This is a genomic window from Polynucleobacter sp. 86C-FISCH, assembly GCF_018882415.1.
Classification (GTDB): Bacteria; Pseudomonadota; Gammaproteobacteria; order Burkholderiales; family Burkholderiaceae; genus Polynucleobacter.
This window is the reverse complement of the sequence record NZ_JACVOL010000001.1, coordinates 1,422,204-1,479,874: the sequence shown is the minus strand read 5'-3', so window position 1 is coordinate 1,479,874 and position 57,671 is coordinate 1,422,204. Positions and strand designations below refer to the sequence as shown.

The following is a 57,671-nucleotide window of genomic DNA, read 5'->3' as shown; positions in this document are numbered from 1 at the left end:
CGTGAAGCCACTCTTTCTTCAGTCTTGGCCTTATGGGGTGTGAATCCATCATTAACAGTACTGGCCTCCATCAGCTATGGAGCAATTACTGTTTTGTCAGTTCTTCCTGGCGCCTACTTTTTATTAAAACGAAAATAATTTTTTAGAGCAAAACTATGACTATTAGCGTCAACACTATGCGCGCCATTGATCATTGGGTCGGCGTACCTCTATGTGCAATCGTGAGTCCTGTTATTGCTTTGATTGATGGCATTAAGAATATATTTAATCGCGGGCCGGAGACTCCAAAAAAATTACTCTTTATTGAACTTTCTGAAATGGGTAGCGCGATTTTGGTAGACCCAGCAATGCGCAATGCGCAGGCCCGTGGAGCAGAGATATTTTTCCTTATCTTCAAAAGCAATCGTGCCAGCCTCACTTTGCTCAATACTGTTAAACCAGAAAATGTCTTCACAATCGATTCATCAAGCCTGGGTGGCTTAATCAAGGACACCCTGCTCTTTCTGATGCTTGCTCGCAAGCATCGTATTGATACCGTTATTGATTTGGAACTGTTTTCACGCTTCACAGCTTTACTAACTGGCATGTGTGGCGCACGCCGTCGCGTTGGTTATCACATCTTTCATGGCGAAGGCTTGTGGCGTGGTTTCATGTTGACCCGTAAGGTCCATTACAACCCACACATTCACATTACCAAGAATTTTCTGTCATTAATCCATGCAGCCTTTGCTCAAAAGATTGAAGTTCCTTTTAGCAAGATTGAAATTCCAGATTCAGAGGTTCGCTTAGAGCAGGCCATTATCAATCCAAGCGTTTTAGGAAAAGTTCGCGAGCGAATTGAGAAGCTAGCTAAAGAAGCCAACATCCATTACGTGCCTGGAAAAAATCGTCTCATTCTGATTAACCCAAACGCGAGCGATCTTCTGCCACAACGCCGTTGGGCACAGCAGCGTTTTTCTGAGTTAATTCAAGCCATCCACCAGAAATACCCAGATGATCTAATTCTCATTACTGGATCGCCTGCTGAGTTTGCCTATGTAGAAAAAGTTCGTGATGTAGCAAATGTTAAAAATGCACTGAACTTTGCTGGGCAGGTTAGCTTTGCTGAGTTACCACCCCTTTACACCTTATCCGATGTGATGGTGACCAACGACTCTGGTCCAGGCCATTTCTCAGCGGTAACTCCATTAAGAACTGTTGTTCTCTTTGGCCCTGAAACTCCAGCCCTCTATGGCTCTGTTGGCAACTCCATCGCCATCACCGCTAACTTGGCTTGCTCTCCTTGCGTGAGCGCCGCTAATCACCGTAAAACACCTTGTCATGACAATGTCTGCATGCAAGCCATCACCGTTCCACAAGTACTAGATAAAGTGATTAAGCAATTACAAGATGCAGATCAGGCAAAGGCTCGTTAAGCCGCATGAGTAAAAATGCAATACCTGGGTTTGCTTGGTTTATCCCGCTAGCCCCGCTCGCACTTGCAGCCATCATCTACTTTGGCGACCATCAGAGCAGCAGCTTTCTTTTTATCAATCAATTTACCCAGCAGTTACCAGACACACTTTGGGCTTGGCTTACCTTCCTAGGTAATGGCTGGGGTGTTTTTGCACTAGCTTTCCCGCTTTTACTATTAGCGCCAAGAATCTTAACTGCAGGCATATTTGCTGGCGCTATAGCGGCCGTAACAAGCTCGGTATTAAAAGGCATATTCAATCTACCAAGACCCGCGGGCATTTTGACTGAAGGAAGTTTTTATCGCATCGGTGAAGTACTGCTTCATAGAGCATTTCCTTCAGGTCACACCCTTACAGCATTTGCCATTGCCAGCGCTTTCTATTTCTCAGCATCCAGAGAAAAAAGGGCGCCACTTCTGCTTTTATTTGTCCTAGCTGCATTCGTAGGGCTTTCGCGTAATGCTGTTGGAGCGCATTGGCTCACCGATGTTTTAGGGGGAGCAGGATTTGGTATTTGGTGCGGCATGATTGGAGCATGGTTAGCCAATCTTTTCCCGGAGAACCAGCTGGGACCCAAAAAGATATGGGCTCACATCATTGCACTTGGTGGTGTTGTAGCAACCTACTCTCATTTCACCCAAAAAATGGATCTTGAATTAAATCAACCACTGCAATACGCTTCGATCGCCATTATTGTGATTACGCTTGTGCTTTATGGCAAAGCGCAATTTACTCAAGCACGTCCAAAATGAGCGCGATCTAATATGTTTAGCTACAGACATGCGTTCCATGCTGGCAGTCATGCGGATATCCTGAAGCATCTCACCCTGATTCATTTAGTTCAGTACCTACAAGAGAAGCCTGGCGCTCTCACGATGGTGGATACCCATGCAGGTGCTGGCATTTATAGCCTGCAAGACGGTTTCTCAACTGTCAGCAAAGAAGCAGATGGTGGAATTTTTCGCCTCACTCAATATATAGAAACCTGCAAGCATGCGAATACGCCAATTCCAGAAAGTATTTTGGAGTATTTGAAATTCATCAACGCAGAGAATATTGATGGGCAACTGACAACTTACCCCGGATCCCCCTTTATTTTGGCGCGTCTATTGCGCCCGCAAGATCGTCTTAAGTTGTTCGAATTACATCCTAAAGAGATTGATATTCTTCGCCACAATATTGGCGAGCTGAAGCAATCAAAACAGATTGATATTTATGCCGAGGATAGCTTTTCCAGACTTAAGGGATTGCTCCCCCCTCCTAGTCGGCGTGGCTTGGTATTGATTGATCCCTCTTACGAGGATAAGCAAGACTATCGCTATCTTGAGGCCGCCATGGAAGAGGCATTGCAACGCTTTGCTACTGGCTGTTATGCAATCTGGTACCCCGTGATTTCCAGAAGAGAATCCATCGCCCTGCCTGATCGTCTGAAGAAAATTGCCGCAACGCATAAACGCTCTTGGCTCCATACAGAATTACGAGTTGAAAATGCGCCTGGTGAACGTCGTCTCCAGTCTAGCGGCATGTTTATTATTAATCCACCTTGGACCCTAGAAAAACATTTGGCTCAAGCCTTGCCTACCCTAACGAAAGCTTTAGGCATTAATGGTGGCGGTCAGTTTTTACTAAAAAGCTTTGAAGCGAAGAATTAGTCACGTAGGTTAATCATGACCTCGTTGCGGCGCATAAACGGCAAAGTCCAAGGCGGGTTGTAACGCGCAAAATTCGGAGTACCAGCACTTTGTAGATTCTTGGTCTTCATCCACTGCTCAAGCTCGAGCGTTTTCTCAGCAACTTTTTGGTCGTTATAAAAACCACTAAAGCTGATGACAGCCTTTTTTACTGCCGGAATTTGACGCAATTGCACCTGAGAATTTAGTGGCTTGGGAATCGTTTCCATTGTGTACTCAGCCGGCATCACAAACGACACAACCCATTTACCAGCATTTGACTCAATCCCCACAGGGGCAGTCATGGCAATCTTTGCATTCTTTACTGATTGATCTACTACCGTGACCGGTGCAGTCATCGCTATTTTTTCACTCACTTGGTTCTGACCAAATATATAGGCTGCAATTAAACGGAAGCCCTGGCTGGATGCCCCATCCAAATCGCCTTCAACCTGAACTTCGGCCACAATCATTGGCGCATAGGCGCGGATTTCAAAAGGAGGTTCTTTTTCAAGAACAGCGTACTTTGGCTCTTCGGTTGCCATGACTGCCCCTGTAAATGTAAATGCAATGAGAATGAGAACGCCCCTCAAAAAAGGGTGACTCAAAAGATTTCTAATGACTACCACTGGGACTTCAGCTCAAATCCATTTGGGTTGAAGCTTAAATTTGCCGAAGCACCAACAGGTAAAGTTAATTTATTCGCCTGATGCCCAAATGGAAGACCAGTCAAGATTGGAGTCTCTTCTGGCAAACGCTTGCGAATCGCCTCTATAGCACGCTCCCACGAATAACCTTTATCGTTATCGTACAAACGGTAAGCGGAGAATCCGCCCAGCAGAATAGCGCCCTGATTTGCAAGTATTCCCGCATCCAGAAGCTGCATCATCATTCTCTCAATCCGATAAGGATGCTCATTAACGTCCTCAAGAAACAAGATACCGCCTTGCGTTTGCTTATTGCTAGGAAGGTAAGGTGTGCCAACCAAACCCGCTACAACAGTTAAGTTTCCACCCCATAGCAGACCTGTGAGGGAGTTAGTCTTTGCTTTACCCAAGAAAGCTTGCGGGGCTGATACTTCACATTCCAGCTTGCGGCCTTCAATAGCACTTTGAAAATGCTGCCACATGAAGGCATCTGGCACTACTGGAGCACCATCATCCCCAAGCCGCCCAAAGTCATAATTAAGCATTGGTCCAGCTAATGTCATTGCACCTGTTTTTGCCAATAGACCCAGCTGAAATACGGTGAAGTCACTATGACCGCATACTTGCAAACCATTTTGAATTGCTTTTGCAATCGCGCTCCACTCAATGCCTGGGAGCAAGCGATGAAGGCCATAACCGCCACGCATTGCCATCACTAAGGCACGTGGATCTGCATTGGATAAGTGATTGAGCTCCGCAAGACGCGCGTCATCACTCCCTGCAAATCGCTCATAAACTCGATTCACACAATCTGTGTTTTCTACAGTAATGCCTTGACCCTCTAACCAATTGATACCAGCTAGAGGGCTTTTGCTATCTAAACTTGCTCCAGATGGAGCAATCAGGTGAATGGATTTCAACGTCGTCCCTTAAAAAAATCGCGCAACAACTGACCGCACTCTTCACTCATGATGCCACCTTCTACGCTAGTCTGATGGTTAATTTGCTTAGAAGCAAAGATATCTAAAACACTGCCTGCTGCGCCTGTCTTAGGATCTGACGCCCCATAGACCACACGATCAATCCTAGCATGGAGCATAGCTCCAGAACACATTGCACATGGTTCTAGAGTGACATAGAGAGTACTGCCTGGAATACGGTAATTTTCTTCAGCCAAAGCGGCATCTCTTAGAGCCAGCATTTCAGCATGTGCACTAGGATCGTGGTTTGCAATTGGCTTATTAAAAGCTTTGGAAATAACTTGGCCATCTTTGACCAATACAGCACCTACAGGAACCTCACCTGATTGCGCTGCCAATTGAGCTTGCTCAATTGCCATGCGCATATATTGCTGGTCAAGCTCAGCTTGGGTCATTTAGGCAGAGTGAATATCAGCCCAACAATTGGGCGTCTCGTAAAGACGAATAGATGAAAGCTCTAAGCGACCACCAAAAGCCTTGCTAAATACAGGTTGCAAAATGGCAAACGCTGCATTAGCAAGATTTTCTACAGTAGGTACATGCTCCATGATGACGGTCTTATGGTTAGGCAATGTCGCCAAGAAAGCAACCAATCCCTCATCCTCTTTTGCCACTAAAAATGCATGGTCCCACAACTCAACAACGTATTGATTGGTTAAACGTTTGATATCGCCAAAATCCAACACCATTCCGTCATCCGCTTTGCCAGGATGATCTGCCACCTCACCAGTTAACGTCACCTCTATTGCATAGCGATGCCCGTGAAGATGACGGCACTGTCCATCATGATTCGGAATGCGGTGGCCAGAGTCGAACTCGAGGCGGCGGGTAATGGAGATGGCTGGTTGTTTATTTGTCATGAAGTGCTCTTTTAATATATTTTCGCTTAGCTTATTACCGAATCCCAATCAGTTTATGAGACTGCAGACTCAATCTCCATAAAGGGCGTTTTTGACATAAGCTTACGGCCAATTCTGTATTACTTTTCAGGTCTGGCCCATCCATGGGCTGCAAGAAGCGATTGCGATAGTCCATCTTCTCAAAACGAGCCATGATCTTTTCTAAATCCACATGATCCTGTTGTGGAATAACTAGCTTTAGCTCGTCCGCTTGCAAAACAATTAAATCGGAACCTGCTTTAGGGCTTACACAAACCCAATCCACACCCTTGGGAACTTTCATCGTGCCATTGGTTTCAATAGCGATTGCAAAACCTTTGTGGTGAAGCGCTGCGATTAATTCGTCATCTAATTGGAGAAGCGGTTCGCCACCAGTAAAAACTACATAACGTTGCTGAGGTCCCGCAGAAGTGCTACGCCATGCAGTCTCAATTGCATCCGCAAGAGAAATAGCAGTATCGAACTTACCGCCACCGAAACCATCACTGCCGACAAAATCGGTATCGCAGAATTGGCAAATGGCAGTAGCGCGATCTTCTTCGCGACCGCTCCATAGATTGCATCCAGCAAAGCGGCAAAATACTGCCGCCCTACCAGCATGGGCACCTTCGCCTTGGAGGGTGGGAAATAGTTCTTTTACGGTATACATAGCAATGCACCTATTTTAAGCGCTTTGCTCACTTCCAGGAGATTAACTCCCACTCCTGGAAATCCTCCCAGTAGGCATTGGCCCAATATACGCCTGGGGTAATGTAGCGTCCAGAGCTTCTGCGAACCACCCACCGACCAATCTCCGGCGAAAACCATAACTCCTCACTCCGAATATTGCCAACCCTAAAGACGTCGTTACTGACAAAATACGGCATTTCATTATTGACTCGCAATACTAAAAACTCACCAGCAGGAGATTTAATGCGCTCCCACTGGGTTGCATCCATGCTAAGACCCCAGTAATAAGTGGATCCAGGATAAGAAAGAACCTCATATTGGGTGGTGAAGAATTTATTCCAACCAACCTGCAATTGCTCGGGCCACAAAGGTATGGCTTTAGTAAATTTCTGAGGAGGCTGCCAGTGAGCATCTTGAATGACATATCCCCAAGGCGACTGGATTTCATCTGGCAGTGGTCCCGCCTTAACTCCGGAGCGACTAATACGAACCTGATCGCCAACCGATATCACCCTCTCGGTGACAGTGTCCACAATCTCTTGGTTGAAAACATTGCGAACTTGATAGACCCATTCTTGACCAATCTTTGGCGTTCTTACTGCCGGGGGTGGCATAGGTTGCGCCTCAAGTCGACCTCTAGGAGCAGGTTGAGAAGAAATGCAACCCACCAGCAAAGCTGGTAGCGCTATCAAAAGTAACCTGCGGAAGGTATTTACTTGTATGAAGTCAGCTGCCATTGATAACTATCTTCTAAATTAGGCATGCCTAATTGCCCCTGAATCATGTATGAACCGGACGACTCTTTGGCGACCCAACGACCAATACTAGGGGCAAACCAAATGGTTTGCTTACGAATGCAATTGACTTTGTTGTCATCATTACTCTCGAAGTTAATCAGGTTCTGATAACGTAAAGTTAAAAAGGTTCCCGCAGGAACGGTAATTTGCTCCCAACCATGTGCACTCATATATTCTTGCCACCCATAAGCATTTTCAGAGTAACCGCCTAAGCTATATTTGGTATTCAATTGCTTGCTCCAGCTTGACGTCAGCTCCTCAGGCCATAGGGGAATCGGTGGCTTGAAGCTCATGAGACGTGGCCATGATGTATCTAATTGCACTACGCCCCAAGGTCCTTGTATCTCACTTGGCAATTGACTGCCATCCTCATCTCTGCGCTCTATCACAATAGTTGAGCCAACACTTGCGACTCTTTCTGTAATTACTCCGCGGATCTTGCCGTCGAAAACATCACGCTTGACATATGTCCACTCCTGCCCAACTTGAGGTGCTCTCACGCTTGGAATAGGCTTTGGTTGCGCAACAGGAGTACCCCTTTGATAGGCTAAAGGCACGCCACAAGCGACAGGCGCTAAGGCAGCTGATGCAATAAAAGTACGACGCGATAAATTCATTTTCTTCTCCCGCATTAATCTTATTACTTCACGAAATTATTTTAAGTCTGAGGCCTGCGATCAGACTATCGGTACAGAGCATTCTCTATGAAATTCTTAGGGACAGTTGTCTTTGGAATAGTAATTCCCAAACCATCAAACCAGGACTGTGCTTTGATATCAAAGCCCACACCATGCATATAGTTATAAAGTGCCTTCCTCAAGCCCTGTCCTAATAAATCATGATCTACCCCTGCAGGGTCGATAAAGGAGACATCATTCTTAGCAAAAGTGATTTCGGGCAAGGGCACTAATTCAATTCCATACTCTTGTGGATTTAGCCCTACCGGAGAATGGACTGTGCAGATAAATCGGTGAAAGAATCCGCTTTGGATGCAGCCGCTCTCAAATAACTGCCTTACATACTCCAAAGCATCCACTGTTTCTTGCACAGTTTGAGTTGGGAAACCATACATCAGATATGCGTGCACCAAAATGCCTGCATCTGAGAAACCTTTGGTCACTTGAGCAACCTGCTCGACTGATACACCTTTTTTCATCAGATTCAGCAAGCGATCAGAAGCCACTTCAAGGCCACCTGACATAGCAATGCAACCACTCTGAGCCAGAAATTCAGCCAATTCTGGTGTGAAGGTTTTTTCAAAGCGAATATTGCCCCACCAAGAAATGACAACTTGACGACGAATAAGCTCCTCCGCCAAAGCCTTTAATACTTTTGGTGGCGCAGCTTCGTCTACAAAATGAAAGCCTGTTTGCCCAGTCTCAGCAACAATTTGTTCAATACGATCTACCAACAAACTCGCTGATGCAGTTTCGTAGCGAGAGATATAGTCAAGCGATACATCGCAGAAGCTACATTTCTTCCAATAACACCCATGCGCAACCGTAAGCTTATTCCAGCGACCATCGCTCCATAAGCGATGCATGGGATTGAGCATATCTAGAAGCGATAGATAAGAATCGAGAGGCAATCCATCCCAGGTAGCAGTTCCAACTTCCTCGAAAGGTATATCTGGCTCCTGCCAATTGAGGTATTGCACTTGATTTTTCGCATTGCGAATAAATGTACGCACCAATCTCTCAACAGAGCGCTTGCCAGCAAGATGATCTAGCAAGGCCAATAGCGGCCTTTCGCCAGAATCCAAGGTAATGAAATCAACGTAATCAAATATGCGAGGTTCAGAGAGCTCTCGCAACTCTGTATTGACATACCCGCCACCCAATGCAATCTTGATTTCTGGGTAAGCGCTTCTAATCACTTGAGCAATGCGTAAGGCTGCATACATTGCACCAGGAAATGGGACCGATAAAAGGACTAGGCTCGGCTGATGGCGCTCAATGGCTTGGTTGGTAAGCGCCTGCAAATGCATATCCATCAGCGTTGGCTTGGCATTAAGCGCATCCGCTAAGGGTGTGAAAGTAGGCTGGCTGCTTGCAAGTGACTCTGCATAGCGCACGAATTCAAAACGTTCGTCAACGGCATCACGTAAAACATCGGAAAGATCATTGAGATAAAGGGTTGCTAAATGACGCGCTCGATCTTGTGATCCAAGAGCACCAAAGGCCCAAGACAAGGAATCGCCAGCCTCCTCTTCATCAAACGCATCAAGCGATGAAAAGCGTGGTCCTTCAGGCAAAAAAGTTCGGCTATTAATACGATGGCTCAGGGTGCTATCGCGCCCCTGCAAGAAAGTAATTACTGGCGAGATTGTGGATTGATACGTAGGAAAGTAATCTAGAAAAAAGTTGACACTTGCACTACGATTCTCTTCAGGCATGCTGAGAGCTTGAGCATGAATTTCTGCCAAACCCTCGGGTGTAAAGAAACTGAGCACCAGAGCCAAAGCCAGATCCTCCTGTACAGCATCAATACCACGCGATCGCAAAAATCCCGTAAGGTAAGCCGTAGAGGGATACGGGGTATTGAGCTGTGTCATCGGAGGGATGAGGCTTAATACCTTCATGTGGCTATGCTCCAAGGAGACTTAACTCTTCAGACGTAAAGCCCGCTTGCTTGCGAGCCTCGATATTGAATGGTCCTTTAAGAACGGGTGCTCGATATTTCTCTGCTAATTCTCGATAAGCGACGATCGGAGATAGATTATCTTTAGAGCATAAGAAATTAAACCAGCGATTACCAATCAGCACGTGGCCGATTTCATCATTGAGAATAATCTCTAGAATCTCAACAGCGCGCACCTCTTTAATTTGCTTAAAGCGATCTCGAATTGAAGGAACCGCATCTAGCCCTCTTGCCTCCATTGTTCTAGGAACAAGCGCCATTCTGGCAATGACTGAATCCGTTGTTCTTTCAACCATCTCCCACAAACTATTGTGAGCCGGAAAATCGCCATAAGTAAATCCAAGCGAATGCAAATGCTCATTAACCAAGCTGAAGTGATAGGCCTCTTCTTTGGCAACCTTCAGCCAGTCTTCATAGTATTCCTTGGGCATATCTGGAAAACGCCAGATCGCATCCAAAGCCAAATTCATGGCATTAAATTCAATATGAGCTAAGGAGTGCAATAGGCCTGCCCTGCCTTCGGGCGTATCCATTCTTCTTTTGGGAACTAATTTAGGAGGTACGAGCTCCGGCTTTACTGGGCGACCAGGAAGAATGAGATCTTGAGAATCAATCTTGCGAGAAGTATCAAGAGTCACGCGCTGCTGTTGATATTCATCAAACAACTCAAGCAACTGACTTGCTTTAGTCTGCGCATCAGAGCTTGCTAGGATTGCGAGTGCTGTTGCTCGTAACTCAAACATAGGAATTAGCAGGCTGATTTAGCCCGCCCCTTATTCCCACTCAATCGTTGCTGGTGGTTTTCCACTGATATCGTATACAACCCGATTGATGCCACGCACTTCATTAATGATGCGATTAGAAACCTTACCAAGCAATTCATGTGGCAGATGAGCCCAATGTGCAGTCATAAAGTCTTGGGTTTGAACCGCGCGGAGAGCAACAACATATTCATATGTTCTACCATCACCCATCACACCAACAGACTTCACCGGCAAGAAGACAGCAAATGCTTGGCTAGTAAGGTCATACCAAGACTTCTGACTTGCTTCGTCGATCGTATTGCGTAATTCTTCGATAAAGATTGCATCAGCACGCTGCAAAAGACTAGCAAACTCAGCTTTCACTTCACCCAAGATTCGGACACCAAGGCCAGGACCAGGGAAAGGATGGCGATACACCATCTCACGAGGCAAACCTAAAGCAACGCCAAGTTCACGCACTTCATCTTTAAATAGTTCGCGTAATGGCTCGAGCAATTTGAGATGCATGTCTTCAGGTAAGCCGCCTACGTTATGGTGACTCTTGATCGTATGCGCGCCCTTCTTGCCCTTACCAGCAGATTCAATCACGTCTGGATAAATAGTTCCTTGAGCAAGCCACTTTGCATTCTGAATTTTTCCAGACTCCGTTTGGAAAATTTCAACGAATTCTTTACCAATAATTTTGCGTTTTGCTTCCGGGTCAGCAACGCCAGCCAATTCACCCATAAAGGTTTCTTTGGCATCGACACGAATGACCTTCACACCCAAATTGCGTGCGAACATTTCCATCACCATATCGCCTTCATTGAGACGAAGTAAGCCATGATCAACAAATACACAAGTCAGCTGATCACCAATAGCTCGATGAATTAAGGCTGCGGCAACACTGGAGTCAACTCCGCCAGACAAACCCAAGATGACTTCTTCATCACCCACTTGTTTGCGAATGTTCTCAACTGCTTCAGCAATGTAATCACCCATCACCCAATCAGGCTTGCACTTGCAAATCTCATGTACAAAGCGCTCAATGATTGCAGTGCCTTGGATGGTGTGAGTTACTTCTGGATGAAACTGGAACGCATAGAAACGACGCTCTTCATCAGCCATACCCGCAATAGGGCAAGACTCAGTTGATGCCATCAATTTGAATGACGGAGGCAATGTAGTAACAGAATCTCCATGACTCATCCACACTTTGAGAATGCCATGGCCTTCGCTAGTGGAGAAATCCTGAATACCTTTAAGCAAATTGGTGTGGCCATGCGCACGTACTTCAGAGTAACCAAACTCACGAGCCTTACCCAATGACTCAGCGGATGCAACAGCTCCACCCAATTGAGTGGCCATCGTTTGCATGCCGTAGCAAATACCCAATACAGGAACGCCAAGCTCAAAAACAATTTGTGGCGCACGTGGACTGCCGTCTTCAGTTACTGAGCTAGGTCCGCCAGAAAGGATGATGCCTTTGCCGCCCTGCTCTTGAATGAACTTACGGATAAATTCAGGATCACAATCGTAGGGATGGATCTCAGAATAGACTCGTCCATCGCGTACACGTCTTGCAATAAGTTGGGTTACTTGTGAACCAAAGTCGAGAATCAGTATTTTGTCGTGCACGAAAGAAACGGCCTTTATTTCAGCTTTTTTATTTGTTAATCGATATGGTAATTTGGCGCTTCTTTAGTGATCTTCACATCATGAACGTGCGACTCACGCACACCAGCTGAAGTGATCTCTACAAAATTGGCTTTCTCATGGAGCTCATCAATGGTTTTGCAGCCAAGGTAACCCATGGAGGAACGAATACCGCCAGTAAGCTGATGCAAGATCGCTAATACGCTGCCCTTATACGGTACTTGACCTTCAATTCCCTCCGGCACAAGCTTCTCAGCATTCGCAACAATGTCGCTTTGGAAGTAACGATCGGCAGATCCATCAGCCATCGCGCCCAAAGAACCCATACCGCGATAACTCTTATAAGAACGTCCTTGATACAAGAACACTTCTCCAGGAGCTTCTTCAGTACCAGCAAACATGCCGCCCATCATTACAGAACTAGCGCCAGCTGCCAATGCTTTTGCAACGTCACCAGAGTAACGTACACCACCATCAGCGATCAATGGAATACCTGTACCTTTAAGCGCAGTCGCCACATTCACAATTGCCGTGATTTGCGGAACACCCACACCAGCAACAATACGAGTTGTACAAATAGAGCCTGGGCCAATACCCACTTTCACACCATCTGCTCCATGATCGGCCAATGCTTTAGCGGCATCACCAGTAGCAATATTGCCGCCGATTACTTGCACATGAGGATAGTTTTTCTTAACCCACTTCACGCGATCTAAAACACCTTGGCTATGACCGTGTGCAGTATCTACCACAATGACATCAACACCAGCGCGCACTAACAACTCAATACGCTCGTCATTATCAGGACCAACGCCTACCGCCGCGCCCACGCGCAGCTTGCCTTCGCCGTCTTTACAAGCATTTGGATGCTCGGTAGCCTTCAGAATATCTTTAACGGTAATTAAGCCGCGCAATTCAAACTTGTCGTTAACGACCAATACGCGCTCTAAACGATGCTGACTCATCAAGCGTTTTGCTTCTTCTAATGAGCAACCCTCTTTGACAGTAATCAAACGCTCACGTGGAGTCATTTTGCTTTTGACTGGCGCATCCAAGTCTTCTTCGAAACGCAAATCGCGGTTAGTAATAATGCCAACCACTTCTTTGCCAACGAGAACTGGAAATCCAGAGAAACCATGTTCACGAGAAAGCTGAATAACTTGACGCAAAGTGACATCTGGGCTGATGGTGATTGGATCACGCAGCACACCAGATTCGTAGCGTTTAACTTTCGCTACTTCACGCGCTTGCTCAGCAGGCTTTAAATTTTTATGAATGATGCCAATACCACCTTCGCTGGCCATGGCAATTGCCAAACGACCTTCGGTCACGGTATCCATAGCTGCGGACACCAATGGTGTATTGAGTGAAATTTCTCGAGTTAACTTACTTGCCAAGCTGGCATCTCGAGGAAGTACCGATGAATAGGCCGGTACGAGGAGCACATCGTCAAAAGTGAGTGCTTTTTGAATGAGTCGCATGCAAAACCCCTAGTCGCAAAAACCGATTATAGCCTCCTAGCCTTTCTTTTAGCTGCGGCAGCCTGGAATTTGGCATCTTGGTTCTGGTTGGCCTTTTTACGCCGAACCGTCTTAGGGTCTATTAATAAGGGTGAGTAAAGCTCCAGGCGATCGCCGTTATAAATGGGGCTATCCCAGTCTTTGCGCTTCCCAAAGACCCCAAAGCAGCCCTTTCTGGCCAAAACCGGGTCATCAACTCCGCTGGCAATTCCAGCCCTAACTAAAGCCAATCCCACTGTTGCTAACTGACCTTCGTCCAAAAGCAGCTGAAACGGCTTGAGTACAGGCTCCCCCTGCCTAGCATCGCAAAGAATGAGGTTAATTACGCGCTCAGCCATAGAGCTCTTCAGCGCGCTTCACAAAACAATCCACAAAGGTGCCGGCTATATGACCAAAGACTGGTCCAATAATCTTGTCTAGGATGACACTCTTAAACTCCCAGTGCAGCTTGAACTCAACCTTACAAGCATCATCTCGTAAAGGAATAAAGTTCCATTGCCCCGAAAAATGCTTAAACGGGCCGTCCACAAAGACCATATCAATGGTTTCCGGGCGATGATTCACGTTACGCGTATGAAAGTACTGGGTAATGCCCTTGAAATGAATATTGATTTTGGCATCAAGCACAGTCTCGGTCTGCTCAAAAATTTCCACGCCGCCACACCACGGCAGAAACTCAGGATAGCGGGCAACATCTGTCACCAAGCCATACATGCGGTCGGCTGATTGGCCAATTAAAACGGTCTTGTAGACGTCTGCCATAATCGTTCTTGAGAGCTAAATAAATATGAGTATCGTCGATAACAAAAAAGCCTTCTTTGATTATTTTATCGAGGAGCGCTTTGAGGCAGGGCTTGTGCTGGAAGGCTGGGAAGTAAAAGCCATCCGCGCAGGTCGCGTGCACATCAAGGAAGCGTATGTCGTCATTCGCAAGGCGGAGCTATTCCTGATTGGCTGCCATATCACCCCACTCCTATCGGCCTCAACCCATATCGTGCCTGATAACACCCGCACCAGAAAACTACTGCTCAACGCCATTGAAATCCGTAAACTCATTGGAAAAGTAGAGCAAAAGGGCTATACCCTCGTCCCGCTCAACCTGCACTTTTCCAAAGGGAATGTGAAGTGTGAAATTGGCCTAGCTAGAGGCAAAAAACAGCATGACAAACGTGCGGCCACGAAAGAGCGTGAGTGGGAAGTACAAAAGGGACGCATTGCCAGAGGCGATTTAAACGCTTAATAACCCTAAAACTGGGGTAGACTGGCTTCAGGGCTAGTATCTGAGCATTTATGCACTAATTCGGTGCAATACGGCACCAAGCCGCTTCAAATCATTTATTCCAGCTTTTATAAAGGCATTAGTTTTGTAACTATGAAATTGCCTTTTGACGAAATGCTCGACGCCGCAGGCAAAGCGCGTCCCCACTACCAAATCTTTCATAACTGGCTGAAACAGCAAAGTGACACCCTTATGGGTCTCAAGCGTGCTGAAGCCGACCTCATCTTTAGGCGAGTAGGCATTACTTTTGCCGTCTATGGTGACGACCTAGGCTCAGAAAGAACCATTCCTTTTGATCAAGTGCCTCGCATCTTTACCGCTAAAGAGTGGGAACAACTTGAAGCAGGTTTACGCCAACGCGTTAAAGCGCTCAATCGCTTCATCTATGACGTGTATCACGATGAAGAAATCATCAAAGCGGGCATTGTTCCTGCTGAACAGATTTATAACAACGCGCAATACCGACCAGAGATGCGCAATGTAAGCGTACCGCGCGACATCTACGCACAAATTGCCGGCATCGATATCGTGCGCGCAGGTGAAGGCGAGTTCTACGTATTAGAAGATAACTTACGCGTTCCGTCCGGTGTTTCATATATGGTTGAAGATCGTAAGATGATGATGCGACTCTTCCCTGACCTCTTCCAAAAATATCGCATTGCGCCAGTTGAGCACTATCCCGATCTATTATTGGAATGTCTTAAGTCTGTAAAACCTGATGATGTTAAAAAACCAAACGTAGTTGTACTCACCCCTGGCATGTATAACTCTGCTTACTTTGAGCACAGCTATCTTGCACAGCAGATGGGTGTTGAGTTGGTTGAAGGTAAGGACTTATTTGTAAAGAACGAACAAGTCTTTATGCGCACTACCCAAGGCCCTGAAAGGGTCGATGTGATCTACCGCCGTGTAGATGATGACTTCTTAGATCCATTGGCGTTTCGCTCCGACTCCACCTTAGGTGTTGCGGGACTCCTATCCGCGCATCGCGCTGGTAATGTGACATTAGCCAACGCGATTGGAACCGGTATCGCTGATGACAAGTCAATCTATCCATATGTTCCCGAGATGATTGAGTTCTATCTTGGTGAAAAACCCATTCTGAATAATGTGCCAACCTTCCAGTGTCGCAAGACCGATGATCTGGCATATACCTTAGCGAACCTAGAGAAGCTGGTAGTAAAGCTTACTCATGGTGCTGGCGGTTATGGCATGTTAGTGGGTCCAGCCTCTACTAAAGCTGAGATTGAAGAATTTAGAACGCACCTCATCGCCAATCCAGATAAATATATTGCTCAGCCTACCTTGGCGCTTTCTACTTGCCCTACTTTTGTAGAGTCAGGCATTGCTCCAAGACATATCGATTTAAGACCCTTTGTACTGTCAGGCAAAACCATCAAGATGGTGCCAGGTGGATTGACTAGGGTTGCTCTCAAAGAAGGTTCTTTAGTAGTGAATTCCTCCCAAGGTGGCGGAACTAAAGACACCTGGGTGCTAGAGAAATAAGGAAAGAGTAAACATGCTTAGTCGTACCGCTGATTGTCTTTATTGGATGGCTCGCTATACCGAGCGCGCAGAGAATACCGCCCGCATGCTCGACGTAAATCATCAGACATCCCTACTTCCACAGCCTGCTGAGTTTTTAGAGCAAAGCTGGAAAAAATTGCTGACGATTTCTAAGTTAGAAGAAGCTTTTCTAAGTAAATATGATGTGATCAATCGCGAGAATGTGTTGGATTTCATGATTTATGAAACCAGCAACCCCTCCAGCATCGTCTCTTGCCTCTATGCCGCCCGAGAAAATGCACGCGTTATACGCGGCAAGATTACGTCCGAAGTATGGGAAACCCAGAACACTACATGGCTTGAACTACAGCGCATCCTAGAAGCGAGACATCAAGCTGACCCCAGCCGCCTTCTGGAGTGGGTTAAACATCGCTGCCATCTCTTTAGAGGCGTTCTCTATGGCACGATGCTTAAGAACGAGGCCTTCTACTTCATTAGCGTCGGAACGCTGCTGGAGCGTGCTGATAATACTGCCCGCATCTTAGAAACTAAATATGAAGATCAAGCAACGCTAAAGGTCCTTGGCGCTAAGAAATCCTCAGATGAAGGTACCGACGGGGAATTCTTTGATTTCTATCACTGGGCTGCACTGCTTCGTTCAGTCTCCGCATTTGAGATTTACCGTCAGATCTATTCAGACCAGGTAACGCCAAAACAAGTTGCCGAGCTACTGATCTTTAACAAACAAATGCCACGCTCTCTGGTGTGTTGCGTGAATGAACTCATTCCCCTTATTTCTGAGGTGAAGAATCAGCAATCCAAAGAAATTGAACGCTTACTCGGCAAACTTAAAGCAAGCATGGATTACTCCGATATCGATGAGGTTTTTGAGCAAGGCTTAGAGGAATATATTGAGTCTTTCTTGGAGCGCATTAATCATATTGCTGATGAATTTAGTAATGCATACCTCATCCCATTAGCGGTCGCTTAAGACTTCACCAGAGAATATATGCACCTAAAGATCCGTCACCGCACTGAATATCGCTATGAAATGCCTGTGCGTTACTCCATTCAGGAATTACGCCTGACTCCACCAGCCGTCGCAGGCCAGCAGATTGATAAATGGAAGATTAGCACTCCGATTAAGGCATCTAACTCCATAGATACTTTCGGGAACGTATGCAGCGTCTTTGTGCAAGAGACCCCCTATACCTCAATGATGCTTGAGGCTGAAGGCGAAGTTCATACACAGGATGCTTTTGAGTTCATTGATGATGCTAAATCAGTTTCCCCTTATTACCTTTTACAGCAAACCAATCTAACCGAGCCAACAGATGCTATGTTGGAGTATTTCTCATACAGCCTTCCAAATGAAAATTCTGTTGATCAAGTACTTAAACTCGCCGAGGCTGTTCAAGGTTTGATTGTGTATACCCCAGGACAGACTAACTTTGCCACCACTGCTGCACAATCTTTTGCCATGAAATCTGGCGTCTGCCAAGATCATGCTCATATTATGTTGAGCCTGTGTCGTGCCTCTGGAATACCGGCTCGCTATGTCAGCGGCTATTTCTTTGCAGAAGAATCTCCAAACCTTGCAAGCCATGCATGGATAGACTTTTGTAGCGACATTGAAAAAGGTATTTGGACAAGTGTTGATATCACCCATGCCTGCCTTATTGATTCACGTCACATCAGGCTAGCGGTGGGTCGCGACTACTACTCTGCAGCCCCTGTAAAAGGGGTGCGTACCGGAGGTGGAGGCGAAGAACTGAGTGCCAATATCTCCATTCAACAGCTGAGCTAGCCCATCTGGTTTTTAAGAGATAATCACCAGAAATAATGAAGAGGGTTAGAGAATGACGTACTGTGTTGGACTTTGCCTAAAAGATGGCCTTGTATTTTTGTCGGATACCCGCACTAATGCAGGCGTAGATCAAATCGGCACCTTCAGAAAAATGACCTTGTTCCAAGAAAAGGATCGTTTCTTCACCTTGATGAGTGCTGGCAACCTTGCCATTACCCAAGCCGTTAAAGAAATTCTATTACAGGGCCAACTCCTGAATGGGAAGAATCTTTGGACTGCTGAAAACACGCATGATGCCGCTGTTGTGGTTGGCGATGCTATTAAACAGGTGTACGAACGTGACCATAGGGCGCTGGAGAAAGCAGGAATCGACTTTAACTGCAATCTCATTTTTGGCGGACAAGTAAAAGGCGAAAGACCTCGCCTATTTAATATCTACTCAGCAGGTAACTTTATTGAAGCTACGCCAGAGACTTGCTACTTCCAGATTGGTGAATCCAAGTATGGCAAGCCAATTCTAGATAGAGTGTTGAACTTCAATACCTCATTGAATCTCGCAACCAAGTGCGCCTTGATCTCAATGGACTCCACTCTAAATAGTAATATTTCTGTAGGTCTGCCACTTGACTTACTCGTGTATGAAAAGAACTCCCTCAAAGCCAATAAGCTGGTTACGATGGATGAATCTAATCCCTACTTCCAGATGATTCATCAGCTTTGGGGTGAAAAACTGCGAGCAGCGTTTAACTCGATTTCAGAGCCAAGCTGGAGTGGTGCCAATAAGTCGAGCGCAATTTCAGCGCCGGCTAAAAAGATGGGTGCAGTTCCCGTTAATCGCCAGCCCGCAAAATCAAAAGCAAAGGTAGTAACTCCAGCTGCCAAGAAGTCAGTTAAGAAAACCAGCGTTAAGACAAAAGCAAAATAAATAGCTAAAACGCGCCTCTGCTTCACCAAACAAAAAGGCCTAGAACAATCTAGGCCTTTTGCTTTTTACGACTTCGCCAATTAGGCTTTTAAGTTCTTACCTAACATCTCCCAAGTAGCTACTACGCTATCTGGATTTAATGAGATGGAAGTGATGCCCTTCTCAACCAACCAACGCGCAAAGTCTGGGTGATCTGAGGGACCCTGACCGCAAATGCCAACGTACTTGTTTTGCTTACGACAAGCATCAATGGAGCGGGCAATCATGAACTCCACCGCTGGATCACGTTCATCAAAGTCGATTGCAAGCAACTCCATACCGGAGTCACGATCCAGGCCCAAAGTTAATTGAGTCATATCGTTTGAGCCGATAGAGAAGCCATCAAAGTATTCGAGGAACTGATCAGCCAAAATTGCATTGGAAGGAATCTCGCACATCATGATGAGGCGTAAGCCATTGACACCACGCTTGAGACCGAACTTCTCCATCATATCGATCACGCGCTTAGCCTGATTAATGGTGCGCACAAATGGAACCATGATCTCAACGTTATCTAGACCCATATCTTCACGAACGCGCTTCATTGCCGCGCACTCGAGAGCAAAAGCCTCGCCGAAATCTTCTGATACGTAACGTGATGCGCCGCGGAAACCTAACATTGGATTTTCTTCATCCGGCTCGTAACGTGATCCACCAATCAACTTCTTGTACTCGTTAGATTTGAAGTCTGATAAACGAACGATTACCGGCTTTGGATAGAAGGCAGCAGCAATAGTAGCCACACCTTCAACCAACTTATCTTCGTAGAACTGACGTGGGCTAGCGTAACCGCGGGCCACACTCTCAACTGCACGCTTGAGATCTGGGTCAATGTTTGGGTACTCCAATACTGCACGTGGATGCACGCCAATGTAGTTGTTAATAATGAACTCGAGACGAGCTAAGCCAACACCAGCATTCGGAATTTGACAGAAATCAAATGCCAATTGAGGGTTACCAATATTCATCGTGATCTTCACTGGAATCTCTGGCAATACACCGCGAGATACTTCAGTAACTTCGGTTTCGATCAAGCCATCATAAATATGACCTTCATCACCTTCAGCGCAAGAAACTGTCACCATCATGCCGTCTTGCAAATGCTCAGTAGCATCACCGCAACCAACTACCGCAGGCACACCTAATTCACGAGCAATAATCGCGGCGTGACAGGTACGGCCACCACGGTTAGTCACAATCGCAGAAGCACGCTTCATGACTGGCTCCCAGTTTGGATCCGTCATATCTGCAACTAATACGTCGCCAGGCTGAACACGATCCATCTCGCTTGGGTCACGAATAATGCGGACTGGACCAGCACCAATCTTTTGACCGATCGCACGGCCTTTTGCCAATACCTTTGATCTACCTTTTAACTTGTAGCGCATCTCTACTTGGCCTGCTGCCTGACTCTTCACTGTCTCAGGACGCGCTTGCAAAATATAAATGCGGCCATCTTGACCATCTTTACCCCACTCGATGTCCATTGGACGACCGTAGTGCTTCTCAATGATCACTGCATACTTAGCCAACTCGGTGATGTCCGCATCTTCCAATGAGAAACGATTACGCTTCTCAGGAGCCACATCTACTGTCTGCACTTTTTCTGCAGAGCCCTTAGGTGCAAACTGCATTTGAATCAACTTAGAACCTAAAGAGCGACGAATGATTGCTTTTTTGTCTTTGGCTAAAGTGGTTTTGAATACATAGAACTCATCTGGATTAACTGCGCCCTGAACCACTGTTTCACCTAAGCCATAGCTTGAGGTAATGAAAACTACATCTTCAAATCCAGATTCAGTATCCAATGTGAACATCACACCTGCAGCGCCCAGGTCAGAACGCACCATGCGCTGAATACCGGCAGATAAGGCTACTTCCGCGTGGGCAAAGCCCTTATGCACACGGTAGGAGATTGCACGATCGTTATAAAGCGAAGCAAATACTTCGCGAATCTTCTTGAGAACATCATCAATACCCTCGACGTTCAAGAAAGTTTCTTGTTGGCCCGCAAAAGAAGCATCGGGCAAGTCTTCAGCAGTAGCTGATGAACGCACTGCGAATGAGCCCTTACCAGAGTCATCCAACACAGCAAATGCCTTGCGAATCTCTTCGTCTAATTTTGGTTGAAATGGCGCTGTTTCGATCCAGTTACGAATCTCTGCACCAGCTTGTGCCAATGCGCGCACATCATCAATATTCAAACCTTCTAAACGCTGCTGAATACGCTCAGTCAGATTGTTATGTTGTAGAAAATCACGGAATGCCAATGCAGTGGTAGCAAAACCTGTTGGGACACGAACCCCAGTAGAAGCTAACTGAGAAATCATCTCCCCTAGTGAGGCATTCTTACCGCCAACGGATTCAACATCCGTCATGCGAAGTTGCTCAAAAGGCAAAACATAGGCATCAGCCATACTGCTATTTTGTTGCTGTTGGTTGGACATAAAATACTCTCTAAAGATAAGGAAACTGGTGTAGCAGCCACCTTATATGGGGCATGCTTTAATATGATTCTATTGTAGTGCTGACCCCGACTTTTAAGCTAAATCTATGTCTAACGAAACCCGCATTGTTTTTATCGTTTCTGACGGTACCGGCATTACCGCCGAGAACTTCAGCCAGTCGATTTTGGCTCAATTTGAGGCCACTTTTAAGCATATTCGAGTGCCATTCGTGGATTGCGTTGACAAAGCCCATGATGCCGTCAGCAGCATCAATCAGGTAGCCAGTAAATACGGCGTTCAGCCCATTGTTTTCACCACTTTGGTGAATTCTGAGCTCAATGCCATTGTTGGGAAGGCAAACGGCCTCATCCTAGATATGTTCCAGACTTTCGTGGCACCTCTGGAGGAAGCCCTCGGCATGAAATCCACCCATGCCATGAACCGACTACACCACAATGCGGACACCGAGGCTTATAAGAACCGTATAGAGGCGATTAACTACTCCTTAGCGCATGACGATGGCCAATCCAATCAAAACTTGGCTGAAGCCGATGTCATCCTGATTGGCATCTCCCGAGTTGGCAAAACTCCTACGAGCTTGTACCTTGCAATGCAATATGGGATGAAAGCAGCAAACTATCCTCTTATTCCAGAAGACTTTGAACGGGGACAACTGCCGAAGGATCTAGTACCTTACCGCCAGAAAATCTTTGGACTCATGATTGATGCAGAGCGCTTATCTGAGATTAGGAATGAACGCAGACCTGGTAGCAATTACGCCAAGCTTGAAAACTGTCGTTATGAAATTAACGAAGCAACAGCAATGATGAAAAAACAATCTATTCCATGGGTGCTTACAACTAGCAAATCCATTGAGGAAATTGCGACCACCGTTTTACAAGCAATTAAGTCTGATAAAACGATCTTAGGATAAACAGAGATCATCCAAGTATATAAGCCAGCCAAAGTAGATTTCCCATAAATAAAAAAGACCCACTAAGGGTCTTTTTTATTAGCGAACTTGCGTTCTCCAATTAAAGGCTACATACCAACCAAAATCACAGCAGAAGTTGCTGCAGAAGAATTTTGGGTGACTGTTGGTCCTGAAGGTGTCGGACTTGGCGCCGGAGTTGCGCTAGAGCTAGAAGAACCGCCCCCTCCCCCGCAAGCTGAAAGCACGCCAATTAATCCCAATATTAGAATTTTTTGAATTTTCATAAATTAGATCTTTTGGCAAACGCCTGTACTTGGCAAAGTTCCAGTGCCAAGATTGGCGGTAGCATACAGAAGAGTGTTTCCAGAATTAACTGGCATCAAAGTAGCGGTAGCACCACCGCCACCAGTCAACCGCATAGTGTAGGACCCAGTAATTGGCCCCGTAGCAACGGTAAAGGTGCCACTGATATTAGAAACGCTTTGACTTGCACCGGCCTGATTAAATCGATTGGTAACTGAACTGGTGCTTGCGTATGTTCTTGCATCAAAGTCTACATAAACCATTGAGTTCATAAATACCTCGCTGCCAGTATAAGGAGCCTGCACAGCCACAGCATTACTATTTTCTAAGCAACCATACTTACCGCTAAGACCGGATGTCTGCGCTCGCGAGTCGTTAATTTTCATTCCAAAGATTGCAACGCCACAAGTAAAAGCTAGTGCGCCAAAGATAAATTTTGATTTTTGAGAAATATGAGTCATTTGCTAACCTTTAAAGTAGTAAATTTTAATAAAGAATTAATATTTATAAGAATCTAGATCGAGTGTATACCAAGCAAACTTAATTATTGTAATTATTAGAATAGATGCTTTTTAGGTACGTCTTGCTCTAATGGTCTCAAATAAACAAACAGCTGCCGCTGTTGAGACGTTGAGTGACTCTACTCTAGGATCAATAGGGATAGATACACCCTTAGCCTGAGCAAGAATATCTTCAGACACTCCTTGGCCTTCACTACCCATCACCCAAGCAACTGGATGCAGCAGATCTTTCTTTAGAGAGTACAAGTCATGTTCCGCATCGGCTGTAGTGGCCAATAATTGCGCGGTTACAGCGCTCAATACCTGCTGGTTAGACCAACCTTCATATAAATCTAGTAATTTGTGAGCGCCCATTCCGGCACGCAATACCTTGGCAGACCATAGATGGGCGCAACCAGACAATGCAATCACTTGTGTAAATCCAGCTGCAGCTGCAGTACGCAAAATTGACCCTACGTTTCCGGCGTCTTGCACGCGATCCAATATCACTACATCACCTTCTAAGGTTGCAATTGACTGTGGTGAAGTAATCGTTGATTTAGGAAGGTTTAATAGACCAGCAATATGAGGTGCGTTTACTAAATCCGATAGAAGATCCCAGAGTGCACTATCCAACTGAAATACCTTGGTCTCAGGACAAATCTCGAGATGTTCGTAGACGGCCTGTGAGATCTCTGTATTTTTTAAGCCCACTTCTGAAGTTAGAAGGGTTGTTAAAGAGGGATCACCCACCCAAGTTTGGACAAGATGAATACCTTCCAATAATGCTTGGCCGCTTGCTAACCTAGCCTTTTGCCCCTTCGAGCCTGTGGCTTGCAGGTTGCGAACCTCCTTAAATAAAGGATTCTCTTTGGAGGTAATGAGATCAAAGTTCATGGCTTATTCATAACTTAGTTTTCAATCGATTCAAGCACTTTACGTACCGGAGAAAAACTTCTTCTATGTTGATCGCATGCGCCATATTGCTTGAGCGCTGCAAAATGAGCCTCTGTTGGATACCCCATATGCTGTGCAAAGCCATATTCTGGGTGACGTTCATGTAGAGACATCATCTGACGATCACGCGTTACTTTTGCCACAATTGAAGCTGCGGATATAGCCGGCTCTTTAGCATCACCCTTCACAATTGCTTCTGCAGCAATTGGCAACTCCGGGCAACGATTTCCATCGATCAATGCTTTGTCAGGCCAGGCGCCTAAGCGGGTGGTGAGGTCTTCAATCGCCCGACGCATCGCAAGCATAGTGGCTTGCAGAATATTGATCTGATCAATCTCTAGCGGGCTGGCTTCACCAACACCCCAGGCCTTTGCCTTTTCCATAATTTGCTCATAGAGATATTCACGACGAGCAGCAGTTAATTTCTTGGAGTCTTTTAATCCTTCAATCGGATTATTGGGATCAAGCACTACAGCGCCAGCCACTACTGCACCTACTAATGGTCCACGCCCCGCCTCATCAACACCGCAGACCCAAATCAGACTCATGCGCTTACTTGCTTATTGCGATTATTGGCAATCGTTTGCGCCACTGCTTGCGCGACCAATAGGCCTGTGGGTCGACGCAGTGTTTCATGCATTTGTGCAAAGCGCTCTTTTAGCTCGGCCACTTTTACCGGATGCTCCAGCCACTCCTGCAGGGCATTAGCCAATTTCTCTGGAGTGGCATCATCTTGCAAGAGCTCGGGAACAACAAACTCTCCGCAAAGGATATTTGGTAAGCCTACGTAGGGTAAATAACCCTGACGCTTCATGATTTGTGCGGTTAACCAAGGTACCTTATAAGAAATCACCATCGGCTTTTTCCATAAGGCTGCTTGTAATGTGGCCGTACCACTGGCAATTAACACTACGTCAGAAGCTTCTAATACTTCATCGGCCATGCCGTCGAGCAAATCAACCTGAATATCTGGGTTGGCATTTTTTGCCTTGAGCAAAAGCTGCTCAAGAGGCTCGCGCAAACGTGGTGTCGCCACCGGAATTAAAAAGTGAAGTTTTTGACCTTTCAATCTCTTGGCCAATAACTGCATAGTTTCAAAAAAGACTGGTGCAATAAGTTCAATCTCGGATCCACGACTACCAGGGAGCACTGCAATGACTAAGCCTTCAAGAGAAGATTTTTGAAGCTTCAAGTGATGACTGATTTTTTCTCTTGCTAGCTGGATATTGGGCTCAAGCGGAATCTCGCTAGCTAATGGATGCCCTACATAAGTCGAGGCTACGCCTGCCTTATCATAGATTTCGGTCTCGAATGGGAAGATGCAGAGCATGCGCTCAACAGCTTGTGAAATCTTCTTAATACGCCCTGCTCGCCATGCCCAAATCGAAGGTGAAACTAAATGCAAAGTCGGAATGCCTACCTTGCGCAACTGCAATTCAACGCCTAAGTTGAAGTCGGGGGCATCTATTCCCAAATAAACATCGGGGCGCCCTTCATGCAGGAGATTTTGAATAAGTTCTTTGCGCAACTTCAGAATAGCCGGAAGTTGTTTGATAGCCTCAACATAGCCACGCACACTCAAAGTTTCCATGGGCCAATCAGATCGCATGCCTTCAGATTGCATGCGAGGACCGCCAATGCCGTACACCTCAAGACCGGACATATCCGGTATTTGATTTAGCGCACTAAGTACTGGCGCCGCTAATAGATCGCCAGAAGGTTCGCCAGCTACACAAGCTAACTTTGGCAAAGTAATTCCGTTACCGAATAATGCCGCGAGTAGAGGCGGCAATAAAATCGTGGAACTGAGCAAGCTTCTCGGCAGTTGCAGGATCACCCACAGAAGCAACTACCATCTTCTGAATTTCTACTTTAGCCTCTTCAAAACTCAGGCCATCTTTATAGAGAACCTTATAAGCTTGGCGCAACGCAGAAATTGTTTCGCTTGAGAATCCGCGACGCTTTAAACCTTCTACGTTAATTCCATGAGGGGAGGCCTTATCTCCAGCAGCAATCACAAACGGAGGAATATCTTGCACTAAAGCGGATGCGCCACCCAACATAGCATGTTGACCAATACGAACAAATTGATGAACGCCAGACATACCACCCATAATTGCCCAGTCATTTACTTGCACATGGCCAGCGACTTGGGCATTACTTGAGAAGATCGTGTGATTACCAACCTGACAATCATGAGCAATATGCACATAAGCCATGATCCAATTGTCATTACCAATACGAGTAATACCTTCATCCTGTGATGTACCGGTATGAATCGTCGTGAACTCACGAACAGTGTTGCGATCACCAATAATGAGTTGGGTTGGCTCACCACGGTATTTCATATCCTGTGGAGGACCGCCAATAGCAGCAAAGTGTGCAAAGTTATTTTCTTTGCCAATGGTTGTATAGCCCTCAATCACAGTATGTGAGCCAACTTTGGTTCCAGCACCAATCTTGACGTTAGGTCCGATTACGGAATAAGGACCTACTTCAACATCGCTAGCTAGCTCAGCCTTGCTGTCCACTACAGCAGATGCATGAATCCGAGTCATTACGCGCCTTTCGTACGTACCGCACAAGTGATATTTGCTTCTGCAGCAATCTCTCCATCTACAGTTGCCTTAACTGCAAACTTGTAAATACCAGCACGGCCCCGCTCTAATGTAGCAGTCATGATCAGCTGATCGCCAGGCAGTACAGGCTTTTTAAAGCGCGCACCGTCAATACCTGCAAAGTAGTAAATCGCATCCTCAGCACGCTCTTCAGAGAAAGTCAGCAATGCTGCAGTTTGAGCCAAGGCTTCAATAATCAACACCCCAGGCATCACCGGAAAATCAGGGAAATGACCTTGGAAAAAAGGTTCATTCATGGTGACATTTTTTAATGCAGTAATGCTTTCACGCGGGGAGATTTCTAGAACGCGATCGACCAATAAGAATGGATAGCGATGCGGAAGCAATTTAAGAATCTTGTTAATGTCGATTGCGATTGGTGTGCTCATAAATGACCCGCTGAAAAGTAAATATTAATTTTTGATTTATAGAATCTCAAGACTCTGAAGATTTGTTCTTATCCAGTAAGCGCAAGCGCTGACGTATTTTATCTAGGCCACGCAAAATAGCAGCGTTTTTCTCCCATGCGCCGTGGAGCATTGATGGGTATACGCCCGTGAAATGCTGACCAGGCTCTGTAATGGAGCGAATAATCGAAGTATTGCCAGAAACCGTTGTTCTATCTGCAATCGTCAAATGACCTGCAAAGTTAGCAGCGCCGCCAATGATGCAGAAATTACCTATCTTGGTACTGCCAGAGATTGCTGCACAACCCGCTATTACGCAACATGCGCCCACGATGACGTTATGCGCTATTTGCACCTGGTTATCTATCTTGGTACCAGCGCCAATTACCGTATCACTCATTGCACCACGATCAATCGTGGTTGATGCGCCGATCTCCACGTCATTACCAATGACAACACGTCCTGTCTGCGGGATCTTGACCCACTCTCCGCCCTTGGCAGAAAAATCAGGAGCAAAACCAAAACCATCGGCACCAATCACTGCACCACTATGAATAATGCAGCGCTCGCCAATTTGAGTGCCGTAATAAATTGATGCAGATGGATAGATCAATGTGTCGCTTGCAATAACGCTATCTTTAGCAACGCTAGTGTTTCCAAGTATAGAAACGCGCTCACCAAGTTTTACACCTGCAGCTATTTGCACAAATGGCCCAATATGGCATGAAGGTGGGACAGTGGCGGTTGGATCAATTACTGCGCTAGGATGAACTCCAGGCTCGTATTTTGGGCCGCTTGCTTTAGCAAAGTGTTGCGCCATTCTTGCAAAAGTAGCATATGGATTTTTGGCAACGAAATACACACGCTTCGCTGAATTGAGACTGGGATTTGCCTGCAAAAATTCAAGATCTGACTGACTAACAATCAACGCTCCAGCAACACTTTCACTAGCCTGCTGGCGATAGAGCGGATTTGATAAAAAGGATATTTGGTCGGACTGCGCTCGCTCCAATGGAGCGAGGCCCGTAAATGCGTGGGAAGCCTCCCCCACCAAGCTTGCTTGAAACTGTTCGGCCAGCTCAATGGCAGTAGGCATAAAACTTACTTCTGGCTATTTAAAGCCTTGATAACGTCATCGGTCACATCAGCCTTAGGGCTGACATAAGCTGCTTCTTGAACAATGACATCAATTTTTCTTTGTTCAGCAATTTGCTTTAATACTGCATTTGCTTTTTCTGCAATCTTTGCACGCTCTTCAAAAGTACGCTGATTGAGATCTTCGGTGAACTCACGTTGCTTGCGCTGCAATTCGCGATCTTGATCAGCCAACTCACGCTGACGACGAATACGTTCTGCTTCATTCATAACAGCAGCATCACGGTCTAGCTTTTCAGCAGCAGACTTAATTTTTTGAGCGCTGTCACGCAAATCATTCTGACGCTTTGTAAACTCATTCTGCAACCGAGTCTGCATTGCTTTAGCGAGATTGGACTCGTTAAATACTTTCTCAGAGTTCACAACTGCAACACGCGTACCGACGTCTTGAGCAAACACTTGAGGGGCAGCTATTGCTGTTACACCAGCAATAATGCCTACTTGAATCCATTTTGAAGGTTGATAGAACTTCATAAACTTTCCTTAAACAATTAAAACGCTGTACCCACTTGGAACTGTAAACGCTGGATATTGTCCGTTGGTTGCGACTTATACGGAATACCGTAGCTGAACTTCAAAGGTCCAAGCGGTGATATCCATGATAAACCCAATCCATAGGAGTATCTCAGAACTAAATTAATGTTTTCGCCGAAAGCATTACCACCGTCAACAAAGGTAAAGACACGTAAAGTTTTATCGGTACCAGAACCAGGAACCGGCACCGTGTACTCAAGATTGGAAACAATTTTAGACTGACCGCCCGTAGGCAAAATTTGGCCATAAATATTCTGGTAAGTTGGTCCAAGAGAACCTGGCGCATAACCGCGAACAGAACCAATACCACCAACATAGTAGTTTTTAGTGATTGGGAATGGGTGATTGCCATAACCCTGTCCATAACCCACCTCACCATTAAAGGACAAAATATTGGCTTTGGAGAAGGAGTGATACTTTTGATATTGCCCAAATATTCGATAAAAGGTCATATTCCCAGCAGGAGTTCCCGCCTCTGCGGATAGTTGTTCCAGAGAGCCTGAGGAAGGAATGAGCGAACTATCACGACCATCTCGCGACCAACCTACAGTTACAGGGACGTTGTATGTATTTAGTGTTGCAGGATATCCAGGCGCTGCGATGCCATAACTTTCCGCATAACTCAAATAAGGCTGGGGAGTATTTATAGTTGTTTTAACCTGAAATGCCTCCAGACCAGTACCAAAAAATACACGGTCCACTTCAGTGTATGGGACGCCAAACTTAATATTTGAACCTACAGTCTTAATTTGATAGTCAGGATCACCAACATAGTACAAGGGCTTAGATGAGCGATAGTACAGATCGGTATATCGACTAATGCCATCCTCTGTGAAATATGGGTCGTAGTTAGATAGGGTTAAGCTTTGATTGATCTTACCCAAAGCCATATTCAAACCAACTGCAGTACCGGTACCAAAGGCGTTGTCCTGATTAATACCCGCAGAGAGAATAAGCTTCTCTGTTGAAGAGAAACCAGCTCCAAGAGTCACAGCGCCAGTTGGCTTTTCCTTAACCTTTACATTGACATCAACTTGATCGGGAGATCCAGGAACATCCTCAGTAGTGACATCAGTCTCGGTGAAGTAGCCCAAACGACCTAAGCGTTTTTTGGATAGATCAATCTTGTCACTATCAAACCAAGAGCTTTCAAACTGGCGCATCTCGCGACGAATAACCAAATCGCGAGTTTTAGCATTACCAGTAATTGCCACCTGACGGACATAGATGCGACGCCCAGGATCCACCACCAAGGTGAGATCCACTTCAGCAACATCACGCCTGATATCTGGCTGTGGATTAATCGTCGCAAAGGCATAACCATAGGAGCCCAGGACTTCGGCAATTGCCTTGGTACTCTCAGTAAGCTTTGCAGATGAGAATGTGTCCCCAGGCTTCAAAACAATCAACTGCATTAATTCCGCTTCTTTACCTAGCGTCTCTCCTGCTAAGCGAACATCTTTAACGGTGAATTTTTTTCCCTCACGAATACTAATGGTGAGGTAAACACCCTTCTTATCAGGAGTAATCGATACCTGAGTGGATTCAATCACAAATTCGAGGTAACCACGGTTAAGGTAGTAGGAGCGAATAGTCTCCAAGTCAGCAGTTAATTTTTGCTTGGAATAGAGATTGTCTTTGCTATACCAAGATAACCAACCGCCTGTTTTTAACTGCATCTCACTTTTTAAAGTGCCTTCACTAAACGCTTCATTGCCGATGATATTAATTTCTTGGATTTTGGCAACAGGACCTTCGTCTATGTTGAAGTAAATAGCCACCTGATTGCGCTCAACTGGAGTAACTGTAGCTACAATCTCAGCCGCGTACAGACCTTTACCAACATATTGGCGCTTTAACTCTTGTTCGGCCTTATCGATCAGAGCCTTGTCATAAAAGCGGGCTTCAGCTACGCCAACCGTTTTTAATGATTTACGCACAACCTCTGGGTCAAACTCTTTCATTCCAGTAAATTCAATACGAGAAATTGTTGGGCGCTCCTCAACAATCACGATCAGAACGCTACCTTGCGCTTGGATCTGTACGTCTCTAAAAAAGCCAGTGCCATAGAGGGCTTTGATTGATTCGGCACCCTTCTCATCTGTAAAGGTATCGCCGACTTGAACGGGTAAATAACTAAATACTGTGCCAGGCTCTACACGCTGAAGACCTTCGACTCGAATATCTTTCACCACAAAAGAATCGGCCGCTGAAACATTCAAACTCAACCCGAGCGCAGAAAGAACCAAGACGCGAGCAATGAAACGGGCAAAAATACGGAAAGATAATGTCAGAGAATTCAAGGCGAAATATAGCGTTGTAAATCGTTAAACAATGCCAGCAATGACATAGAAATCAGCAAAATAAAGCCCAGTTTTTGAAACTGCTCCTGCATTGATATCGAAATCCGCTTACCGGCGACCAACTCCCATGCATCATACAGTAGCTGACCCCCATCAAGCATCGGAAAAGGGAGCAAATTCAGCAAACCAATGCTAATACTCATAAGCGCTAAAAATGCTAAAAATGGTTGCCACCCCACCTGAGCTGTCTTACCTGCCATATCCGCAATACTGAGAGGTCCGCCCAGTTGCTTTAAGGAGGTACTTCCAGTAAATAAACCAGCCATTAACCTTGTGGAGACCTTGGTGATAACCCATACCCTCTGCGAAGCAAATATGACTGCATCTAGAGGGCCCAATCTGAGCTCCTGCCACTTATCTAGTGGGCTGGGCGCAGGCAGCAAGCCCAGAGCCATCATTGGATCCTTTTCAGGGCTGATTTTCGGCAAATCTGTGGCATTAAAGGCTTTTACATGGCGAGCGCCCGACGGAGTTTGGAGCTCAAGTGCAAAACCATCCTCCCCAGTAATGGCATCCATCAGATTCCAGCGCAAAGCATTCCAGCTGGCAACAGGCTCAAATTCACCAAAAAGGGGCACGCTACCGGCTTGGGAGCCCAAATCCTGCCACCCAACCACCCTATCACCCTCGGCAACCCCCAGTTTGGCTGCTACCGAGCTTTCGGGGGGAGCCTGCAGTACAGCCGGTAATTGCGGTGCGCCAGCTAGATAAATACAGGCAAACAAAATGATTGCCAAGAAAAAATTGGCAAAGGGGCCGGCCGCTACAACCAAAGAACGTTGCCAAAGGGGCTTTTTATCAAAAGCCTGGCACTCGTCCGCTGGTGAAATCACTTGCTGACGATCTCTACCGTCCAATAATTTCACATAACCACCCAATGGAATTGAGGCCAACACCCACTCGGTTTTATTTTTTGCATGGTAGGTGTAAATCGGCTTACCAAAGCCAATCGCAAAGCGAAGTACTCGAACACCACAACAGCGAGCCGCTAAAAAATGTCCAAACTCATGAAAGCTAACCAGTACGCCCAGCGTTAACAAAAAAGCGGCGAGAGTAATCAATGCTTGCAAAGAATTTCCTTCACCACTACTTTTGCCGCTTCACGTGCTCGCGCATCAATACTTAAGATCAGTTCAAGAGAGTTCGCGCTGGATGCAGGAATAGCATTTAACACGCTCTCAACAACAGTTGGAATTTGCAAGTATGGCAATCCTTCATCTAAAAAAGCAGCTACAGCAATTTCATTGGCAGCATTGAGAACGGCTGGAGCAGTACCGCCTACTTTGGCAGCAGCAAACGCCAATGAAAGACAAGGAAAGCGCGCTAATTCGGGTTCAGCAAAACTCAAGGATGCCAGTTTCGTCAAACTCAGCGGCGCCACCCCTGCATCAATACGCTCTGGCCATGCCAAGCCATAAGCAATAGGAGTGCGCATATCCGGCTGACCTAATTGAGCCAACACGGAACCATCACGGTAACGAACCATCGAATGCACTACGCTTTGCGGATGAATCAATACTTTGATCTTTTCTAATGGCAAACCAAATAGCCAAAACGCCTCGATGACTTCAAGGCCTTTATTCATCATCGTTGCAGAATCAACAGAAATTTTTCTACCCATCACCCAGTTTGGGTGCGCACATGCTTGCTCAGGAGTAATACTAGCGAGCTGATCCAGCGGTGTATTTCTGAATGGTCCGCCTGAAGCGGTTAACCAAAGCTCCTCAACTCCATGGCGAGGATTTGACTCTTTAGAAAATTGTTCTGGCAGGCATTGAAAGATGGCATTGTGCTCACTATCAATTGGCAGCAGTGCACCGCCACCCTCTTTCATAGCGTGCATAAACAAATCGCCAGACATAACCAAAGCTTCTTTGTTTGCCAGCAACACTCTTTTGCCAGCCTTTGCTGCAGCTAATGCAGGAACCAATCCAGCGGCACCCACAATCGCAGCCATCACGGTATCGCAATGAGAATCGGTAACAGCACTAACCAGAGCTTCTGGCCCATATAAAACTTGTGTATTGATTTTTTTCTCAAGCAGAAGCTTACTCAAACGAGCGGCACCATCAGCGTCAGAAACAACTGCGATAGCAGGCTTGAATTCTGCGCATTGCTGAGCAAGCAAATCGACTTGTTTGGCTGCAGTAAGCGCAACTACATTAAAACGATCTGGATGTGCTCGGATCACATCGAGCGTATTGACGCCGATAGATCCCGTTGAACCCAGAATGGCAACCTGCTTTACTGACATCAGATAAACCCTGCTAAGAGCGCTGCGATCGGCATCGTCGGTATCAAGGCATCTACGCGATCCAACACTCCGCCATGACCAGGCAATAAATGACTGGAGTCCTTAACCCCTGCCAAACGTTTGAGTTGAGACTCAAATAAATCGCCAAAAATACTGAAGGCCGTTAATACTGTCACCATCAAGAACATTGGAATCCAGCCAAAGCGAATTGCCCATGCGCCGAATAAAGTAGATTCAAAAGATAAATAGTAGATACATGCAAATGCGTAAACATAGCAAAGTATTAAGCCACCAATTGCACCCTCAATTGATTTGCCTGGGCTAATTTGTACCGCAAGCTTACGTTTACCAAAGGCTTTTCCCACAAAGTAGGCGCCGACATCCGCAACCCAAACCAAAGCCATCGTGCTCAGCAAAAAGATCAGGCCTAGCTCCCGTAAAAACACTAACGCAAACCAAGTAGCCGGAAGCAATATGAGTCCAAGCACAACATAAAAGGGTCGCAACTTTTGCAAGGAAAGATTCATTCCTTTGGCCAATATGAATGGCGCAATAAAGAACCAAAATAGAACCGCAAGCAGTAATAAAGCAAACTGCCATGAGGCGTTTTGCATACCAAGCAAAAACAGAATAATAGCCAAGCAAAATAAAGCATATAGCCAAGCTGCACGCCCCGCCTCAGGAGCAAGCAAACGACTCCACTCCCAGGCAGCAGCTAACAAGGCCACTAAAAAGAAGCCGCCAATATAAATTGGTGGCAGTAGAAACAAGATAGGCAGAAGTACCGCCAATAAGACAAGGGCGGTAATAACTCTGGTTTTTAACATGGGAATGAGCTTAGTAATGAACTACATCAAACTGCATCGCTCATCGCTTGCGATGCAAGCTGAGCACTGGTACGACCAAAACGGCGCTCGCGCTGACTAAACCAGTCAAACGCTTTGTGCAATTCTTTCTCATCAAAATCAGGCCACAAGATATCCGTGAAATATAACTCGGTATAAGCTAGTTGCCATAACAAGAAGTTACTGACACGTTGTTCGCCACCAGTACGAATGAATAAATCTGGCTCTGGCGCGTAAGCCATCGAAAGATGTGGCTGAAGCAACTCTTCAGTAACCTGTTCTGGTTTTAAATTAGGGTTTGCCGAAAGACATTGACGCATTGCCTGCAAGATATCCCAGCGACCACCATAGTTTGCGGCAATCGTAAAAGTGAGACCCTTACACCCAGCAGTCTTTTTTTCAGAAAAATCCACCATCTCTTGAATGGCGTTATCAAAACGACTCAAGTCACCAATTAATCGCAGAGCAATATCGTTTTCAGCAAGGCGAGACACCTCACCCTTGAGAGACTTTAAAAATAGCTTCATCAAGAAACCCACCTCTTCAGGTGGGCGGCGCCAGTTCTCAGAGCTGAATGCAAATACGGTTAGATACTCAACACCAAGCTTGCGACACTCTTGAACAATTCTGCGAACAGCACCTAAACCCTCGGAGTGTCCTGCAACGCGAGGCATCATACGCTTACTGGCCCAGCGCCCGTTACCATCCATGATGATTGCAACATGGCGAGGTACAGCACTAACCTCTGGAATAGCTAAAGTTGAACTGGAGTGTTGAGTCATTAGAAGCTGAAGTTCAATCGGGTCTTTAAACCGTCATGATCTCTTTTTCTTTTTCAGCAATGATCTTGTCAATATCGACCACTGCTTTGTCTGTCATCTTCTGAATATCATCAGTAGCCCGACGCTCGTCATCCTCAGAAATTTCTTTGTCTTTGGTTAAACGCTTGAGATGCTCATTCGCATCACGACGTAAATTGCGTACAGCAATCTTAGTATCTTCGCCTTCGCTCTTTACAACCTTTGTTAACTCACGACGACGCTCTTCGGTCAAAGCAGGCATTGGAACACGAATTACCGTGCCTTGAGATGCTGGATTTAGACCTAAATCAGAATCGCGAATTGCCTTCTCGATTGCTGCGACCATCGTCTTTTCAAATGGCTGAACGTTGATTGTGCGTGCATCAGCCAGACCCAAGCTGGCAACCTGACTTAATGGAGTTGGATTGCCGTAGTAATCCACATGAATGTGCTCCAGAATTCCTGGATTAGCGCGGCCAGAGCGAATCTTGGCTAAATTGGTTTTCAAAGCCTCAAGAGACTTTTCCATCTTTTGATTGGTGGTGGTTTTAATTTCTGCTGCAGACATCAGGCCTCCTATTAAACGTGCACCAAAGTACCTTCAGGCTCACCTTGCACTACACGCATTAATGCGCCCGGCTTGAGAATTGAAAATACTTTGATTGGTAATTTACGATCGCGACACAGCGCAAATGCAGTTGCATCCATCACTTGTAGATTCTTAATTAACGCTTCATCAAACGTAATGGTTTTATATAAAGTAGCTGTTGGATCTTTTACTGGATCAGCGCTATAGATGCCGTCTACCTTGGTGGCCTTGAGCATAACCTCAACACCCATCTCAGCCCCACGCAGTGCGGCAGCCGTGTCAGTGGTAAAGAATGGATTGCCAGTACCAGCAGCAAAGATCACAACCTTGCCTTCGCCCATTGCACGAATTGCACGAGGGCGAATGTAAGGCTCTACTACCTGATCCATACGAAGAGCAGATTGCACGCGTGCCTCAACACCTTTTTGACGCAAGGCATCTTGGAGCGCTAATGAATTCATCATGGTTGCCAACATACCCATGTAATCGGCAGTTGCGCGATCCATGCCTGCAGCACCGCCAGCAACACCGCGGAAAATGTTGCCGCCGCCAATGACAATCGCTAGCTGTACTCCGCTATTCACAACCTCGGCGATTTCTTTGACCATGGAATCAATGGTGACTGGATTGATGCCGAAAGCATCGTCACCCATAAGGGCTTCACCAGATAGTTTTAGGAGGACTCGTTTGTAGGCTGGCATGTTTTCTATTTTCCGTAATTTGCCAAGTAATTAACTTACTTAGCTTATTGATCTTTAAGCACTTTTTAATATCTCCGCCAAATTATAAAGGGCTTGGTAGGGATCAAAGAAAAGGGCACAGAAACTAAGGTTTCCATGCCCTTTTGGGTATTACCAACCGGCTGGGGCAAGCCCCAAACCAGCTAATTAAGCAGTTGCTTTAGAGGCGGCAGCTACTTGTGCAGCAACTTCAGCTGCAAAGTCGTCTTGACGCTTCTCAATGCCCTCGCCTACAACAAACATGGTGAAACCCTTGATTGTTGTATTTGCAGCCTTGAGCATTTGCTCAACAGTTTGCTTGTCGTTTTTAACGAAAGTCTGGTTCAACAAAGAAACCTCTTTGAGGTACTTCTGAATAGAACCTTCAACCATCTTTTCAACGATTTCTGGTGGTTTGCCAGATTCAGCAGCTTTTTGAACAGCAACGCTACGCTCAACAGCAATTGCTTCAGCAGGAACGTCAGCCATAGACAAAGCTACTGGCTTCATTGCAGCAATATGCATCGCAACGTCTTTAGCGGCAGTGTCGTCGCCTTCAAACTCGACCACTACACCGATACGTGTACCGTGGAGGTAAGAAACCAACTTGTTGCTACCAGCGAAACGCTTGAAACGACGTGGCATGATGTTCTCGCCGATCTTACCGATCAATGCGCTACGAACTTCATCAACAGTTTGACCATTCATTGGCAATGCCAACAAAGCAGCAACGTCAGCTGGGTTCTTTTCAGCAACCAACTTCACGCACGCATCTGTGAATGCCAAGAAGTCATCGTTCTTAGAAACGAAATCTGTTTCGCAGTTCACTTCTAACAATGCACCAGTAGTGCCATTGATAGAAGCAGCAACGATACCTTCAGCAGTTACACGAGAAGCTGCTTTGCCAGCTTTGCTACCAAGCTTTACACGCAGAATTTCTTCTGCACGAGCCATATCACCATCAGCCTCAGTCAAAGCTTTTTTGCACTCCATCATCGGAGCATCAGTTTTGGCGCGTAATTCGCCAACCATTGCAGCGGTAATAGCGGCCATTATTCAGCGTTCCCTTCTTCAACAAACTCTTCTTCACCTTCTTTAACTGCTGTCAAGATTTCTTGAACAGAGTTAGCTTTGCCTTCGAGGATTGCGTCAGCAATGCCACGTGCATAGAGGGTTACAGCTTTGCTTGAGTCATCGTTACCAGGGATGATGTAATCAACACCTTCTGGTGAGTGGTTGGTATCCACAACAGCGATTACTGGAATACCAAGCTTGTTAGCTTCAGTAATAGCAATCTTGTGATAGCCAACGTCCACTACGAAAATCGCATCAGGAACGCCGTTCAAATCTTTGATACCGCCAAGCGCTTTTTGCAATTTGTCGAGATCACGGTCGTTAGTCAAAGCCTCTTTCTTAGAAAGCTTTTCCCAGTCGCCAGCTTCTTTAGCAACTTCCATATCTTTCAAACGCTTGAGGGAACCTTTAACAGTTTTGAAGTTAGTGAGCGTACCGCCCAACCAACGGCTGTCGATGTAAGGCATACCAGCACGAGCAGCTTCTTCAGCAATGATCTCGCGTGATTGACGCTTAGTACCAACAAATAAAATCGTGCCACGGTTAGCAGCAACTTGTTTTGCAAATTTCAGGGCGTCCTGAAACATTGGCAATGTTTTTTCCAAGTTGATGATGTGGATTTTGTTGCGATGACCGAAAATAAATGGGGCCATCTTTGGGGACCAGAAGCGAGTTTGGTGACCAAAATGGCAACCGGCTTCCAGCATTTGACGCATAGTTACTGACATAACTTCTCCTAAGGGTTGGTTCTAAAGTTGAGTCCTAGCTGCGCTAAAAAAACGCCACCCTGGAAGGCTCAACTCGCGATTTCAAGTCCAAAATAGACCTGAGACCCAAATTATAGCTTAAATATCAATGCTCTAGCTACCTTTACGCCCAGGTAGAACATGAGGCTTGACCTCAAAATGGCCTCCAGATGTCCTAAAAATGGGATATTTGCCTAATTTTTAGGCAATTTGAGCAAACCAAAACTCTCCAAGTCGTTGATAATCAAGGGATGAATAGTGTATTTACCGCAGAAAAAGACATCCAAGGGATGCGCGAAGCTGGCCGCTTAGCCAGCGAGGTTCTGGATCATGTGGCACCCCACGTCAAAGCCGGGGTTACAACAGGAGAGCTGGATCGGATTTGCCATGAATACATGCGCGATGTCCAAAAGACCATTCCCGCTCCGCTGAACTATCAACCACCTGGATACCCTCCTTTTCCAGCATCAATTTGCACCTCAGTAAACGATGTGATCTGCCACGGCATTCCTGGCGACAAAGTTTTGAAGACTGGTGACGTAGTAAATCTGGACATCACCGTTATTACGCCTGATGGTTATTACGGCGATACCAGCCGCATGTTCATGGTGGGTGAAGTTTCTGTCATGGCAAAACGTCTCACACAAATTACTTTTGAATGCATGTGGCTTGGTATTGCTCAAGTTAAACCAGGCGCATCACTAGGTGACATTGGTCACGTGATTCAGACGCATGCTGAGAAAGCTGGCTACTCAGTAGTACGAGAATATTGCGGACATGGCATTGGTAAAGTATTTCATCAAGACCCACAAATTCTTCACTATGGCAAACCAGGAACTGGTGAAAAGTTGGAGGCTGGAATGACTTTCACAATTGAGCCGATGATTAATGCCGGCAAAAGAGATATTCGCACCATGCCTGACCAGTGGACTGTCAAAACAAAAGATCGCAGCCTGTCAGCACAATGGGAACATACCTTGCTAGTAACTCAGACTGGTGTTGAGGTATTGACATGGTCGGAAGGCAGCAACCCACCACCTGATTGCGTTAAAGGCTTATCTTTTAGACCCGCTTTAGCAAGCGCATAAATTCATGAGCAAGCTTCAGGCAGCAAGCAAAATCACTGATGCAGCTAGCCTGCGTGCCGCTCGCGAAGTTGCTTACGACGAGTTTAGAAAAACACAAGCGGTAGGTAAGTTAACTAAACAACTTACTAAGATGAGCGATCAAATACTCGCCCATCTTTGGAATAACAGTGGCTTAAAAAACGAAGCCGCTTTAATAGCTGTTGGTGGCTATGGAAGAAATGCTTTATTCCCATCCTCTGATATCGACATCCTCATTCTTTTGCCGGAAGATGAAAAGCAGGCAATCGCCCTATCAAAGCAAGTTGAGCAATTTATTGCTAGTTGCTGGGATGTGGGTTTAGAGATAGGCTCCTCGGTCCGTAATATCGCTGAATGTATTTCAGAATCTGATCAAGATGTCACGGTACGTACCTCACTTTTAGAAGCACGCTTCCTTTGCGGCAAGAAAGCTTTATTCAAAGACTTTGCAAAAGCCTTTGAAGCAGCTATGGATCCAAAGGCTTTTTTCCAAGCCAAGCAAGCAGAACAAATTCAGCGTCACTACAAATATCAGAACACCCCTTACTCTCTAGAGCCAAATTGCAAAGAGAGTCCCGGCGGCTTGCGTGATTTGCAAGTGATCTCTTGGGTGAGTAAAGCCGCGCTATTGGGCGATACCTTTAAGGATCTACACGAGGCCGGCCTTGTCACGCAACGCGAACTGACTGAACTCAATCGCAATCAACGATTTTTAGAAACCTTACGTGCCAACCTCCACCTCCTAGCAAAACGTAGGCAAGATGTTCTGGCTTTTGATTTACAGGCCCCTTTAGCAGCGTCCATGGGCATCAAAGAAGAATCCCCAAGGGTTGCTAGTGAAGCAATCATGCGCCGCTACTATTGGGCTGCTAAAGCAGTAACCCAATTGAACGATGTTCTACTGCAGAACATTGAAGCCATTCTTTTCCCGCAGGAATCTAAAACCACTCACCCTATTCCAGGTGAAGGTAATGAATACTTTATTGAGCGCCAAGGAGTATTGGATATTACGGATCCGGAGCTCTTTCAAAAACATCCAGAGCAAATTCTGAGAACCTTCTTAGTATTTGCCCAAACATCTAATGTAAAGAGCTTATCGGCAACCATCTTCAGAGCGCTCTACAACGCCAGAACTAAGATGGATAGCAAATGGCGCAAAGACCCGATTAATCGCGCGCTTTTTATGGAGATCTTGAAGCAGCCTGAAGGTGTAAGCCGTGCTTTCCACCTGATGAATCGCAGCAGCGTACTAGGGCGTTACCTTCCAGCCTTCAGAAAGATTGTTGGGCAGATGCAGCATGACCTGTTCCATATATACACAGTCGATCAACACATCCTGATGGTGCTACGCAATGTGCGCCGCTTCATGGTGGTTGAACACACTCATGAGTTCCCTTTCTGCAGCAGTCTCATTGCTCACTTTGAGAAACCTTGGTTGCTCGTTATTGCAGCACTCTTTCATGATATTGCCAAAGGGCGTGGGGGCGACCATTCGCAACTAGGAAAAGCAGATACACGCAAGTTCGCTAAAGAACATGGCCTGGATAAAAAAGATACTGAGCTTTTAGTATGGTTGGTAGCTGAACATCTCAATATGAGCCAAACAGCTCAGAAGCAAGACATCACCGATCCTGATGTCGTGAAAGCATTTGCTAAAAAGATGGGTGATGAGCGTCATCTCACTGCACTCTACTTACTCACCGTTGCCGATGTTCGAGGTACTAGCCCGAAAGTCTGGAATGCCTGGAAAGGCAAACTCCTTGAAGACCTGTATCGCGCAACCCTAAGAGTATTAGGTGGAGCTAAGCCGGATGCCTCCTCAGAATTAGCGCAACACCAAGAAGAATCCAAAGCGAAGTTGCGTCTCTATGGCATTAACGATGATGCTTATGAAGACCTATGGAAGCAATTGGACGTTGCCTTCTTCTTAAGACAAGATTCTTCTGATATTGCTTGGCTTACACGCCATCTATTTAATAAAGTAAATAGTGAGCAGCCAATTGTCAGAGCCAGGTTATCTCCAATTGGCGAAGGGCTGCAAGTAGCTGTCTACGTAAAAGATCAAGAAGATCTGTTTGCCAGAATCTGTGCGTACTTCGAGAGACACGGCTTCTCCATTTGGGATGCACGTATTCATACGACGCGTCATGGCTATGCCTTAGATAGCTTCCAAATCTCTGGTAGTAACTTAGTGGATGAAGGTGGCAGTTATCGTGACATTATTCAGCTAGTAGAGTTTGAACTTACTGCTGCGCTAACGAATAGCGAGCCATTACCAACCCCAAGCATGGGTCGCCTCTCAAGACAATCTCGCACATTTCCAATTCAGCCACGCGTTCACATGGTTCCGGATGATCGCGGTAGATACTACACGCTGGCACTATCAGCAAGTGACCGCACCGGACTGCTCTACACCATATCTCGAGTATTAGCGAAGCATCAGGTATCAATCCACACAGCACGTATTAATACTCTTGGCGAGCGAGTGGAAGACGTACTGCTTCTTGATGCTGCTAACTTGGGTAAGAATCCCAAGCTACAGATTCAGCTTGAGACAGAGTTACTAGAGGCGTTAGGGGCTTAACCCAATTTAGCCAAGGCTCGCTGGATTCGAATGCTTTCGATATCACCGAAAGCAAACCACTTGCATTCAATATCCTCTGCTGATTGTTCTTGTCGCACGACTCGCAAACAATAAAGCAAATCAATATGTAAATGAGCGCCCTCGCCCTTTTTAGGATTTTCAGGGATCTCGTGAATATCAATATCAATCGGATCTTGACTGTCAGAGTCCAGTTCGCAGACGTAGCCAGTTTCTTCGTAAACCTCTCTAATTGCAGCCGCAATCGGAGAGTCGCCTTCATCAATATGGCCACCAGGCTGGAACCAGCGCTTGATATAAGGATGAAAAATTAGTAAAGCCTTACCATCCTTAACTACTAAACCGCTAGCTGTAATATGACCCTGGATGGTTGCGCGAGAAAATGGGTTTGATGATTCCAGAATGGCATCGCACTGGCTTTGATACTCCGTTTTTTTCGCCTCATCGGCAATACAATCAAAAATACTCATGTAGTACTAGGATTTATTGTGTTGGAACAATCGCACGATAAAGATTTGCGGCGTTATTCCCATTATCACCATAGCCAACATAGCCAGATACGCCATCGTACAAATAATTAAATCCTTGCAAAAAATTTCTTCCGGTATTAACAAAAACAATGCCGGAAGTGTCCTCGGAAACAATCACCGTTCCAGGCGTCATTGGATTTAATCCAGGATTCGTAGGACTTGTAACCACAAAGTTGTAATAAGCTGGTTGAGGCTGGGCCTGACTTGGGAAAAGAATGTCTATCGAAACACCAAGCGGCATATCTCCAGGTGCATAGCCATTGGCAGCAACTGGCGAAATCAACATCTCCCCAACCCCGGTATCCACCAGTGAAACACCTTGCTTGACAACTCCATTCACACCCACTGCTGCTGGTGCACTTTGCCATAGAGGCGTGGTAGATCCTAAAGTGGCAGGATTTTGTTCTAACTTAACAAATGCAAAATTTTTAGTTAACTCACTAGACATTCCCAAATAAACCCCTTGGTTGGTAAGCAACCAACCCTTACGGACAGTATTTAACGGAACATTCTTTGTATAAGTTAAGTTGGTAAAGGGATTGTTCGCAGCCGCAGACACCACATTCGGTGGCAAAGTAAATCCAGTGCCAGAATTAAACCCGATACCCATAAAGTGAATCCCAGTTGGAGCGCGCTTTGGCGTGCAATCCCTGGCATGATCAAGACAGGTCTGATCCGACACCCTTAGCACATCAACTGAAGCTTCAGCAACCACTTCGGTTGAACTAGACATCAAAGAAACTTTAGTGCGCCAGACCTCGCCACTCCACACGATACCGCTACTGCTGTAGGTCACACTACCAAGACCTTGGAGGATGTCGCCATCGCCCGGAGTGAAATATTCTGGAGATACAACTGTACCTGTCGATCCGGTATCCATTCCAAATGCCACGGCGCTTGGATGATCGCCAATCTTGGCGTATATCGAAGGGACTGAAGCAGTGGTAATTTGCCCATTAACATAAGGGAGGTATATGGTATTCAAGCCGTCATATAGGCCAGTCCAAGGGGTAAGGGTCTGAGGACTCGGATTGTTGCCACCACCCTCACTACCGGTACTGCCACCTCCACCGCAAGAAATCAAGGATGCTCCGAGAGCGATTGCAAAGACCAATACTAGTAAGCGAGTTTTCATAAGCGCTGAATAATGAATTTTATTTCAGCAAATCCAGCATTTCAGCTTCATCAATCACCGACACACCTAATTCTTCTGCTTTCGTGAGCTTGCTGCCAGCATCTGCACCAGCTACTACATAGTCAGTCTTCTTAGAAACTGATCCAGCAACCTTGGCACCCGCTTTTTCGAGGAGATCTTTTGCCTCATCTCTTGTCATTGTCGGGAATGTGCCGGTCAGAACAAAAGTTTTACCTGCAACGGCAGCACTAATCACTTTTTCTTCTACGGCGAGCTGCATTCCGGATGCTAGTAGTTGCTCAATTACCTCACGATTGTGTGCCTCTTGCATAAAGCTCGTGATGGAGTCGGCAACTACAGGACCAACGTCTTTTACTGTTAACAGGTCTTCGAGATTTGCATCCATTAATGCATGCATCGACTGATAGTGATTCGCTAAATCCTTGGCAGTTGTCTCACCTACGTGACGAATACCTAAAGCAAAGATAAATCGGGCTAAGGTGGTGCTTCTGGATTGGTTGATTGCTTGAATGAGGTTATCTGCCGACTTCTCACCCATACGCTCTAGGTTAGCTAATGCTGTGAAGCCTAATCTGTAGAGGTCTGCGGGAGTCCTGACTAGATTGTGATCTACCAATTGATCGACAATCTTTTCACCTAGGCCTTCAATATCAAGGGCTCTTCTATGAGCAAAGTGAATTAAAGCCTGTTTGCGCTGAGCCCCACAGAAGAGGCCACCACTACAGCGTGCTACAGCCTCATCTGCCAAACGCTCGATATGAGAATCGCAGACAGGACAACGAATTGGCATGACAAATTCTTTTGCATCTGCTGGGCGGCGATCCTTAATTACCGAAACCACCTCAGGAATCACATCACCTGCTCTACGTACTGAAACAGTATCGCCAATTCGGACATCTTTGCGTTTGACTTCGTCTTCGTTATGTAAGGTTGCATTAGTGACTGTGACGCCACCCACTTCTACAGGAGCAAGTCTTGCTACTGGAGTGATTGCACCTGTGCGACCTACTTGCACATCAATACCCAATACAGTTGTAAGTGCTTCTTGTGCTGGGTACTTGTGAGCGAGCGCAAATCTAGGGGCTCTTGATACAAATCCCAACTTAGCTTGCTCGGCGAATGAGTTCACCTTATAGACAACGCCATCAATGTCATATGGCAATGAATCTCTTTTGGCGCCAATCTCACTATAGAAGGCCAAGATCTCTTCAACGGAATGCAATACCTTACGCTCTGAGCAAACAGGTAAGCCTAGTTCAGCGTAAGCATTTAGTAATTCTTCGTGGGTTTTAGGCAGCCATGACTGAGGTTCTAGGGCGCCTAAGCCATAGGCAAAGAAAGACAATGGCCTTTTAGCGGTGATCTTTGAATCTAGTTGACGCAGGCTACCTGCCGCCGCATTCCGGGGATTGGCAAATTCCTTCTCACCCAACTCTGCTGCCTGTCGATTCATTTTCTCGAAATCTTTGAGATACATAAAGACCTCGCCACGCACCTCTAAGACTTGTGGAATGTTTTTTCCAGTGAGTTTGAGCGGAATGGCGCGAATTGTTTTGATGTTGGCTGTGACATCTTCACCGCTAGCTCCATCACCGCGAGTGGCAGCGGTTACTAATGAGCCGTTTTCATAACGAAGCGAGATTGCAAGGCCATCGAACTTGAGTTCACCAGCATAAGTGACATGATCTGAGTGGAGCGCCTCGCGACAGCGACGGTCAAAGGCAATCAATTCAGCATCTTCAAAGGCATTATTCAAAGAAAGCATTGGTACTGCATGAGTAACCGAATCAAACTCTTTTAATGCTGCCCCACCTACACGCTGAGATAAAGACTCTGGGGTAACCCATTCTGGATGAGCGGCTTCAATATCCAATAACTCGCGATAGAGGCGGTCATACTCAATATCAGGCAGGAGTGGATTATCTAGAACGTAGTAAGCATGCTCAAGGCGTGCGAGCTCGGCTTGCAAGAATGCGTAACGCTCCGCTAAATTTGTCGGACTATTGGACGACAAAGTAATTTCCTAGCTAAAGAGTCTGCTGGATGTAGAAGATCCAGCAGGAATGCCAGATTTCTCAAGATTGGCATAGAGAACATCAAGGTGCTGACGAATACTAATGACTGCAGCTTCACTTAAGTTAATGCCATTGTCATCTACCAAGCGGCCATGAGCAGCTTGGGCAATCTCCACACCCTCAGAGAGCATTCTTTCAAATGCGCGCTCATCTTGCGGAACTAAAGGAACCTCTAGCAACAAAGTGACTTGAGCTACGGACTTATTCGGATCCAAGTCAGCGCTATTGAAAAGCACAACGCCTTTGCTGAGGTATTCATATTGGCGTCCGTTACGAGATAACTTGAAGCCGCGTTGGCGCATGAGGGCATCAAAGTTACCCCAAGGGCATGGTTCATCAAATAGCACATTGATGCTCAACTGTATATCACTCTCAGCAGCCATCACATCTAATTCTTTAGCGCTTTCCAGCATGGTGCTGACGCTAGGCATATCAATTTGCGAGCCTAAAGTTTCAGCAAGGGACTGGGCACGAGAGCAGAAATCAGAAAGTTCCAAAACACCAATCGGACCTTTGCGGCTAGCCAACTGAATGGCCAGTTGTAACTCTGAATAAGATCCTTCAGGCTTTAATTCTTCCCAGTCTTCAGCAGCATCGACATCCGCGTTTAAACCTTCACACATCCAACGCGCTGTAGATTGGGCTTCAAGATCGGTCCAAGCGTTAATTTCTGCCAGAATTTCTGCGCCGCTTATGGCTTCATCAAAACGCAAGGTAATAACGCAATCGATGCGCGGATCAATCGCGAACTTTTCTGGGGCGGAAATTGTTGTTAAGGGCTCGCCAAAGCCAGGCTCTGCTCGACCAGATGCATCGCCATCCGCAAAGCCCTGGGAAAAGCTTGGCTCACGTGCAAAGCGATCATCTAAAGCATATTCGCTTTGCTCTTTTGCTTTACGGCGAGCACGAGAATACTTAATGTTTAGAACAGCTACTGCAATCAGTATTAAAAGACCAATAACAGCCAGCGCCAATTGCAAATCAGACAAACCCAACATCGTCATGATTTGTTCTACATACATTTAAGCAGCCTCTACCATTGATACCGCAGAAGAAATATCCACAGCAACAATGCGGGATACGCCCTGCTCTTGCATCGTGACACCAATCAATTGATGAGCGATTTCCATAGTGATCTTGTTATGTGAGATAAATAAAAACTGTGTCTTATCTGACATTTTGGCAACTAGATTTGCATAACGCAAGGTATTTGCATCATCTAATGGCGCATCAACCTCATCCAGCAAACAGAAAGGAGCTGGATTCAAAAGGAAGAGTGAGAACACCAAGGCAATTGCAGTCAAAGCCTTTTCGCCACCAGAGAGGAGGTAAATAGAGCTATTTTTCTTGCCAGGAGGCTGTGCCATCACTTGAACACCGGAATCCAGAATCTCTTCGCCAGTCATCACCAATTCTGCATGACCACCACCAAATAACTCGGGGAACAGTTTGCCAAAGTGAGCATTCACCTGATCAAAAGTACCTTGCAATAAATCACGGGTCTCTGCATCGATCTTGGCAATCGCATCTGTCAAGGTCTGCATCGCTTCATTCAAGTCGGCAGATTGAGCATCCAAGAACTGCTTACGCTCACGGGAACTGGATAATTCATCTAGCGCAGCCATATTGACTGGACCTAGGGATTGAATCTCTGTATTCAAGCGATTCACTTCGCTTTGCAATGCGCCAACTTTCAAATCGGGACTGAAGCTTGCTTCAAGCGCAGTGAGATCAGCCTCAGCATCCGACAATAAAGTAGCAAATTGTTCAAAGTTCAATCGTGCAGCCTGCTCACGCAATTGCAAATCAACCACTTTGTCACGCATAGGTTGTAGGCTACGCTCTACTTGCATGCGAGACTCATCAGCCTCACGCAATTGATGCAATAAAGCATCTTGCTCAGTACGTGCATTTGCCAAAGCTGCTTCGCGTGCGCTGCGTGCTAGCAATAAGCCCTGCAATTTATCTTGTGCCTCTTCATCGCTCAAGGTTTCGAGTTCTTGAGCGGCATCATCATGCTTATCTTGAATCTCCATGATCTGTGTACGCGCGGTACTTTGATCACGTTGCAAATCAGCAATACGCTGTTGCAATGAACGAGTAGCAAATGCCGCCTCTTGTGCAGCCATCTCAGCAGCACGGAGCGATTCACGCAAACGATCACGCTCTTCAGTAGAGCGCTCTAATTTTTCTTGAGCTACTTGTAAAGCTTCTTGCAAACCTTGCTTGGACTCTTCTGACTCGAGCAATTCGGCAGCAGACTGCTCTTGAGTCTGGCTTACTTGCTCCATCTGCTGACGCAATTCACTTAACTCACCCTGAATCTGCGCCGCACGTTGGCTGTACTGTTCTTCAGCCTGGGTCAACTGCATTCTTTCTACTTCAAAGCCATGCGATTCTTGAACGGCATGCTCAGCATTTTCACGAGCTTGCTCAGCCGCTTGATGGGCTGCCTGATAGTTCGCTACACACTGATCTAATTCGCCTTTGAGTTCGCTTTGCATCAACTGTTGCGCACGCAATTGTTTCTCGAGGCTCTCCATCTCTTGAGCACGAGCCAACATACCGGCTTGTTCAGAATCTGCTGCGTAAAGCTGCACACCAACACGACTAACCAAATGGCCTTGTTGAGTAACAAACGCGCCACCAGCAGGTAGTTTTTCGCGACGATGCAAAGCATCTTCGAGGCTGCTAGCAATATAAATATTGTCTAACCACTCTTGCAACACAGAAGTGAGCCTTGCTGCACCTGCACTTTGCACGCGACTCAATAATGGCGTGAAGTCAGCGGGAGCGGATGTATGCGCCGGAGTAATTTCTTCCGTGAGCAAAATTGCCAAACGGCTTGGGGGTGCATCATTGGCCAAGGCCAATGTTTCTTGGACACTCTTTGCAGTAACTGCGGCTAAACGCTCACGCAATACTGACTCAAGTGCAGCTTCCCAGCCACTCTCAACTTTGAGCTCTTGCCAAAGACGCTTACTTTCTTTGAGGCCCTTGCTTTCTAACCAAGGTCCAATCTTGCCTTGCGCCTGTACGCTAGCCTGCAAGGCAGTTAATGCAGTTAATTTAGCTTCGGTTTGAGCTAAATCCTGATTTGCTTCCTGAATTTTTTGCTGGGCAGCGTTACGCGCTTCATCAGCAGCAGGTACGCGTTGTTGAGTTTCAACGGCGCGATGCTTAGCTTCTTCCACTTTGCGAGCAGCCATTGTTTGACGATCAATCGCCATCTGCAAGGCTTCAGCATCCGGACGACGCAGGCCATCGAATTCCCCAACAAGGCGAGTCTCGCGCCCTTTCAATTCATCTGACTGAGCAGACATAGAGCGAAGGCGTTCGCCCAAACTTGCCAAGCGTTGCTCAATTGAAGCCAATGCATCACGTGCGCTATTTAGTTCGCGTGAAGCATTTTGATAAGCCTCTTCACGACTTGGCATTTGCTCTTGCAAGCCATTTAAGTCTGCCAAGAGTGTTTGCTCTTTTTCAGCAGCCAAAGAAAGCTCATGCTCAGTAGTGCGCTGAGCCTGAGCTGCATCAGTCTCTTGCACAGTCCAACGCTGCAGTTGCGCCTGCAAATCTTGAGTCTGTTGTTGCAAGCGTTGACGCGCTTCTTGCACATACAGAATCTGTGACTCAACCTGACTCACGTCAGAATTGGTTTGATACAAATCGCCTTGTGCTTGAGAAACTTTATCTTGCAATGCGTACTGCTGTGTGCGCATTGTCTCTAACTCAGATTCGACGTGGCGTAGCTTAGCGGTCTGCTCTTCTAGACCAACTTGCGTATCGCGGATACCGTTAGCATGACGCTCCTGCTCTTTACCGGCCTCGGTCTGACGCACAAACCACAACAGCTGCTGCTGTGATTTCATTTGCGTAGAGAGTTCGGCGTGACGCTCAGCAACAGTCGCTTGTTTTTCCAAGCGAGTGAGTTGTTGATCAAGCTCGCGCAAGATATCTTCAACGCGAGTTAAATTTTCTACAGTGTCTTCTAAACGGGATGCTGTTTCTTTGCGACGCTCTTTGTATTTAGAAACACCAGCAGCTTCTTCCAAAAACACGCGCAACTCTTCTGGCTTCGCTTCCAAAATGCGGTTGATGGTGCCTTGACCGATAATTGCGTAACCTCTTGGACCCATACCAGTGCCCAAGAAAATATCTTGAATATCTTTACGACGCACTACTTGGTTATTGACGTAATAACTCGAATTTCCATCGCGCGTTAAAACACGTTTGATACCTAATTCTGTAAAAGCGCTCCACTGACCTTGAGCGCGCCCTTCAGTGTTGTCGAAAATGAGTTCCACACTGGCACGACCAGATGGCTTACGTAATCCAGAACCATTAAAAATAACGTCTTGCATGGATTCGCCACGCAATTCGCTAGCGCGGGATTCGCCTAAAACCCAGCGAACGGCGTCAATAATGTTCGACTTTCCGCAACCGTTAGGACCCACAACGCCAATCAATTGGCCAGGCATTTCAAAATGGGTTGGGTCTACGAAAGACTTAAAGCCGGAAAGTTTGATGGATTTCAGTTGCACGGCGTACTTTGCAGGGAAAAAAGAGGTTCAAATAAAGGGGTAAAAATTAAAGCTAAAGTGGGAAGATGATAGCAAGCTTGAGGGTGCTTAGACGCGTTTTTGCCCCATCTATATAATGATAAATCTACCCTCAGGGACAAAATCCCTTAACAATCTGATAGTTAACTAAAAAGCATGAGCCAATCACCACAAAACATCATTGAACAAGCCTGGGAAAACCGCGCAAACCTGTCTCCAGATAGCGCCCCTGGGGATGTCCGTAATGCCGTAAATGCGGTCCTAGAAGGCCTAAATGCCGGCACTATTCGTGTGGCTGAGCGCCGTGACGTAGGTAAATGGGAAGTTAACCAGTGGGTTAAGAAGGCTGTTTTGCTCTCTTTCCGCCTAGAAGACAACAAACCTATGAGTGCTGGCGGCTTTACCCAGTTCTATGACAAGGTTCCAAGCAAGTTTGAAAACTACACAGCAGCTGACTTTGCTGCTGGTGGCTTCCGAGTGGTACCCCCTGCCGTAGCCCGCCGCGGCTCATTTATTGGCAAAAACGCCGTTTTAATGCCCTCTTACGTCAATATTGGCGCTTATGTAGGTGAAGGCACCATGGTTGATACCTGGGCGACCGTTGGTTCTTGCGCTCAAATTGGTAAAAACGTTCACCTTTCTGGCGGTGTTGGTATTGGCGGCGTTCTTGAGCCAATTCAAGCCGGCCCAGTGATTATTGAAGATAACTGCTTTATCGGCGCCCGCTCCGAGGTTGTTGAAGGTGTCGTGATCGAAGAGAACGCTGTTTTATCCATGGGCGTCTATATCGGTCAAAGTACCAAGATCTATGACCGTGAAACTGGTGAAGTGCACTACGGTCGCGTACCAGCAGGTTCAGTCGTAGTTCCAGGCTCTCTCCCATCCGCATGTGGCAAATACAGCTTGTATGCAGCCATCATCGTGAAGAAGGTTGATGCTCAGACACGAGCTAAGACTGCCATCAACGAATTACTTCGTGATTAAGCCGAATCTATGAGCGCCACACTAGAGCTCACCGAAGCTCTCATCGCCTGCCACTCCGTTACACCGGCTGATGGTGGCTGCCAAGATTTAATTGCACAGCGTCTTCAAGCCATCGGCTTTCATACTGAGAGCGTGGTGAGTGGTCCTGAAAATTTTCAGGTAACGAATTTGTGGGCGATCAAAAAAGGCAAAGGTGGAGATCAAGGCAAAGTCTTGATGTTTGCTGGTCACACTGATGTAGTGCCCACAGGTCCACTAGAGAAGTGGACAAGCAACCCATTTACGCCAACGATTCGTGACGGCATGCTCTACGGGCGTGGCGCAGCGGATATGAAAACCTCTCTCGCTGGTTTCGTAGTGGCTACAGAGGAATTTGTCATTTCGCACCCTGACCATCAAGGCTCTATCGCCTTCTTAATCACCAGCGATGAAGAAGGCCCTGCCAACGATGGCACTGTCATCATGTGCGAACGTTTACAAAAACATGGTCAACGTTTGGACTACTGCGTAATTGGCGAACCCACTTCAGTGAATCAACTCGGCGACATGATTAAAAATGGTCGTCGTGGCTCCCTTTCAGGCAAGCTCAAGGTAAAAGGTATCCAGGCTCATATTGCTTATCCCCATTTGGGCAAAAACCCTATTCACCTTTCTGCACCAGCAATTTCTGCATTAGTGGAAACCGAGTGGGATAAAGGTAATGAATATTTCCAACCTACTAGCTTTCAGATCTCGAATGTACATGCTGGTACTGGCGCAAACAACGTCATCCCCGGCGAACTCGTTATCGACTTTAACTTCCGCTTCTCAACAGAGAGCAAACCAGAACAATTACGTGAGCGCCTAGAGAAGATCTTAAAAGACGCAGGTCTTGAGTTTGAAATTGATTGGGTATTAGGTGGTAGCCCATTCATTACTGGTGATGGCGACTTGGCTGGCGCATTACGCAAAGCCATCAAAGCAGAAACCAATGTGGAAACAGAGCTTTCAACTACAGGCGGCACAAGTGATGGTCGTTTTATCGCCAAGATCTGTAAAGAAGTTGTGGAATTTGGGCCTCTGAATGCTACAAGCCACAAGATCGATGAGTGCGTCATTGTGGATGACGTAGTACCGCTCAAAAATATCTATCGCAAGACACTCGAACAGCTTATCGCTTGATCGCTTAACTGTGCGCCCCTTTTTCTCCTAAAGAACCCTCCATCATGGACCCTGAGTCTCAGCAACGCCTTACCGTGAACCAGTGCATCAATCAGATTGCACAAAAACTCGAAGCAGGTAAATTGCATTACGGCCATGGGGCTATCGATGCACAAAGCGAAGCCTTGTGGATTGTGAGCAAACAACTTGATCTGAGTCCAGCGGAGGCGCTTGATCATTTAGACGATGCAATCACTGGAGATCAACAGAAAAATGCATCCACTGTTGCTGATACCAGAATCTCTACACGCAAGCCATTGGCCTATATCCTAGGCGAAGCATGGCTCATGGGTGTCCCATTCTTTTGTAACGAGCAAAGCATAGTGCCGCGCTCCTGGATTGCTGAGCTCATTGTCGATGGCTCACTAGAGCCTTGGTTACCAGCTGACGGCAAAGCGCTAGACCTTTGCACTGGTAATGGCTCGCTCGCAATCCTCTTGGCTTTATCTTGTCCAGATATACATGTGAGCGCCTGCGATATCAGCATGCCCGCACTCTCAGTTGCAGCGCGTAACGTTGATCGCCATAGCCTGAGCTCCCAAGTGGAGCTATTGAATGGTGATTTGTGGGATGCGTTACCTGAGCCCAACGAAGACAATCTCTTCGATCTCATTATTTGCAATCCGCCCTATGTGAATGCAGCTTCTATGAATGCGCTTCCAGCTGAATATCATGCTGAGCCAGAGCTTGCGTTAGCTGGTGGTGATGATGGCATGGACATCATTAGACGCATTCTTGCTCAAGCACCTGATTATTTATCAGAGCGTGGCGCCATCTTGCTTGAGATTGGCAATGAGTACGAGAACTTTAAAAAGGCTTTCCCACAAATTCCGGCAATCTGGATGGAGGTATCTGCTGGGGAAGAGCAAGTCTTACTGATTCAAGCAGAAGACTTGCGTTAAGACAGCAGAGTTAACTCAACTCTGCTGCTGCTGCGATTGCCTGATCAATTCGCTCAACTGGAATTACCTTAAGCCCTGGAATCTTTGTCTTAGGCATATTGGCTTTTGGAATGATGGCTACAGTGAAGCCTAACTTAGCAGCCTCTTTCAAACGCTCCTGACCACGAGGACATGGGCGAATCTCCCCCGCCAAACCAACCTCACCAAAGACAATCAACTCTTTTGGCAATGCCCGATTACGAATCGATGATTGGATTGCAAGCAATACCGCCAAGTCAGCAGCAGGCTCAGAAATCTTAACTCCACCAACCGCATTTAAAAACACGTCTTGGTCAAAGCAAGCAACTCCTGCATGACGATGCAATACCGCCAAGAGCATGGCTAAACGAGCCTGCTCCAAGCCAACGGCTAAGCGGCGAGGATTGGGCACATGTGCCGTATCCACCAAAGCCTGGATCTCCACCAATAAAGGTCTACTACCTTCTTGCGTCACTAACACACAAGCACCAGGAACCATTTGCTCGTGCTGTGACAAGAAAATCGCCGAAGGATTGGTAACACCCCGCAAACCTTTTTCTGTCATGGCAAATACGCCCAACTCATTGACGGCGCCAAAACGGTTCTTAATGGAGCGCACCAAACGGAAAGAGGAATGAGTATCACCTTCGAAATACAAAACGGTGTCAACGATGTGTTCTAGAACTCTAGGGCCAGCTAGATGACCATCTTTAGTCACGTGACCCACCATCAATACACAAATACCACTAGACTTTGCTGCTCGAGTGAGTTGCGCCGCACACTCACGAACTTGCGCAACAGAACCAGGAGCTGAACTCAAAACCTCAGAGTACAAAGTCTGAATGGAATCCACCACCAAAACTTGTGGCTTCACGGTGTCCATAATGGAAATCAGTTTCTCCAACTGAATTTCAGCTAAGACCTCCAACTGCGGGGCATCTAATGCAATGCGCTTTGCACGCAATGCAATCTGAGCGGCCGACTCTTCACCGCTGCTATAGAGCACATTCATACCAGCAGCACTCATCTCTGCAAGCGCTTGCAATAACAAAGTCGACTTACCGATACCAGGATCGCCACCCAAGAGCACCACGCCGCCCGGAACTAATCCGCCACCCAGCACGCGATCGAACTCCTCTACACCCGTGCTAAATCTTGGCAAGTCTTCCGCAGTAATGGCAGAGAGCTTTTGTCTTGGTAAGGATTGCGCTAGCCCCTGGAATCGAGCATTAGAGGTGGTTTCCGGAAGCCCCTCTTCCAAGGTGTTCCATGCTTGACAGGATGGGCACTGACCTTGCCACTTGGCAGAGGTGCCACCACAAGACTGACAGATATAAACCGTTTTGACTTTAGCCAAGAGTTGCCTAATGAAATTGAAATTAGTAAAACATTAATCGAGCTGAGTGCCCGCTTTATTTTCTTGCGCACGCTTAGGTGCATCTTTACGACGTTGCTCTAAATCAGCAGCTCGAGCGGCAGCATCTTTTTGCTTCTGCTCGAATTCAGCTTGGTTCGCAGCACGTTCAGCAGCTTTCTCTGTTGATGCTCTCTCAGCAGCACGCTTGATATCCTCTTGGTTCTTGAGGCTTTCGCGAAGCTTACGCTGGACTTCATGCAAAGCTACTTCTTGCTGGCGAATAGGGTCAATCTCTTTTCGATATAACGCTCGAGCATCCTTTAAACAAGAGTTAACCCAGTAGTTTTGATAGCACTCAGATGAAGCCTTATTCCAGCGATACTTTGCCCACTCACGCTGAAGCTCCAGCTCTTGCTCAATTCTGTCTAACTGCTCGAGCTCAGCTTCTTCTGCAGGAGTGGCTAATACAACGCCACTCAACGCAGTAGACAACAAAAATATTGAAATAAATATCTTTGATTGGAGCAAAAGATTCTTTCTCAAATCTCGACCTTTGCACCTAACTCAACTAAACGATTTGCAGGAATCTTAAAGAAGTCAGACTGACGGCCAGCATTTTGATACATCCAGCAAAATAATTTCTCACGCCAGACAGCCATACCAGGAACAGAAGTTGAAACAATAGTGTCGCGCGATAAAAAGAATGATGTGTTCATTAAATCAAACTTTAGCTCAGATGATTTCTCTATTAATTCAATAATCTGCCCCATATCTGGCGTCTCATTAAAGCCATAAACTGCGCGCACCACGTAGATCCCATTACCAAGATCTCTCAAAGTAATGCGCTCACTATCTTTTACATATGGCACATCCCAAATACTCACCTTTAAGAAAAATACTCGTTCATGCAACACATGATTGTGCTTAAGGTTATGCAGGAATGAAACAGGCAAGTAATCCACATGAGCTGTTAAGAAAACTGCTGTGCCCTCTACACGATGCGGAGGATGCATCATCAATGCATCTATAAAGCTCTTTAATTCAATGCCATTACTCATGGCGTTATGACGCAAAATCTTACGACCTTGATACCAAGTCATTAATAACAAGAAGCAAGCCGCACCCAACAATAATGGGAACCAGCCACCCTCCATAATTTTCAAAAGATTGGCTGTTAAGAAAGCAAGATCAACAATTAAGAATGCACTAATTACTAAAGTGACTAAAAGAGTGTTCCAACGCCACACCACCCGCATCACAATCGCAGCCAAAAAGGTCGTGATAATCATTGTGGTGGTAACTGCAATGCCGTATGCAGCAGCTAAGTTTTCAGACTTTTTGAACGCCAAAACAACTGCAATAACCAGAATCAACAACACCCAGTTCACAAGAGGCATATAGATCTGACCAATTTCCCTGTCGGATGTATGGCGAATCTTCATGCGCGGTACAAAGCCCAGCAATATTGCCTGACTGGTCATTGAAAAGGCGCCCGATATAACAGCTTGTGAAGCAATTACAGTTGCAGAGGTCGCTAAAAGCACCAAAGGAAATACAAAACCTTCTGGGACCATCAAGAAGAATGGATTGGTAATGGTCTCTGGGTTATTCAAAAACATTGCACCCTGGCCAAAGTAATTCAAGAGCAAACAAGGCATCACAATAAAAAACCAACCCATACGAATTGGCTTAAGTCCAAAATGACCCATATCAGCGTACAGAGCTTCAGCACCAGTCAGCACCAGGAATACTGCACCCAAAACAATAAAGCCTTGCAATGAGTGGTCTATCAAGAACTGAATAGCAAACAATGGATTAATTGCGGCAAAAATTGCTGGGTTCTCAATGACTTGATACAAACCCATCAAACCAATGGTTACGAACCAGAGCATCATGATTGGGCCAAAAAGTTTTCCAACCAAATCAGTCCCTGTCTTCTGAATAAGAAAGAGGATGACTAAAATAAAAATGGTGATTGGTATGACATATCGAGTGAGATCAGGAGAGATCACCTCTAGACCTTCGACAGCAGAGAGCACTGAAATCGCAGGCGTGATGATGGCATCGCCATAAAACATGCAGGCCCCAAACACCCCGGCCATGATGATGATCAGTGAGCGTTTTGAATTTGCAGGAGCCGTTCTTAGCGCAAGCGCCATAAGAGCCAAAATTCCGCCCTCGCCATGATTGTTTGCGCGCATCACAAACAGAACATACTTGAGTGAAACCACAATCGCAAAAGCCCAGAACACCATCGAGATCACACCATAGACAGCCTCTGGTGAAAACGGTATCCCATGCTCAGGACTAAAACATTCCTTAAGGGCGTAAAGAGGGCTTGTACCAATATCACCGAACACAACACCGATTGCGGCAAACATCAAGGATATGGAGGCTCCTTTCTTATGAGGATGATCCTCTCGAGAAATCTCCACAGGCCTTAATAAGGATGATTCTGAAAACTCAGGATTGCTAACTGACATTAATAAACCCTAGCGTGATGTTGCGTGGCAATATGTTACTCCTTCTAGAGACGCGTTAAATCCAGAATTTGCACTCAAAAACCGCTTATTTATGCGTTATTTGCAGGAATACCTCGACAGTGACCCCCAAAAAATGGTAGAATTTCAGCTTCAGACGCGGGGTGGAGCAGTCTGGCAGCTCGTCGGGCTCATAACCCGAAGGTCGTAGGTTCAAATCCTG

General features: G+C 46.3%; 55 protein-coding genes and 1 tRNA gene (2 of these 56 cut by a window edge). 16 read left to right on the top strand and 40 right to left on the bottom strand.

The genetic code is table 11. The features are described from left to right. The 4 genes in view from ICN10_RS07500 to ICN10_RS07485 are tightly spaced (at most 17 nt apart) and all read left to right on the top strand, a layout consistent with a single transcriptional unit that may run on beyond the window. Positions 1-138 carry the 3' portion of a lysylphosphatidylglycerol synthase transmembrane domain-containing protein gene (locus tag ICN10_RS07500; protein WP_216214249.1) on the top strand. It extends 906 nt beyond the left edge of the window, so only the last 138 of its 1,044 coding nucleotides appear in the window; its start codon lies beyond the left edge, outside the window; the stop codon is at positions 136-138. 17 nt (positions 139-155) lie between these two features. Beyond that, positions 156-1,415, top strand: coding sequence for a glycosyltransferase family 9 protein (locus ICN10_RS07495; RefSeq protein ID WP_216214247.1), 1,260 nt, complete (start codon positions 156-158; stop codon positions 1,413-1,415). A gap of 5 nt (positions 1,416-1,420) precedes the next feature. Continuing rightward, positions 1,421-2,206 (top strand): phosphatase PAP2 family protein, encoded by a 786-nt coding sequence (locus ICN10_RS07490; RefSeq protein ID WP_216214245.1) that lies wholly within the window; start codon positions 1,421-1,423, stop codon positions 2,204-2,206. A 12-nt stretch (positions 2,207-2,218) separates the two neighbouring features. Beyond that, a complete protein-coding gene (locus ICN10_RS07485) occupies positions 2,219-3,106 on the top strand; it encodes a 23S rRNA (adenine(2030)-N(6))-methyltransferase RlmJ (RefSeq protein ID WP_216214242.1) in 888 nt (295 codons plus the stop codon). Here ICN10_RS07485 and ICN10_RS07480 read toward each other — a convergent pair. The 13 genes from ICN10_RS07480 to ICN10_RS07420 all read right to left on the bottom strand — a co-directional run bounded on the left by ICN10_RS07480 (position 3,103) and on the right by ICN10_RS07420 (position 14,437). Continuing rightward, positions 3,103-3,669 carry a heme-binding protein gene (locus ICN10_RS07480; protein WP_216214240.1) on the bottom strand — a complete coding sequence of 189 codons (567 nt, stop codon included), beginning with the start codon at positions 3,667-3,669 and terminating at the stop codon, positions 3,103-3,105. The genes ICN10_RS07485 and ICN10_RS07480 overlap by 4 nt on opposite strands. A 77-nt stretch (positions 3,670-3,746) precedes the next feature. After that, a complete protein-coding gene (locus ICN10_RS07475) occupies positions 3,747-4,691 on the bottom strand; it encodes an LD-carboxypeptidase (protein ID WP_216214238.1) in 945 nt (314 codons plus the stop codon). Continuing rightward, positions 4,688-5,146, bottom strand: coding sequence for a tRNA adenosine(34) deaminase TadA (tadA, locus tag ICN10_RS07470; RefSeq protein ID WP_216214236.1), 459 nt, complete (start codon positions 5,144-5,146; stop codon positions 4,688-4,690). Before tadA ends, ICN10_RS07475 begins: the two co-directional genes overlap by 4 nt. After that, on the bottom strand, positions 5,147-5,611 hold the full coding sequence (queD, locus tag ICN10_RS07465) for a 6-carboxytetrahydropterin synthase QueD (RefSeq protein ID WP_216214234.1): 465 nt from the start codon (positions 5,609-5,611) through the stop codon (positions 5,147-5,149). Positions 5,612-5,645: 34 nt separating this feature from the next. Further along, a complete protein-coding gene (gene queE / locus ICN10_RS07460) occupies positions 5,646-6,299 on the bottom strand; it encodes a 7-carboxy-7-deazaguanine synthase (protein WP_216214232.1) in 654 nt (217 codons plus the stop codon). A gap of 28 nt (positions 6,300-6,327) precedes the next feature. Further along, complete coding sequence (locus ICN10_RS07455; protein ID WP_216214231.1) at positions 6,328-7,056, bottom strand: hypothetical protein; 729 nt, start codon at positions 7,054-7,056, stop codon at positions 6,328-6,330. Continuing rightward, on the bottom strand, positions 7,032-7,733 hold the full coding sequence (locus ICN10_RS07450; RefSeq protein ID WP_216214229.1) for a hypothetical protein: 702 nt from the start codon (positions 7,731-7,733) through the stop codon (positions 7,032-7,034). The genes ICN10_RS07455 and ICN10_RS07450 overlap by 25 nt, the downstream gene beginning before the upstream one ends. A gap of 65 nt (positions 7,734-7,798) precedes the next feature. Then, the gene (locus tag ICN10_RS07445; RefSeq protein WP_216214227.1) at positions 7,799-9,697 is read right to left on the bottom strand and encodes a radical SAM protein; all 1,899 of its coding nucleotides are present in this window, start codon (positions 9,695-9,697) and stop codon (positions 7,799-7,801) included. A 4-nt stretch (positions 9,698-9,701) separates the two neighbouring features. After that, the gene (locus ICN10_RS07440; RefSeq protein WP_216214225.1) at positions 9,702-10,499 is read right to left on the bottom strand and encodes a ferritin-like domain-containing protein; all 798 of its coding nucleotides are present in this window, start codon (positions 10,497-10,499) and stop codon (positions 9,702-9,704) included. Positions 10,500-10,529: 30 nt separating this feature from the next. Then, entirely contained in the window at positions 10,530-12,137 is a 1,608-nt protein-coding gene (gene guaA / locus ICN10_RS07435) for a glutamine-hydrolyzing GMP synthase (RefSeq protein ID WP_068321816.1), read from the bottom strand. Between the two features lie 35 nt (positions 12,138-12,172). Next, entirely contained in the window at positions 12,173-13,636 is a 1,464-nt protein-coding gene (gene guaB / locus ICN10_RS07430) for an IMP dehydrogenase (RefSeq protein ID WP_216214223.1), read from the bottom strand. 26 nt (positions 13,637-13,662) lie between these two features. After that, on the bottom strand, positions 13,663-14,013 hold the full coding sequence (locus ICN10_RS07425) for an RnfH family protein (protein ID WP_216214221.1): 351 nt from the start codon (positions 14,011-14,013) through the stop codon (positions 13,663-13,665). Then, the gene (locus ICN10_RS07420; RefSeq protein WP_068321826.1) at positions 14,006-14,437 is read right to left on the bottom strand and encodes a type II toxin-antitoxin system RatA family toxin; all 432 of its coding nucleotides are present in this window, start codon (positions 14,435-14,437) and stop codon (positions 14,006-14,008) included. The genes ICN10_RS07425 and ICN10_RS07420 overlap by 8 nt, the downstream gene beginning before the upstream one ends. A gap of 25 nt (positions 14,438-14,462) precedes the next feature. Between ICN10_RS07420 and smpB the strand changes: the two genes are divergently transcribed. The 5 genes from smpB (at position 14,463) to ICN10_RS07395 (ending at position 19,192) form a co-directional block, all read left to right on the top strand. After that, positions 14,463-14,915: an SsrA-binding protein SmpB gene (gene smpB / locus ICN10_RS07415; RefSeq protein WP_068321829.1), complete on the top strand. Its 453-nt coding sequence runs from the start codon at positions 14,463-14,465 to the stop codon at positions 14,913-14,915. Positions 14,916-15,047: 132 nt separating this feature from the next. Further along, positions 15,048-16,460 carry a circularly permuted type 2 ATP-grasp protein gene (locus ICN10_RS07410; protein ID WP_216214219.1) on the top strand — a complete coding sequence of 471 codons (1,413 nt, stop codon included), beginning with the start codon at positions 15,048-15,050 and terminating at the stop codon, positions 16,458-16,460. Between the two features lie 13 nt (positions 16,461-16,473). Next, complete coding sequence (locus ICN10_RS07405) at positions 16,474-17,451, top strand: alpha-E domain-containing protein (protein ID WP_216214217.1); 978 nt, start codon at positions 16,474-16,476, stop codon at positions 17,449-17,451. Positions 17,452-17,469: 18 nt separating this feature from the next. Continuing rightward, positions 17,470-18,267: a transglutaminase family protein gene (locus ICN10_RS07400; RefSeq protein ID WP_216214215.1), complete on the top strand. Its 798-nt coding sequence runs from the start codon at positions 17,470-17,472 to the stop codon at positions 18,265-18,267. 52 nt (positions 18,268-18,319) lie between these two features. Beyond that, positions 18,320-19,192, top strand: a complete 873-nt coding sequence (locus ICN10_RS07395) for a peptidase (RefSeq protein WP_216214213.1) — start codon at positions 18,320-18,322, stop codon at positions 19,190-19,192. 80 nt (positions 19,193-19,272) lie between these two features. Here the strand turns inward: ICN10_RS07395 and ppsA are convergent, their stop codons facing one another. Next, positions 19,273-21,678, bottom strand: coding sequence for a phosphoenolpyruvate synthase (ppsA, locus tag ICN10_RS07390; protein ID WP_255536834.1), 2,406 nt, complete (start codon positions 21,676-21,678; stop codon positions 19,273-19,275). A 106-nt stretch (positions 21,679-21,784) separates the two neighbouring features. Between ppsA and ICN10_RS07385 the strand changes: the two genes are divergently transcribed. Further along, positions 21,785-22,612, top strand: coding sequence for a pyruvate, water dikinase regulatory protein (locus ICN10_RS07385; RefSeq protein WP_216214211.1), 828 nt, complete (start codon positions 21,785-21,787; stop codon positions 22,610-22,612). A gap of 107 nt (positions 22,613-22,719) precedes the next feature. Here ICN10_RS07385 and ICN10_RS07380 read toward each other — a convergent pair whose 3' ends face one another. The 18 genes from ICN10_RS07380 to rpsB all read right to left on the bottom strand — a co-directional run bounded on the left by ICN10_RS07380 (position 22,720) and on the right by rpsB (position 38,458). Further along, a complete protein-coding gene (locus ICN10_RS07380; protein ID WP_216214209.1) occupies positions 22,720-22,896 on the bottom strand; it encodes a hypothetical protein in 177 nt (58 codons plus the stop codon). Positions 22,897-22,899: 3 nt separating this feature from the next. After that, the gene (locus ICN10_RS07375) at positions 22,900-23,376 is read right to left on the bottom strand and encodes a hypothetical protein (protein ID WP_216214203.1); all 477 of its coding nucleotides are present in this window, start codon (positions 23,374-23,376) and stop codon (positions 22,900-22,902) included. Between the two features lie 111 nt (positions 23,377-23,487). Beyond that, positions 23,488-24,312: an RNA methyltransferase gene (locus ICN10_RS07370; protein WP_216214202.1), complete on the bottom strand. Its 825-nt coding sequence runs from the start codon at positions 24,310-24,312 to the stop codon at positions 23,488-23,490. A 14-nt stretch (positions 24,313-24,326) separates the two neighbouring features. Then, the gene (gene rnhB, locus ICN10_RS07365) at positions 24,327-24,920 is read right to left on the bottom strand and encodes a ribonuclease HII (protein ID WP_216214201.1); all 594 of its coding nucleotides are present in this window, start codon (positions 24,918-24,920) and stop codon (positions 24,327-24,329) included. Beyond that, positions 24,917-26,122: a lipid-A-disaccharide synthase gene (lpxB, locus tag ICN10_RS07360; RefSeq protein ID WP_216215263.1), complete on the bottom strand. Its 1,206-nt coding sequence runs from the start codon at positions 26,120-26,122 to the stop codon at positions 24,917-24,919. The genes rnhB and lpxB overlap by 4 nt, the downstream gene beginning before the upstream one ends. Positions 26,123-26,132: 10 nt before the next feature. Then, positions 26,133-26,930, bottom strand: coding sequence for an acyl-ACP--UDP-N-acetylglucosamine O-acyltransferase (lpxA, locus tag ICN10_RS07355; protein ID WP_216214200.1), 798 nt, complete (start codon positions 26,928-26,930; stop codon positions 26,133-26,135). Next, positions 26,930-27,379, bottom strand: coding sequence for a 3-hydroxyacyl-ACP dehydratase FabZ (fabZ, locus tag ICN10_RS07350; RefSeq protein WP_068322521.1), 450 nt, complete (start codon positions 27,377-27,379; stop codon positions 26,930-26,932). Before fabZ ends, lpxA begins: the two co-directional genes overlap by 1 nt. 46 nt (positions 27,380-27,425) lie before the next feature. Beyond that, entirely contained in the window at positions 27,426-28,493 is a 1,068-nt protein-coding gene (lpxD, locus tag ICN10_RS07345; RefSeq protein ID WP_216214199.1) for a UDP-3-O-(3-hydroxymyristoyl)glucosamine N-acyltransferase, read from the bottom strand. 5 nt (positions 28,494-28,498) lie between these two features. Next, positions 28,499-29,026, bottom strand: a complete 528-nt coding sequence (locus ICN10_RS07340) for an OmpH family outer membrane protein (RefSeq protein ID WP_216214195.1) — start codon at positions 29,024-29,026, stop codon at positions 28,499-28,501. A gap of 17 nt (positions 29,027-29,043) precedes the next feature. Next, positions 29,044-31,389 carry an outer membrane protein assembly factor BamA gene (gene bamA, locus ICN10_RS07335; protein WP_255536833.1) on the bottom strand — a complete coding sequence of 782 codons (2,346 nt, stop codon included), beginning with the start codon at positions 31,387-31,389 and terminating at the stop codon, positions 29,044-29,046. After that, positions 31,386-32,519 carry an RIP metalloprotease gene (locus ICN10_RS07330; protein WP_216214193.1) on the bottom strand — a complete coding sequence of 378 codons (1,134 nt, stop codon included), beginning with the start codon at positions 32,517-32,519 and terminating at the stop codon, positions 31,386-31,388. The genes bamA and ICN10_RS07330 overlap by 4 nt, the downstream gene beginning before the upstream one ends. Continuing rightward, complete coding sequence (ispC, locus tag ICN10_RS07325) at positions 32,507-33,703, bottom strand: 1-deoxy-D-xylulose-5-phosphate reductoisomerase (protein ID WP_216214192.1); 1,197 nt, start codon at positions 33,701-33,703, stop codon at positions 32,507-32,509. The genes ICN10_RS07330 and ispC overlap by 13 nt, the downstream gene beginning before the upstream one ends. Beyond that, positions 33,703-34,530: a phosphatidate cytidylyltransferase gene (locus tag ICN10_RS07320; RefSeq protein ID WP_216214181.1), complete on the bottom strand. Its 828-nt coding sequence runs from the start codon at positions 34,528-34,530 to the stop codon at positions 33,703-33,705. Before ICN10_RS07320 ends, ispC begins: the two co-directional genes overlap by 1 nt. A gap of 26 nt (positions 34,531-34,556) precedes the next feature. Next, entirely contained in the window at positions 34,557-35,330 is a 774-nt protein-coding gene (locus ICN10_RS07315) for an isoprenyl transferase (protein ID WP_216214179.1), read from the bottom strand. A gap of 25 nt (positions 35,331-35,355) precedes the next feature. Further along, positions 35,356-35,916: a ribosome recycling factor gene (gene frr, locus ICN10_RS07310; protein ID WP_216187785.1), complete on the bottom strand. Its 561-nt coding sequence runs from the start codon at positions 35,914-35,916 to the stop codon at positions 35,356-35,358. An 11-nt stretch (positions 35,917-35,927) separates the two neighbouring features. Beyond that, entirely contained in the window at positions 35,928-36,638 is a 711-nt protein-coding gene (gene pyrH, locus ICN10_RS07305; RefSeq protein ID WP_068322494.1) for a UMP kinase, read from the bottom strand. Positions 36,639-36,824: 186 nt separating this feature from the next. Further along, entirely contained in the window at positions 36,825-37,709 is an 885-nt protein-coding gene (tsf, locus tag ICN10_RS07300; RefSeq protein ID WP_216214177.1) for a translation elongation factor Ts, read from the bottom strand. Continuing rightward, on the bottom strand, positions 37,709-38,458 hold the full coding sequence (gene rpsB / locus ICN10_RS07295) for a 30S ribosomal protein S2 (protein ID WP_068322489.1): 750 nt from the start codon (positions 38,456-38,458) through the stop codon (positions 37,709-37,711). Before rpsB ends, tsf begins: the two co-directional genes overlap by 1 nt. A 215-nt stretch (positions 38,459-38,673) precedes the next feature. Here rpsB and map point away from each other — a divergent pair, with 215 nt between their 5' ends. Both map and ICN10_RS07285 read left to right on the top strand, forming a co-directional pair. Beyond that, a complete protein-coding gene (gene map / locus ICN10_RS07290; protein ID WP_370626220.1) occupies positions 38,674-39,564 on the top strand; it encodes a type I methionyl aminopeptidase in 891 nt (296 codons plus the stop codon). A 4-nt stretch (positions 39,565-39,568) separates the two neighbouring features. Further along, positions 39,569-42,166 carry a [protein-PII] uridylyltransferase gene (locus ICN10_RS07285; protein WP_216214173.1) on the top strand — a complete coding sequence of 866 codons (2,598 nt, stop codon included), beginning with the start codon at positions 39,569-39,571 and terminating at the stop codon, positions 42,164-42,166. Here ICN10_RS07285 and ICN10_RS07280 read toward each other — a convergent pair. The 5 genes from ICN10_RS07280 to smc are packed head-to-tail and all read right to left on the bottom strand — an operon-like array spanning position 42,163 to position 50,489. Then, positions 42,163-42,654, bottom strand: coding sequence for an NUDIX hydrolase (locus tag ICN10_RS07280; protein ID WP_216214170.1), 492 nt, complete (start codon positions 42,652-42,654; stop codon positions 42,163-42,165). The genes ICN10_RS07285 and ICN10_RS07280 overlap by 4 nt on opposite strands. A gap of 13 nt (positions 42,655-42,667) precedes the next feature. Beyond that, a complete protein-coding gene (locus ICN10_RS07275; protein ID WP_216214168.1) occupies positions 42,668-43,849 on the bottom strand; it encodes a hypothetical protein in 1,182 nt (393 codons plus the stop codon). Between the two features lie 19 nt (positions 43,850-43,868). Further along, positions 43,869-45,884 (bottom strand): NAD-dependent DNA ligase LigA, encoded by a 2,016-nt coding sequence (ligA, locus tag ICN10_RS07270; RefSeq protein WP_216214166.1) that lies wholly within the window; start codon positions 45,882-45,884, stop codon positions 43,869-43,871. A 9-nt stretch (positions 45,885-45,893) separates the two neighbouring features. Then, positions 45,894-46,967, bottom strand: a complete 1,074-nt coding sequence (locus tag ICN10_RS07265; protein WP_255536832.1) for a cell division protein ZipA C-terminal FtsZ-binding domain-containing protein — start codon at positions 46,965-46,967, stop codon at positions 45,894-45,896. Then, entirely contained in the window at positions 46,968-50,489 is a 3,522-nt protein-coding gene (gene smc, locus ICN10_RS07260) for a chromosome segregation protein SMC (RefSeq protein WP_216214164.1), read from the bottom strand. A gap of 174 nt (positions 50,490-50,663) precedes the next feature. Between smc and dapD the strand changes: the two genes are divergently transcribed. From dapD to prmB, 3 genes are read left to right on the top strand one after another with little or no spacing between them, the layout of a single operon-like run. Further along, complete coding sequence (gene dapD, locus ICN10_RS07255; RefSeq protein ID WP_068322474.1) at positions 50,664-51,491, top strand: 2,3,4,5-tetrahydropyridine-2,6-dicarboxylate N-succinyltransferase; 828 nt, start codon at positions 50,664-50,666, stop codon at positions 51,489-51,491. Between the two features lie 9 nt (positions 51,492-51,500). Further along, on the top strand, positions 51,501-52,652 hold the full coding sequence (gene dapE / locus ICN10_RS07250; RefSeq protein WP_216214155.1) for a succinyl-diaminopimelate desuccinylase: 1,152 nt from the start codon (positions 51,501-51,503) through the stop codon (positions 52,650-52,652). A gap of 44 nt (positions 52,653-52,696) precedes the next feature. Continuing rightward, positions 52,697-53,593, top strand: coding sequence for a 50S ribosomal protein L3 N(5)-glutamine methyltransferase (gene prmB / locus ICN10_RS07245; RefSeq protein ID WP_216214145.1), 897 nt, complete (start codon positions 52,697-52,699; stop codon positions 53,591-53,593). A gap of 10 nt (positions 53,594-53,603) precedes the next feature. Here the strand turns inward: prmB and radA are convergent, their stop codons facing one another. From radA to ICN10_RS07230, 3 genes are read right to left on the bottom strand one after another with little or no spacing between them, the layout of a single operon-like run. Next, a complete protein-coding gene (radA, locus tag ICN10_RS07240; RefSeq protein ID WP_068322465.1) occupies positions 53,604-54,968 on the bottom strand; it encodes a DNA repair protein RadA in 1,365 nt (454 codons plus the stop codon). A 33-nt stretch (positions 54,969-55,001) separates the two neighbouring features. Continuing rightward, entirely contained in the window at positions 55,002-55,511 is a 510-nt protein-coding gene (locus ICN10_RS07235; RefSeq protein WP_216214144.1) for a hypothetical protein, read from the bottom strand. Continuing rightward, positions 55,508-57,451, bottom strand: a complete 1,944-nt coding sequence (locus ICN10_RS07230) for a potassium transporter Kup (protein ID WP_216214143.1) — start codon at positions 57,449-57,451, stop codon at positions 55,508-55,510. The genes ICN10_RS07235 and ICN10_RS07230 overlap by 4 nt, the downstream gene beginning before the upstream one ends. A gap of 155 nt (positions 57,452-57,606) precedes the next feature. Between ICN10_RS07230 and ICN10_RS07225 the strand changes: the two genes are divergently transcribed. Further along, a tRNA-Met gene (locus ICN10_RS07225) sits at positions 57,607-57,671 on the top strand (it continues 12 nt past the right edge of the window).

Excerpts from the sequence above, each read along its gene's own strand:
- dapD (WP_068322474.1), top strand. The coding sequence starts at position 50,664 with ATGAGCCAATCACCACAAAACATCATTGAACAAGCCTGGGAAAACCGC.
- rnhB (WP_216214201.1), bottom strand. The coding sequence starts at position 24,920 with ATGAGTCTGATTTGGGTCTGCGGTGTTGATGAGGCGGGGCGTGGACCA.
- tadA (WP_216214236.1), bottom strand. The coding sequence starts at position 5,146 with ATGACCCAAGCTGAGCTTGACCAGCAATATATGCGCATGGCAATTGAG.
- ICN10_RS07420 (WP_068321826.1), bottom strand. The coding sequence starts at position 14,437 with ATGGCAGACGTCTACAAGACCGTTTTAATTGGCCAATCAGCCGACCGC.
- ICN10_RS07445 (WP_216214227.1), bottom strand. The coding sequence starts at position 9,697 with ATGAAGGTATTAAGCCTCATCCCTCCGATGACACAGCTCAATACCCCG.
- ICN10_RS07455 (WP_216214231.1), bottom strand. The coding sequence starts at position 7,056 with ATGGCAGCTGACTTCATACAAGTAAATACCTTCCGCAGGTTACTTTTG.
- ICN10_RS07285 (WP_216214173.1), top strand. The coding sequence starts at position 39,569 with ATGAGCAAGCTTCAGGCAGCAAGCAAAATCACTGATGCAGCTAGCCTG.
- queD (WP_216214234.1), bottom strand. The coding sequence starts at position 5,611 with ATGACAAATAAACAACCAGCCATCTCCATTACCCGCCGCCTCGAGTTC.
- guaB (WP_216214223.1), bottom strand. The coding sequence starts at position 13,636 with ATGCGACTCATTCAAAAAGCACTCACTTTTGACGATGTGCTCCTCGTA.
- ICN10_RS07480 (WP_216214240.1), bottom strand. The coding sequence starts at position 3,669 with ATGGCAACCGAAGAGCCAAAGTACGCTGTTCTTGAAAAAGAACCTCCT.
- ICN10_RS07370 (WP_216214202.1), bottom strand. The coding sequence starts at position 24,312 with ATGAACTTTGATCTCATTACCTCCAAAGAGAATCCTTTATTTAAGGAG.
- ICN10_RS07410 (WP_216214219.1), top strand. The coding sequence starts at position 15,048 with ATGAAATTGCCTTTTGACGAAATGCTCGACGCCGCAGGCAAAGCGCGT.
- ICN10_RS07400 (WP_216214215.1), top strand. The coding sequence starts at position 17,470 with ATGCACCTAAAGATCCGTCACCGCACTGAATATCGCTATGAAATGCCT.
- ICN10_RS07265 (WP_255536832.1), bottom strand. The coding sequence starts at position 46,967 with ATGTATGTAGAACAAATCATGACGATGTTGGGTTTGTCTGATTTGCAA.
- ispC (WP_216214192.1), bottom strand. The coding sequence starts at position 33,703 with ATGTCAGTAAAGCAGGTTGCCATTCTGGGTTCAACGGGATCTATCGGC.
- ICN10_RS07450 (WP_216214229.1), bottom strand. The coding sequence starts at position 7,733 with ATGAATTTATCGCGTCGTACTTTTATTGCATCAGCTGCCTTAGCGCCT.
- ICN10_RS07490 (WP_216214245.1), top strand. The coding sequence starts at position 1,421 with ATGAGTAAAAATGCAATACCTGGGTTTGCTTGGTTTATCCCGCTAGCC.
- lpxD (WP_216214199.1), bottom strand. The coding sequence starts at position 28,493 with ATGCCTACTGCCATTGAGCTGGCCGAACAGTTTCAAGCAAGCTTGGTG.
- ICN10_RS07230 (WP_216214143.1), bottom strand. The coding sequence starts at position 57,451 with ATGTCAGTTAGCAATCCTGAGTTTTCAGAATCATCCTTATTAAGGCCT.
- ICN10_RS07485 (WP_216214242.1), top strand. The coding sequence starts at position 2,219 with ATGTTTAGCTACAGACATGCGTTCCATGCTGGCAGTCATGCGGATATC.
- ICN10_RS07440 (WP_216214225.1), bottom strand. The coding sequence starts at position 10,499 with ATGTTTGAGTTACGAGCAACAGCACTCGCAATCCTAGCAAGCTCTGAT.
- ICN10_RS07340 (WP_216214195.1), bottom strand. The coding sequence starts at position 29,026 with ATGAAGTTCTATCAACCTTCAAAATGGATTCAAGTAGGCATTATTGCT.
- smpB (WP_068321829.1), top strand. The coding sequence starts at position 14,463 with ATGAGTATCGTCGATAACAAAAAAGCCTTCTTTGATTATTTTATCGAG.
- fabZ (WP_068322521.1), bottom strand. The coding sequence starts at position 27,379 with ATGAGCACACCAATCGCAATCGACATTAACAAGATTCTTAAATTGCTT.
- lpxA (WP_216214200.1), bottom strand. The coding sequence starts at position 26,930 with ATGACTCGGATTCATGCATCTGCTGTAGTGGACAGCAAGGCTGAGCTA.
- ICN10_RS07275 (WP_216214168.1), bottom strand. The coding sequence starts at position 43,849 with ATGAAAACTCGCTTACTAGTATTGGTCTTTGCAATCGCTCTCGGAGCA.
- queE (WP_216214232.1), bottom strand. The coding sequence starts at position 6,299 with ATGTATACCGTAAAAGAACTATTTCCCACCCTCCAAGGCGAAGGTGCC.
- ppsA (WP_255536834.1), bottom strand. The coding sequence starts at position 21,678 with ATGTCCAACCAACAGCAACAAAATAGCAGTATGGCTGATGCCTATGTT.
- ICN10_RS07380 (WP_216214209.1), bottom strand. The coding sequence starts at position 22,896 with ATGAAAATTCAAAAAATTCTAATATTGGGATTAATTGGCGTGCTTTCA.
- ICN10_RS07375 (WP_216214203.1), bottom strand. The coding sequence starts at position 23,376 with ATGACTCATATTTCTCAAAAATCAAAATTTATCTTTGGCGCACTAGCT.
- rpsB (WP_068322489.1), bottom strand. The coding sequence starts at position 38,458 with ATGTCAGTAACTATGCGTCAAATGCTGGAAGCCGGTTGCCATTTTGGT.
- ICN10_RS07280 (WP_216214170.1), bottom strand. The coding sequence starts at position 42,654 with ATGAGTATTTTTGATTGTATTGCCGATGAGGCGAAAAAAACGGAGTAT.
- dapE (WP_216214155.1), top strand. The coding sequence starts at position 51,501 with ATGAGCGCCACACTAGAGCTCACCGAAGCTCTCATCGCCTGCCACTCC.
- ICN10_RS07495 (WP_216214247.1), top strand. The coding sequence starts at position 156 with ATGACTATTAGCGTCAACACTATGCGCGCCATTGATCATTGGGTCGGC.
- frr (WP_216187785.1), bottom strand. The coding sequence starts at position 35,916 with ATGTCTGCAGCAGAAATTAAAACCACCACCAATCAAAAGATGGAAAAG.
- tsf (WP_216214177.1), bottom strand. The coding sequence starts at position 37,709 with ATGGCCGCTATTACCGCTGCAATGGTTGGCGAATTACGCGCCAAAACT.
- ICN10_RS07385 (WP_216214211.1), top strand. The coding sequence starts at position 21,785 with ATGTCTAACGAAACCCGCATTGTTTTTATCGTTTCTGACGGTACCGGC.
- ICN10_RS07395 (WP_216214213.1), top strand. The coding sequence starts at position 18,320 with ATGACGTACTGTGTTGGACTTTGCCTAAAAGATGGCCTTGTATTTTTG.
- ICN10_RS07320 (WP_216214181.1), bottom strand. The coding sequence starts at position 34,530 with ATGTTAAAAACCAGAGTTATTACCGCCCTTGTCTTATTGGCGGTACTT.
- pyrH (WP_068322494.1), bottom strand. The coding sequence starts at position 36,638 with ATGCCAGCCTACAAACGAGTCCTCCTAAAACTATCTGGTGAAGCCCTT.
- ICN10_RS07425 (WP_216214221.1), bottom strand. The coding sequence starts at position 14,013 with ATGGCTGAGCGCGTAATTAACCTCATTCTTTGCGATGCTAGGCAGGGG.
- prmB (WP_216214145.1), top strand. The coding sequence starts at position 52,697 with ATGGACCCTGAGTCTCAGCAACGCCTTACCGTGAACCAGTGCATCAAT.
- ICN10_RS07315 (WP_216214179.1), bottom strand. The coding sequence starts at position 35,330 with ATGACTCAACACTCCAGTTCAACTTTAGCTATTCCAGAGGTTAGTGCT.
- ICN10_RS07405 (WP_216214217.1), top strand. The coding sequence starts at position 16,474 with ATGCTTAGTCGTACCGCTGATTGTCTTTATTGGATGGCTCGCTATACC.